Source organism: Maribacter aestuarii (assembly GCF_027474845.2).
Classification (GTDB): Bacteria; Bacteroidota; Bacteroidia; order Flavobacteriales; family Flavobacteriaceae; genus Maribacter; species Maribacter aestuarii.
The window spans coordinates 3,230,343-3,288,013 of sequence record NZ_CP107031.2 but is presented as its reverse complement, the minus strand read 5'-3'; the positions used below and the strand labels follow the sequence as shown (position 1 = coordinate 3,288,013).

The 57,671-nt window shown below is 38.7% G+C and carries 36 protein-coding genes and 1 pseudogene (2 of these 37 cut by a window edge); 17 read left to right on the top strand and 20 right to left on the bottom strand.

From position 1 onward, the window contains the following. The 4 genes from N8A89_RS14990 to N8A89_RS14975 form a co-directional block, all read left to right on the top strand. Positions 1-761 carry the 3' portion of a GNAT family N-acetyltransferase gene (locus N8A89_RS14990; protein ID WP_281542962.1) on the top strand. The gene continues 313 nt to the left of window position 1, outside the view, so 761 of the gene's 1,074 nt are visible here — the last part of the coding sequence; the start codon falls outside the window, past its left edge; the stop codon is at positions 759-761. A gap of 315 nt (positions 762-1,076) precedes the next feature. Continuing rightward, positions 1,077-1,700 carry a sugar transferase gene (locus N8A89_RS14985; protein ID WP_281542961.1) on the top strand — a complete coding sequence of 208 codons (624 nt, stop codon included), beginning with the start codon at positions 1,077-1,079 and terminating at the stop codon, positions 1,698-1,700. 163 nt (positions 1,701-1,863) lie between these two features. Beyond that, a complete protein-coding gene (locus N8A89_RS14980; protein ID WP_281542960.1) occupies positions 1,864-2,871 on the top strand; it encodes an ATP-grasp domain-containing protein in 1,008 nt (335 codons plus the stop codon). Between the two features lie 94 nt (positions 2,872-2,965). Further along, positions 2,966-4,036: an acyltransferase family protein gene (locus tag N8A89_RS14975; protein ID WP_289644543.1), complete on the top strand. Its 1,071-nt coding sequence runs from the start codon at positions 2,966-2,968 to the stop codon at positions 4,034-4,036. A 27-nt stretch (positions 4,037-4,063) separates the two neighbouring features. Here the strand turns inward: N8A89_RS14975 and N8A89_RS14970 are convergent, their stop codons facing one another. Then, on the bottom strand, positions 4,064-4,579 hold the full coding sequence (locus N8A89_RS14970; RefSeq protein WP_281542958.1) for a formyltransferase family protein: 516 nt from the start codon (positions 4,577-4,579) through the stop codon (positions 4,064-4,066). A gap of 273 nt (positions 4,580-4,852) precedes the next feature. Here N8A89_RS14970 and N8A89_RS14965 point away from each other — a divergent pair, with 273 nt between their 5' ends. After that, complete coding sequence (locus N8A89_RS14965; protein WP_289644542.1) at positions 4,853-5,896, top strand: sugar-transfer associated ATP-grasp domain-containing protein; 1,044 nt, start codon at positions 4,853-4,855, stop codon at positions 5,894-5,896. A gap of 75 nt (positions 5,897-5,971) precedes the next feature. Here N8A89_RS14965 and N8A89_RS14960 read toward each other — a convergent pair whose 3' ends face one another. The 9 genes from N8A89_RS14960 to N8A89_RS14920 all read right to left on the bottom strand — a co-directional run bounded on the left by N8A89_RS14960 (position 5,972) and on the right by N8A89_RS14920 (position 16,828). After that, positions 5,972-7,156, bottom strand: coding sequence for an OmpA family protein (locus tag N8A89_RS14960; RefSeq protein WP_281542956.1), 1,185 nt, complete (start codon positions 7,154-7,156; stop codon positions 5,972-5,974). Between the two features lie 307 nt (positions 7,157-7,463). Next, positions 7,464-7,727: a hypothetical protein gene (locus tag N8A89_RS14955; protein WP_281542955.1), complete on the bottom strand. Its 264-nt coding sequence runs from the start codon at positions 7,725-7,727 to the stop codon at positions 7,464-7,466. Next, positions 7,720-8,859, bottom strand: coding sequence for an N-acetyl-alpha-D-glucosaminyl L-malate synthase BshA (bshA, locus tag N8A89_RS14950; RefSeq protein WP_289644541.1), 1,140 nt, complete (start codon positions 8,857-8,859; stop codon positions 7,720-7,722). Before bshA ends, N8A89_RS14955 begins: the two co-directional genes overlap by 8 nt. A gap of 17 nt (positions 8,860-8,876) precedes the next feature. Beyond that, complete coding sequence (locus N8A89_RS14945) at positions 8,877-11,786, bottom strand: serine hydrolase domain-containing protein (RefSeq protein ID WP_281542954.1); 2,910 nt, start codon at positions 11,784-11,786, stop codon at positions 8,877-8,879. A 93-nt stretch (positions 11,787-11,879) separates the two neighbouring features. Then, entirely contained in the window at positions 11,880-12,362 is a 483-nt protein-coding gene (locus tag N8A89_RS14940; protein ID WP_281542953.1) for an ABC transporter ATPase, read from the bottom strand. 15 nt (positions 12,363-12,377) lie between these two features. Beyond that, positions 12,378-13,169, bottom strand: a complete 792-nt coding sequence (locus N8A89_RS14935; protein ID WP_281542952.1) for a (Fe-S)-binding protein — start codon at positions 13,167-13,169, stop codon at positions 12,378-12,380. Positions 13,170-13,177: 8 nt separating this feature from the next. Next, positions 13,178-14,515: a 4Fe-4S dicluster domain-containing protein gene (locus N8A89_RS14930; protein ID WP_281542951.1), complete on the bottom strand. Its 1,338-nt coding sequence runs from the start codon at positions 14,513-14,515 to the stop codon at positions 13,178-13,180. Between the two features lie 3 nt (positions 14,516-14,518). Continuing rightward, complete coding sequence (locus N8A89_RS14925) at positions 14,519-15,484, bottom strand: MlaD family protein (protein ID WP_281542950.1); 966 nt, start codon at positions 15,482-15,484, stop codon at positions 14,519-14,521. Between the two features lie 66 nt (positions 15,485-15,550). Beyond that, entirely contained in the window at positions 15,551-16,828 is a 1,278-nt protein-coding gene (locus N8A89_RS14920; protein WP_289644540.1) for an N-acetylmuramoyl-L-alanine amidase family protein, read from the bottom strand. Positions 16,829-16,973: 145 nt separating this feature from the next. On the opposite strand from N8A89_RS14920, the gene N8A89_RS14915 reads away from it, so the two are divergent. Together N8A89_RS14915 and N8A89_RS14910 are read left to right on the top strand one after the other, a co-directional pair. Next, the gene (locus N8A89_RS14915) at positions 16,974-19,706 is read left to right on the top strand and encodes a putative LPS assembly protein LptD (RefSeq protein WP_289644539.1); all 2,733 of its coding nucleotides are present in this window, start codon (positions 16,974-16,976) and stop codon (positions 19,704-19,706) included. A gap of 13 nt (positions 19,707-19,719) precedes the next feature. Next, positions 19,720-20,100 (top strand): RidA family protein, encoded by a 381-nt coding sequence (locus N8A89_RS14910; RefSeq protein ID WP_281542949.1) that lies wholly within the window; start codon positions 19,720-19,722, stop codon positions 20,098-20,100. A 3-nt stretch (positions 20,101-20,103) separates the two neighbouring features. On the opposite strand, the gene N8A89_RS14905 is transcribed toward N8A89_RS14910, so the two are convergent. From N8A89_RS14905 to N8A89_RS14890, 4 genes are all read right to left on the bottom strand, one after another. Then, on the bottom strand, positions 20,104-20,955 hold the full coding sequence (locus N8A89_RS14905) for an N-acetylglucosamine kinase (protein WP_281542948.1): 852 nt from the start codon (positions 20,953-20,955) through the stop codon (positions 20,104-20,106). Positions 20,956-21,039: 84 nt separating this feature from the next. Continuing rightward, on the bottom strand, positions 21,040-22,041 hold the full coding sequence (gene gap / locus N8A89_RS14900; RefSeq protein WP_281542947.1) for a type I glyceraldehyde-3-phosphate dehydrogenase: 1,002 nt from the start codon (positions 22,039-22,041) through the stop codon (positions 21,040-21,042). Between the two features lie 23 nt (positions 22,042-22,064). Beyond that, on the bottom strand, positions 22,065-23,051 hold the full coding sequence (gene pfkA, locus N8A89_RS14895; RefSeq protein WP_281542946.1) for a 6-phosphofructokinase: 987 nt from the start codon (positions 23,049-23,051) through the stop codon (positions 22,065-22,067). 153 nt (positions 23,052-23,204) lie between these two features. Next, positions 23,205-27,617, bottom strand: coding sequence for a translocation/assembly module TamB domain-containing protein (locus N8A89_RS14890; protein ID WP_289644537.1), 4,413 nt, complete (start codon positions 27,615-27,617; stop codon positions 23,205-23,207). 68 nt (positions 27,618-27,685) lie between these two features. Here N8A89_RS14890 and tsaD point away from each other — a divergent pair, with 68 nt between their 5' ends. Continuing rightward, the gene (gene tsaD, locus N8A89_RS14885) at positions 27,686-28,747 is read left to right on the top strand and encodes a tRNA (adenosine(37)-N6)-threonylcarbamoyltransferase complex transferase subunit TsaD (RefSeq protein ID WP_430682020.1); all 1,062 of its coding nucleotides are present in this window, start codon (positions 27,686-27,688) and stop codon (positions 28,745-28,747) included. A 4-nt stretch (positions 28,748-28,751) separates the two neighbouring features. Beyond that, positions 28,752-29,458, top strand: a pseudogene (locus tag N8A89_RS14880) (16S rRNA (uracil(1498)-N(3))-methyltransferase). On the opposite strand, the gene N8A89_RS14875 reads toward N8A89_RS14880, so the two are convergent. Beyond that, positions 29,455-30,177, bottom strand: a complete 723-nt coding sequence (locus N8A89_RS14875) for a DUF1223 domain-containing protein (RefSeq protein WP_289644536.1) — start codon at positions 30,175-30,177, stop codon at positions 29,455-29,457. The pseudogene N8A89_RS14880 and the gene N8A89_RS14875 overlap by 4 nt on opposite strands. A gap of 90 nt (positions 30,178-30,267) precedes the next feature. Here N8A89_RS14875 and N8A89_RS14870 point away from each other — a divergent pair, with 90 nt between their 5' ends. From N8A89_RS14870 to N8A89_RS14845, 7 genes are all read left to right on the top strand, one after another. Further along, positions 30,268-30,918 (top strand): DUF4159 domain-containing protein, encoded by a 651-nt coding sequence (locus N8A89_RS14870; RefSeq protein WP_281542944.1) that lies wholly within the window; start codon positions 30,268-30,270, stop codon positions 30,916-30,918. 2 nt (positions 30,919-30,920) lie between these two features. After that, positions 30,921-32,021, top strand: a complete 1,101-nt coding sequence (locus tag N8A89_RS14865) for an AI-2E family transporter (protein WP_289644535.1) — start codon at positions 30,921-30,923, stop codon at positions 32,019-32,021. 7 nt (positions 32,022-32,028) lie between these two features. Continuing rightward, positions 32,029-32,235: a hypothetical protein gene (locus N8A89_RS17735; RefSeq protein ID WP_347343933.1), complete on the top strand. Its 207-nt coding sequence runs from the start codon at positions 32,029-32,031 to the stop codon at positions 32,233-32,235. A gap of 74 nt (positions 32,236-32,309) precedes the next feature. Beyond that, complete coding sequence (locus N8A89_RS14860) at positions 32,310-33,206, top strand: class I SAM-dependent methyltransferase (protein ID WP_347343932.1); 897 nt, start codon at positions 32,310-32,312, stop codon at positions 33,204-33,206. A gap of 439 nt (positions 33,207-33,645) precedes the next feature. Beyond that, a complete protein-coding gene (locus N8A89_RS14855) occupies positions 33,646-36,954 on the top strand; it encodes a SusC/RagA family TonB-linked outer membrane protein (RefSeq protein ID WP_281542943.1) in 3,309 nt (1,102 codons plus the stop codon). 64 nt (positions 36,955-37,018) lie between these two features. Continuing rightward, positions 37,019-38,770 carry a RagB/SusD family nutrient uptake outer membrane protein gene (locus tag N8A89_RS14850; RefSeq protein ID WP_289644533.1) on the top strand — a complete coding sequence of 584 codons (1,752 nt, stop codon included), beginning with the start codon at positions 37,019-37,021 and terminating at the stop codon, positions 38,768-38,770. A gap of 55 nt (positions 38,771-38,825) precedes the next feature. Continuing rightward, a complete protein-coding gene (locus tag N8A89_RS14845; protein ID WP_289644531.1) occupies positions 38,826-42,440 on the top strand; it encodes a VCBS repeat-containing protein in 3,615 nt (1,204 codons plus the stop codon). Between the two features lie 3 nt (positions 42,441-42,443). Here the strand turns inward: N8A89_RS14845 and N8A89_RS14840 are convergent, their stop codons facing one another. The 5 genes from N8A89_RS14840 to N8A89_RS14820 form a co-directional block, all read right to left on the bottom strand. Next, positions 42,444-43,166: a carboxylesterase family protein gene (locus N8A89_RS14840; RefSeq protein ID WP_281542937.1), complete on the bottom strand. Its 723-nt coding sequence runs from the start codon at positions 43,164-43,166 to the stop codon at positions 42,444-42,446. A gap of 5 nt (positions 43,167-43,171) precedes the next feature. Next, positions 43,172-44,416: an FG-GAP repeat domain-containing protein gene (locus tag N8A89_RS14835; RefSeq protein ID WP_281542936.1), complete on the bottom strand. Its 1,245-nt coding sequence runs from the start codon at positions 44,414-44,416 to the stop codon at positions 43,172-43,174. 8 nt (positions 44,417-44,424) lie between these two features. Then, positions 44,425-47,637, bottom strand: coding sequence for an FG-GAP repeat domain-containing protein (locus N8A89_RS14830; protein ID WP_289644528.1), 3,213 nt, complete (start codon positions 47,635-47,637; stop codon positions 44,425-44,427). Beyond that, positions 47,634-48,308, bottom strand: a complete 675-nt coding sequence (locus N8A89_RS14825) for an SGNH/GDSL hydrolase family protein (RefSeq protein WP_281542933.1) — start codon at positions 48,306-48,308, stop codon at positions 47,634-47,636. Before N8A89_RS14825 ends, N8A89_RS14830 begins: the two co-directional genes overlap by 4 nt. 133 nt (positions 48,309-48,441) lie before the next feature. Continuing rightward, a complete protein-coding gene (locus N8A89_RS14820) occupies positions 48,442-57,060 on the bottom strand; it encodes a T9SS type B sorting domain-containing protein (RefSeq protein ID WP_281542932.1) in 8,619 nt (2,872 codons plus the stop codon). 138 nt (positions 57,061-57,198) lie between these two features. Between N8A89_RS14820 and N8A89_RS14815 the strand changes: the two genes are divergently transcribed. Continuing rightward, a protein-coding gene (locus N8A89_RS14815) for a PQQ-dependent sugar dehydrogenase (protein ID WP_281542931.1) crosses the window boundary here: on the top strand, positions 57,199-57,671 show its 5' portion. 646 nt of this gene lie beyond the right edge of the window; only the first 473 of its 1,119 coding nucleotides appear in the window; the start codon lies at positions 57,199-57,201; the stop codon falls past the right edge of the window.

Below are 57,671 nucleotides of genomic sequence, written 5' to 3'. Positions count from 1 at the left end.
AATTTTGGAAGGCAGTGGATTTGTGGTATAAAGAGAATAATGTAGTTTCAGAATTTATAAGGTTCAGTCTTAATAACAATCATATGCATTATAGTGGTCTTGTTGTACAAACATTGAAAAACGTGAAGGGACAAATAGTACATTATGAAACTCAATGGAGTAATTTCAGTAAAAAAGTTCGTAATAACATAAGAAAAGCTTTAAAATATGAATTGGAATTTGATATTCTTCAATCCGAAATCGATTTGGATTCTATCAAAGTATTTTATAAGATATATCTTGACACAATGATTAGAAATAATGCTGAAAAAAGATATCATTTTTCACTTGATTATTTTATCAAATTTCTAAAAAATAATGGGGACTGTTCAGCATTGGCCTTGGTAAAAAAGAATAATTTGGTAATTTCTGTAGAATTACTTTTAATGGATGATAAGCATGTTTATTCTTTCCTCGGGGGCACTGATGCTACGTATTTCAAATTCAGACCAAATGATTTCCTCAAATTTAATGTAATTAATTGGGCAAGAGATAATGAATACAAATATTATGTATTAGGAGGAGGACAAATTGATAATGATTCCTTGTATAAATACAAAAAAACATTCTTCCCTTTAGATGAAAATGTATTTTTCCATACAGGAAGAAAAATTATTAATATAGAAAAATATAAAAGTTTAGTGATGAACCTAAATGTTGAGGTTCCTGTATCACAGATTTTTGACATCTCTAAAGGATTTTTTCCGCGATATCGAGAGTAAATTGAATTTAACCTATTATATGTAAAAAAAAACTGTAGCCCGAGAAAGATTGTACGTTAGATGCTTTTGGCGAAACTCTCACATTGGCAATTTACCTTTAAAAAACCTGAGTTTAATAATTGTCAATATCAGTAAATTATCGGCTTAAAAAGCAAGTTACCTATTAAATAGAATCTTGAAGAATACAATTAATATATTTACAAAGTAAAAACTTAATACGCTCCTAGAATTTTTAATGGTAGATTATTATATCTAACTTAGTGAAGACTAGGATAAAGATTTTTAATCTCCTTTAGTTTCTGATTGAACAAAAAAATGTACAGCATATTTTTCAAACCAGTGATTGATGTAATTGTGTCTGTGATTGGATTTATTACTCTTCTTCCAATTTTTCTAATTGTTTATGTTGTTTTGACTCTAATCAATAAGGGAAGACCTATATTCTTTCAGTCTAGACCAGGAAAAAATGAAAAAGAATTTGTTATTATGAAGTTTAAGACAATGAATGACAAAAAGGACGTAAATGGTAAATTACTTCCTGATAATGAAAGGATGACTAAATTTGGCTCCTTTCTTAGAAAATCTTCCTTAGATGAAATTCCTCAATTACTAAATGTAATTAAAGGTGACATGAGCTTAGTTGGTCCAAGACCTCTTAGAATGCGTTACTTACCTTTTTACACCAATAGGGAAAAAATAAGGCACAGTGTTAAACCAGGAATAACAGGTTTGGCTCAAGTTTCAGGTAGAAATAGTTTGAACTGGGATCAAAAATTAGAGCTTGATGTAATATATGTTAAAAACCTTTCGTTTTATAATGATTTTAAAATACTACTTAAAACTTTAAAAAAAATCATGAACGCCTCTGACATAGACTTAAATGAAGAAATGCATTCTTTTGATGAGTATAGAGCAAGAACCATAAAACCATTTGAATGAAATATTAAGATTGATTTTAAAAATCAATCTTCCATAAAAGGATTTATAGAGAACTGGTTAGTTCTATGAGGTAATTATCAATTTAATAGTTATCAAAATAGACAGGATTAAAAAATGGGAATCAAAATTTTGAAAATTAATTGAAGTTAAAAAAATTAAATAGATGAACATATTATTCACCTGTGCTGGAAGGCGAAACTATTTGATAAATTATTTTAAAGAAGCCCTTAATGGAAAAGGTAATATAATCGCTGCTGATAAACAACTAACCGCACCTGCCCTAGTGGATGCAGACATCGCAAGAAAAGTACCATCAATTAATAGTCCAGATTACATTGATGCTCTTAGAAAAATTATTCTTGAAGAAAAAGTTAATGCTATTATATCCTTAAACGATTTGGAATTACCCGTTTTGTCAAAAAACAAGGAAAAGCTTGAGCTATCTGGAGCTAAACTTATAATTTCAAATGAAAGAATTATAGATATTGCTTTTGACAAATGGAAGACATATAATTTTTTTAAGCTGCATAAGATTGCAACTCCTAAGACCTATAAAAGTCTTGATGAAGCCTTAGTAGGCTTGAATAACTCTGAAATAAATTTTCCTTTAATTGTAAAACCAAGGTGGGGAAGCGCATCTATAGGTATAGATTCAGTTGACAGCAAAGAAGAGTTAATACTCTCCTACAATTTAAATATAGAAAAACTAAAAAAAGGAGGACCAGAAAAGGGAAATTTTAATAGACCATACGAGAGTATTTTAGTTCAAGAGAAAATTATAGGGGAGGAATATGGTATAGATATTTTGAACGACTTTGATGGTAATTATTATGATTCCTTCGTTAGACAAAAATTAGTAATGCGTTCTGGCGAGACTGACAAAGCAGTTTCTGTCATTGATGAAAAATTTTCAAGAATAGCTAAAAAGGTAAGTCTACATTCAGGTCATATCGGAAATATGGATTGTGATTTTTTTGTTAAAGATGAAAAAGTTTATTTTCTTGAAATGAATCCTAGATTTGGTGGTGGCTATCCTTTTTCTCACCAAGCAGGGATTAATACCCCGGGTATTTATATTGATTGGTTGAATGGGGTTAAAGACGTTAAGAGACATAATAATTATTTACCCAATCTCTCCTTTGCGAAATGCGACAGATTAATTAAAATTTAGGTTTTGTAATTAAATTTTCATTGAAACAAATTTCTTTCAAATAATCCAGAACTGAGACTTCTTTCAGGACATCCTTTCTAATCAAAAAAACTTTATGAAAGAACTACCTAATCTTTATGCTCTAAGATTTATATTGTCAATTTTCGTTGTAATTACACATATACCATTGGTCTCTAAAACACTAAATATTGCATCATTCAATGACCATCCTATATTTCACAAAGGAACTTTAAGTGTTTTCTACTTTTTTACTCTTTCCGGTTTTCTAATTATACGTTTATTATGGCTTGAGTTAAGAAAAAATAATACCATAAACCTAAAACGATTTTATGCAAGACGAATTTCTAGATTATATCCTGTGTACTATCTAGTTTTGTTCGTTGGGCTGTTTATTTATCATTTTATGTTGCCTCTGTTTAATATTGATTTCGAAATTAATTACTCCTTAGACAAATTATTATTATATTTCATTTTCTTTATGCCGAATGTTTTCACCTCTTTTTATAGTGTAGGAGGGATTTTAGAAGTATTATGGAGTATAGGTGTAGAAGAACAGTTTTATCTTTTCATACCATTACTTATTTTAACTTTCAAGGGAAAAACTATTAAACTACTATCTGTTGTTTTAATAATTTGTCTAATCTTATTCGCTTTTACCAATGCATTTGTACACTATAATTTTTATTTCTATTTCCTCTTTGGCGGACTTTTGGCAATTATTTTTGAGCAAATGAAAACAAGTATTTTTAATAACAAAATTGTTCACCTAATTGTGTATGCAGTTTTTATTTTAAGTTTTGTTACCAATATATTTGATTTCGAAAATAGATTCCTTTTTCACTTTTTTAATATGATTGTAAGCGGTCTCTTGATAAGTCTAATTTCATACTATCCAGTTTTTAATATAGAAAGTAAAATTATAAATCACTTGGGTAAAGTGTCTTACGGTATTTATATGTATCATATGATAGTTCTTACAGGTATTCTTTTTTTAGTGACGAAATTTAGTTTAGAATCGTATTTTATTTCTGAAATATTATTTATTTGCTCCTTGAACATTGCCGTAATATTCACCACAATAGCAGTTGCCAGCGTTTCTTTCAAATATTTTGAATCAATTTTTTATAAATCTAAATTAGTATCTAAATCAAAAAAAAATAACTAAAATTGAAATCATTTTATATTTCATAACTTACTTACCGCTTTCAATCCTATTCATTGTTTTTAATATGATTGAAATACCAATTTGGGAAAATTTAGGATATAAACTTTCAAATGTATCGCCTTCCTTTACTCTAATAGGTTCTTGATATAGAATTATCCCCTTATCATATTCATTGTCTATAATATGTGTTGTAATTCCGGTAATCTTAACGCCGTAGTTCAAAGCATCTTGTATAGCGGTCTTTGTGGCCAAAAAACTAGGGAATAGTGAAGGGTGAACATTCATTATCTTATTAGGATAAGCATCTAAAATTTCTTTAAGAATTAAATATTGGAATCCAAGTAAGAAAATATGGGAGATATTGTTCCTTTTTAAACTTTTAAGTATTTCATTTTGATATTCTATTTGGGTAAGATATTCGCTAGGTTTAATTAATACAACAGGAATACCATTCTTTTTTGCAACATGAACGGCACCACAGTTTTCCGCTTCATATATAAGTAGACCGATTTTATTAATTTCTTTTTTTGGAATAATGTTCAATCACATCCACTGCATTTTTACCCCAAAAACTAGTTAACAAAGCCCATTTAATCATATTTGCTTAAATCTTTTAAAAACTAAGGATAAAACTTTTACTGTATATAACTTATCAAAAGGTAATTAATATTAATACCTTGCTTGAATTAAAAATGAAGATAAATCTTTCAACTGTTCTATTAAAATCATTCGAAGAAATATCATTTTTTTATTTGTTAATGTGTTCAAATTTTTCTAGTAATTTTTAAAGTAAAATAGTAATTTTATTTGCGAGTTATGAATAGAACGGCTTTTAAAAGATTTAAAATTTTTCTAAAGGACAAGAATAAAAAAAACTTGTCTCAAATTTTAAAGGAGTTTATCTCTCTTTGGTATATTAAAAAGGAGATGCCACTATATTATTTTAAGCATTTGTATAAGAAGGATGAAACAAATATATATGATTACTTGGGGACAAAGGAAGGAGATCTTATACATAAGAGTAAAGAACTTCATAAAATACAAAATACTTCTATCATCAATAATAAACTAACATTTGCGCTTTTTTCGAAAAAATATTCTCTTAAGACCCCAATACTTCTTGGATATCATTTATCAAATCAATATTTCTATCAAGACAAAATCAGAAATATTAAAGCTAAAGACGAATTACTAGATTTTTTCTTTAATCTTTTCGAAAATTGGAGCGTGGAAAAAATCTTTGTAAAACCACTTGATCTTTATGGGGGAAAAGGTTGCTTCATTTTAAATAAAGATGAATTACCTAGTCAGCTTACTGCCTATCAAAATGTTTTATTAGAAGGAAGCCATATTTTTTCTGAAGTAGTTGAACAACACCCCAAGGTCAACGAAATTCACAAAAAATCACTAAATACTTTAAGAATTGTTACCTATATTACAGATTTAGGTAAAAAAGAAATTGTTTCCACTTTTATGAGATTTGGAATTGGCGACAGTGTAGTAGATAATGGATCTGCTGGAGGTCTTTACATAGGTATAAACGAAAAAAATGGAACGCTAAAAAGTTATGGTTATCGTACAATGGAGCATGGAGGAGAAAAACTGACATCTCATCCAAATTCCAATTATCAATTTAAAAACTTTATAATTCCTTACTATAAGGAAGCTTGTGAACTTGCTTTAAATACTCTTGACTACATCCCAGACCGATGGATTGGATGGGATGTTGCAATTACGCCAAATGGCCCAATAATTATAGAAGCAAATGATACTCCAGATCTTCATATGTCTGATGTTGCCCATGGAGGCTTGCTAAGAAATAATCATATTAAAAATTTAGTTGAGAAACTAAAAAATTGACCAAATAATCTACAATGTTTTATTAAATTAAATGATTATTTCAAATGCAATGTAATTATTTAGAAAAATAATTGTTTATTTCATTTTCAATATAACAAACTCCGATCTCCTATTCACCTTATGTTTTTCTTCGGAACAGAAAGTGTTATCATCACATTCGTTGAGCAACATTCGCTCTCCAAAAGCCTCAGTAGTCAATTGTGATGAAACAATCCCCTTCTTCAGCAAGTAGTCTTTCGTTCTTTCAACCCTTCTTTGGGACAACCAATCGTTATAATTCGATGATCCACGAGAATCTGTATGCGAAGTGATTTTCAAAATCAAACCTGGATTATCATTGATAATTATGGCCAATGAGTCTAGTATTTGTTGAGATTTTCTATTTAAAACAGAAGAGTTCAAATCAAAATAAACAAAACCGAGGGCGTCTATTTTATCTTTAATGATACTCTTTCTTTTATTTTGCGCATCTAACTTGGCTCTCTCAGCAGCAGCCATCTCAGCTTTTTCCTTTTCTTCTTTAAGCCGTTCTGCAAGTAAAGCTTCCTCCTTTAATCTATTGACCTCTGCTACGGAATCCATTTGTCGTTGTCTTTCTCTCTCTAAAGCCGTCAACATCGCTAACTTCTCTTCTCCCCTTTTTGACAGCCCTTTTTCTATTCCAAATTGATAAACTATACTTGCCGCATGTTGAATGTGGTTCGTAGCTCCGTTCGACTGGCTCATAGCCCACTTTCCCGAAGAGTTAAAATCCAGACCCCATTTGTCAGAAAACCACGTTCTGAAACCTATAACGGCATTATAGGTACCTCTTCCTACATTATTAGCATCCGAGTAGCCGGCACCTATTCCTATGTAAGGGTCAAACCATGCAGTATGACCAATAATCTTATTTAAATCGTAGGAAACTCTCGTATCAAAACCGTAATAATTTATATCTGTAGCATTTTCTACCCCATCTATAATATTCCCTTCTTTATATTTGTTGTAAGTACCAATAGCCTCAATACCCAATCCGTTCTTAAAGTATTTTCCAATACTCAATCTGGAGGGATAGGGCAAGATATTCCACTCCTCCCCAACGTTAAATAACCCATCAAAAACGTTTCCTGAATCGTCGATAGCATTATAGCCTAAACCTAAAATCCAGGATTTTTGTACGATACTATCTTTGGAGGTAAGCTGAAGTTCTTCTTGTCCGATTGCCGTATTGTGGATAGCAAATACTAAGAGACAACATAAAAGCAATGAGGTTTTCATAGGTTAAGATTTGGGTTTGAAACGTAAAATTACGCCTACCCAAATGACCCAACAAAAAAGTACCATGTAAGGTGATTATTTTCGACGGATAGATGAACTATCCATTCCTACCGATTATCTGCTTTATTAAAAACTATCTTTTTTGAATTGTTCGGTAGTTTGTAAATTCGAAATGGACTTGTTACTGATTTAGTTTCAGTTTTGCTGGTTTTCAGCTCTTTCGAAAGAATATAAGCATCCTTTGTTTCCTTAGTTAAGTGCAATTCTGGCATCTCGGAAACCTCGGCTCCGGCACACCAAACAAAGATCATTTCTTTATCAAAGTCGACCTCTGGAATCGGTAGACCAGGTTTTCGAGTTCTATTAATTTTTCCAAAAAAGCCGTTAAAGATTTTTGATCTTTAATAATCAGGGTTTCTTCTACTTCTGAACCGCTGTAATTCTCTTCCATTATTAATTCCATATCAGGAAAATTCTTAACATCCTCGGAAGCTGCGTTCTTTTGTCCTTTGCAAGAGAAAAGAACAAGCATCGCATTTAATAAAAAAAGTGAAAACGATTTTTTAAGCATTCTTCAACCTGCTTTTGTATGCCCTTTGATATACCTCTTCGTACAGGGGTAGCACTTTGGTAATATCAAACTTTTGCGCCTCTCGTACAGCATTTGTCTTAAACTGCTCTAGCGTAGTATCATCTTTCAGAATACTTATTGCATTTTCTACCATGTCATCTATGTCGCCTATTTCGCTCAGAAAACCGGTAACACCATCCATATTTACTTCGGGTATACCACCAGCATTACTGGAAATGACAGGAACCTTATTAATCATGGCCTCTAATGCCGCCAGTCCAAAACTTTCGGACTCAGAGGGCAACAAAAACAAATCGGAAAAACAGAGAATCTTATCTATTTCATTACTATTACCTAAGAAAATTACTTGGTTGGAAATTCCCAACTTTTCGCAAAGTCTTTCAGCCCCCTCTTTTTCTGGACCCTCACCTACCATGATGAGCTTTGCTGGTAGCTGTTGTTGTATTTTATGAAAAACATGAATTACATCGGGTATACGTTTAACCTTTCTAAAATTACTTATGTGTGTAATGATACGTTCATTTTCATCCGCCATATTAGTACGTTGGCAGTCTGTGAAAGATGTATTATATTTTCTAGAATCGATAAAATTTGGGATTACTTCTATTTCCTTATGAATGTCGAAAATTTCTAGTGTTCCTTGTTTCAAACTATCCGATACGGACGTAACTACGTCTGACTGATTAATACTAAACGTTACTGCAGGTTTATAAAATGGATGTTTGCCAACCAAAGTAATATCGGTTCCGTGCAGGGTTGTTATCATTGGAACGTAAATACCTTCCTCCTCCAACATTTTTTTTGCCATATAGCCAGCGTAGGCGTGCGGTATGGCGTAGTGTACATGGAGTAAATCAATTTCATGCAGCTTTATAGTGTCTACTAATTTACTTGATAGAGCTAGTTCATAGGGCTGATAATGAAAAAGGGGATACTCCGGAACATGTACTTCATGGAAAAAGATATTATGACTTAAAAGCTCTAAACGAACTGGTTGCCTGTAAGTAACAAAGTGAACCTGATGACCCCTATTGGCCAGTGCTATTCCCAATTCCGTGGCTACCACCCCACTACCCCCAAAAGTAGGGTAACATACAATTGCTATTTTCATCTTTACAAAACTACCTTTTAATTTAAAATGGCGTCGTAAATAGCTTGTTGAATTCTGGTTCTTAACGCAGATTTAACTAATAAAGTGTTCGATGCACTGGGATAGGTACGATTGGAAAGAAAGACATAAACAATTTCCTCATCTGGGTCCGCCCAGGTATATGTGCCTGTAAAGCCGCTATGTCCAAAACTCTTTCTTGAAACACAACCACAAGTAGGACCACTATTTTCTAATTGAGGTTTATCGAATCCTACTCCCCTTCTGACTTTTTTATCACAGAAATAACATTTGTTAAACTTTTGCACCGTACGTGAATCAAAAAATTGGACACCCCCGTAATAACCTTCCTGCAAATACATTTGCATAATCTTAGCCACATCGTTAGCATTACTGAACAATCCTGCATGCCCTCCTACTCCACCTTGCATGGCCGCACCCATGTCATGCACATAACCGTGAACGGTTTGGTAACGGTAGTACTTATCCTCTTCAGAAGGAATAATCTTGTTTTTTGGAAATTTATCTAATGGGTTATAGGTCGTAAAATTGGCCCCGAGTCTATTATATAAAAAATCTTGTGTAAGTTTATCCAGGGGTTCACCGTACGTATCCTCAATATATTTTTTCATAACATAGTAGGGAACATCGCTATATCTATACCTATTGGATTTTAAGTCTTGCCTTCCAATCCGGTCATAAATAGAATCTTTATAGGCATCGGCCAAAAATAAATTTTCGGCAACCTTTGTCGAAAAGCCAGGTAGTGCAGTGCTTCGGTAAAATTCTTTGGAAGGCTTTCGGTCCTTATCCAAAGTGCTAACATAAAAAGCGATCCAAGCTGGCAACCTACCATAGTGGGACAAGGCCTTTAAAACGGTCACATTCTTTATTTCCGTATTAGAATAACCGGGCACCAATTCTTCAAAGGTGTCGTTCAAAGCTATTTTCCCCTCTTCCTCCATCTTCATAAGCATAGGTAACGTGGCCAGGATTTTGGTAAGTGATGCCAAATCATATAAATCGTCTCCCCGTACATCCGAATCCGAGGAATAGATAGGTTTTCCAAAGCTCTTTTCATAGACCACCTTTCCTTTTCGAGCAACCAGGACCTGAGCACCAGGAAACATTAAGCTGTCCAGTCCATTCTGCATCAATCTGTCAATATCGTTCAATTTTTGAGTACTTAGCCCAACCCGCTCAGGCTTGCTATATCCTAATCGCTGAAGTGATGACAATTCTATACCGGTTCCCACAGGAAATTCAGAATGAGCTGTGACCGGAAGTTTACCTAAAGCCGGAATAGCTCCAAATAGTAATTCAGCCGTTTTGCGCTGCGCTAAATCACTATTCTGATAAGACATCACAACGGCATCAATACTCTTAAAGGTTTGAATATTGGACAAGGTATAAGGTTTGGTAAAAACGCAAAGGATGAGATTGGATGTCCTAAGATTCGCTATCTCTTGCAACCAAGAAAGTTCGGTTTTAGAAAACTCGTAGGCTTTCCATGGGCTATCATTGCTTTTGTGATGCCCTATAATTATCAAATTATATTCGTATAATTTACTCTTTAAATTAGCGATATCACTTCCATTCACCTGTGTTACCGCTGCATATTTGTTCAATTCTTCTATAAAGGCATCACTTGGTGCATCTCCAAATTTGACATAGGCAATTTTCTTGTTCTGTAGATTTTTGATGCCTAAGAGATCAAAATTATTTTTAACAACCGTAATAGCACTTTCAATAGCTTCCTCGTATATCAAATCATCTTCTAACGAATTCAAATCTTTATAGAGATTTTCCTTATCTATCGGTTCGTACTTATGTAATCCTACCTTATACTTGGCCATAAGGATTTTCTTCACGGATAAGGCCAAACGACCTTCACTTATTTTTCCACGATTGTAAGCCTTTAGAAGTTTCTCCTTAGCATCCACTACATTTTTAGGCATTAACAACATATCGTTTCCTGCAATAAAAGCGGCTAGCTCTACTTCTCCCTTATCTCCGTATTTAGACGCCCCCTGCATGTTTAAAGCGTCCGTAAAGACCAGGCCTTCAAACCCCATTTCTTCTTTTAATATTCCAGAAATAATCTGCTCGGATAAGGATGATGGCAAGCCCTCCTTTAATTCCATTGCCGGAACTTCCAAGTGTGCCACCATAACACTACTTAACCCTTCCTTAATCAGCCTTTTAAAGGGATACAGTTCCAAGCTGTCCAGTCTTTCCCTCGAAAATGGGATTATCGGAAGGTCATGATGGGAATCCACAGCGGTATCCCCATGTCCTGGAAAATGTTTTCCGCTTGATAATACTCCGGCACTTTCCATACCTTTCATAAAGGCAATCCCCTTTTCAGCTACTACTTCCCTGTTCTCACCAAAGGAACGATTTCCAATTATGGGATTCAAAGGATTTGTATTGATGTCGATATCCGGAGCAAAATTGATGTGTACCCCCAAACGTTTAGCGTGCTCTCCTATACGATATCCTACCTTTTCTACAATTTCATTATTCTGAATGGCCCCTAAGGTCATATTCCATGGAAATGCATAGGTGGAGTCCAATCGCATAGCCAGACCCCATTCTGCATCCATACCTATAAGGAGCGGAATTTTTGATATGGACTGAAATTCATTACAAAGCTCTGCTTGTCTCAAAGGGCCTCCTTTAGAAAATATTAAGCCCCCAATTTCTTGCTCTTTAATAAGTTTCTTAATAGTATCTATCGCCTTGGAAGATTGATCGGAAGCGACATTGACCATGAACAATTGGCCAATTTTCTGCTCCAAAGTCATTTGCTCGTACTGACTATCTACCCATGCGACTTGCGAAAGACTATCAGAAGCGACTAATGGATTCTGTCCAAAAAGACCTAGAAAACCAAGTAAACAAAGTGAGGTTAATAAAAAAGGGCGCATAGATTTCACTGTATGGAGATAACTTTAAAGCAAGAAAATTATTGCATTTCATCGATAAAACCTAATGAAAAGGGTATTTGGCAAACGAGACTTTTAGACAAAACGTGCATGCCAGCTTTCCGAAGCAGGCACCTCCCAGTGCTCTCTGTATTCTCCTTTCGTGGCCACAAGGTTATTAAAAACGATGGTGTTTTTGGAAATCGCCCTTTGTTTGGCCATGGTTTTAAATTCCAATAAAGTTTTGTAGGCCACATATTCACCTTGTTTGTAGGAAACGTTCATTTTGTCCAGCAATTCAACTCCGTATTTCTTTTCTAAATTTTGAATAAAATGAACAGAAGCGTCTATGGAGCAACCGGTGGCGGGTTGGCTACTTTGGTCCAGTGCAATAATCAAGAAGCGTTTATACCGAACTTCGTAACCGGCTTTTAAACCTTGGCCATGAGCGGTCCACTGTGACAGAAATTTATCCAATTCGCTAGAAATCTCTTGTAATTCGGTATCCGTAAAAGATCTATTGGCTTGATAAATCCATACTCTAGAGGTGTCCGGTAATGTATTAAAATCTACTAACATAATTTTTTATTAGCACTATAAATCTTCTGCGGTCGCTATGACCTCTGCTATGTCCATAACTGCTATGGAATCCTCTTTTTCTTTATTTTTGACACCGTCCGTCATCATGGTGTTACAAAATGGGCATCCAGCAGCAATTATTTCCGGTTTTGTTTCCAAGGCCTGTTCCGTGCGTTCAATATTCACATCCTTATCCCCTTTCTCCGGTTCCTTGAACATTTGGGCTCCACCTGCACCACAACATAAGCCTTTCTGCTTACAATTCTTCATTTCTACTAACTCCGCATCCAATTTTCTGATGAGTTCTCTAGGGGCTTCATATACGCCATTGGCCCTGCCCAAATAACACGGATCGTGAAAAGTTATACGTTTACCTTTGAAAGCGCCACCTTCCATAGTGATTCGTTTTTCTTCCAATAATTGTTTCAAGAACTGAGTATGATGAACAACTTCATAAGTGCCTCCTAGTCCAGGATACTCGTTTTTTAAGGTGTTAAAGCAATGTGGACATGCCGTAACTACTTTTTTGACCCCGTAGGCATTCATTACTTCAATATTGGTTACCGCTTGCATTTGGAAAAGAAACTCATTCCCCGCCCTTTTTGCAGGATCCCCAGTACAGCTTTCTTCGGTTCCTAAGACAGCAAAAGATACTTGGGCCTTATTTAAGATTTTAACGAAAGCCTTGGTTATTTTCTTTGCCCTATCATCAAAACTACCTGCACATCCCACCCAGAACAAAACCTCGGGGGTAGTGCCAGCGGCAAAGAGCTCTGCCATGGTGGGTACTTTTAGTTCACTTGCCATAATATACTTTAAGATTCGTTACTCCAATTTAAACGGTCCATCTGATTAAATGGCCAAGGTGCCCCATTATTTTCGATATTCCCCATCATATTGTTCAAATCAGTGGGTGCTGCAGAATTCTCCATTACTAGGTACTGTCGCATATCCATGATGATGGACAATGGATCTATGCTTACTGGACAAGCCTCTACACAGGCATTACATGTGGTGCAGGCCCATAATTCTTCACGAGTTATATAATCGTCCAATAACTGTTTGCCATCTTCTTTGAATTCCCCATCATTCTTATCCATTATCTTACCTACTTCCTCTAAACGGTCACGGGTATCCATCATAATTTTCCTAGGTGATAATTTTTTACCGGTCTGATTAGCTGGACATTCGCTCGTACAGCGCCCACATTCTGTACAGGTATAGGCGTTTAACAGTTGAATCCTACTCAAGTCCATTACGTCGGATGCGCCAAATTTGTCAGGTACAGGCGCATCTTCAGGAGGAGCTGCAAATGGGTCTGCAGATGGGTCCATCATCAATTTAACCTCATTGGTTACTGCCTCTAAATTTTCAAATTGTCCCTTTGGTACTAACCTACCATAGTAGGTGTTGGGAAAGGCTAACAGAATATGTAAATGTTTTGAATAGTAAAGATAATTGAGGAAAAACAATATTCCAGCAATATGTAACCACCACGCAGTACGCTCTATAAGTATCAAAGTTTGGTTGGACGTGTTTTCAAAAATTGGCAATAAATATTGACTTACCGGAAAAGAGCCCATGATACCAGATTGACTGGCATAATGATTCGCTCCGTTCAATTGTAACTGAAAATCAGTAGCATTCATCGTCAAAAACAGGGCCATTAGCACTAGTTCTATGTACAGGATGAGATTTCCATCTTTTTTAGGCCACCCCTCCATTTCTGGCTTCATGAATCGTTTTAATCGAATCACATTTCTCCTCGCCCAGAAGATTACTACCGCTACTATGACTAATAAAGCTAATATTTCAAACGAAGCGATGAGTATATCATAGATTATTCCAAGTCCAGAAAAGATACGATGTGTACCCAACAAACCATCCAAGATAATTTCTAAAACTTCAATATTGATAATAACAAAACCAACATAAACTATGATGTGTAAAATACCAGCTATAGGCCTAACAACCATTTTTGTTTGTCCAAGTGCAATCTTGGCCATGTTCTTCCAACGCTGGCCCTTATTATCGGAGGCATCCGTCGATTTACCTAAATTGATATTGCGTCTGAGACGTGCTATATTCTTTGCAAAAAAACCAATCCCGGCGATTAAAAGAATGGCAAAGAGAATATTGGATAAGTACTGCATAAATTATTCTTCGATTTTTTCTGCTGGATCTTCTTCAGGCACCATATAGTCCTTTTGCTTTTTACCGAAAACAGATACATTGACGTAGCGCTTAGGATTCAGCCTAAAATCCTGAAGCAACAAATCCAATTCCCTAGAGGCGCTGTTCAAATTTGTATACAACTCCTTGTCGTTCATGAGCTTACCTAAAGTTCCGTCTCCCTTTTCTATCTTGGCCATTATCATATCTAAATTCGCAACGGTAGATTCCAAACTGGATAGTGTCCTACCCAACCCGGCATTATTCAAAGAGTCCGAAAGTTTGGCGAAATTATAGGTCAATGTCTCAAAATTGGTTAGAGAACTGTCTAGCTTGCCTTGATTGTTGTTTAAAATATTGTTCAGCACTTTGGCACTACCGTTGAGACTGGTCATAAGCTCACTTAGTCCATTAATGGCTGTCTGCAAGTCCTTCTTTGTTTTAGAGTCCAGTACATCATTAACGTTTATGAGGACAGAATCGGCATCCGAAACGGCGGATTCAAACTTTCTAAACAATGGAGTCAGTTTTTGCTGTGCTAGTTCCGTAAGACCAGGTCTTGTATCTGTTAAAAGTGTATCACCGGATTGCGCCTCAGGGGCACCATCGAATACCGGAATTATCTGAAGTCCCTTACCGCCAATGATACCAGTATCATAGAGCTCTACCCTACTATTCTTTGAAAATTTAAAATCACTGCTAACACTAAAGGTAACAATCAAATTCCCTTGGGTATCCTTGAACTTAATATCATTTACCTTACCTACCCCATAACCGTTTATGGAAACCACGGTACCTGCTTGCAAGCCTCCTACATTAGGATAAATTGCGTACAAGGTTTTACTGTTATCGAATAATGGTGTGGATTTTAAATAACTGAATCCCATTACAAACAATAGGATTCCACCGATTACTATAATTCCCGTTTTAAGTTCCCTCGATAGTTTCAATAAATGTATTTTATAGTTAAAACAAAATTAGAAATAATTACAACTTAAAAGTTCTAATTGAAAAACTTATTCCAAGTCCTTAGGTACAGGTACGCGTACCCCATCTTTATAAGCGACAATGTAAGCCGATTTATAACCTTTTAAAACGGCACTGGACTGAATTTTTTTCGCAGCGCTATAAGAATTGGTCTCGCCGTACATATATCTGTAAAGATTATTAAAAGGCTCTTTGGAAAGCATTCCTAATCCATTAAAATTGTCCCTGGTTAGGGCAAGGTCCTTTCCGCTTGCCATTATCTGCACTTTGTAAATAATATCATTAGCTACAGCGGTAGGCTTTGACGCTTCATTGTTCACGACCTCCTTTACTACGTTGTTTTCCACGTCGTTATTATCTACTTGGACATCATCAATTTTATCTACAGGTTCTTTCTTGACTATTGGGAGAGCTTCTTCAGTCTCATTTTCAACGGCAACAAGAGGTTTTTCTTGACGTTCCTCCGTTGGAAGAGGTTCCTCAGCCTTTGGCGGTATAGGTTCAGCACTAGCAATAGAAGGGCTTGAGACGCTAACACCTTTCTTATATTCTACAATAGCATTGGCTATAGCCGTGGCCATTTCTAATTGTCCTTTCTTGGAATCTAAATAGGCCCCTTCATCTTTGTTGGTCAAAAAACCCGTTTCTACCAGCACACTGGGCATAAAGGTTTGATGCAAAACTATAAAGCCCGCCTGTTTGACTTTTCTATTGTTCCGCTTCAACTTGTCGGAAAAATTGTCTTGAATCATTTTGGCCAGAGCTATGCTTTGATCTAAAAATTCTTCTTGCATAATAGTTAGGCCTATAACCGATTCAGGCGAATTGATGTCATAATCCGCATACCTCGTCTCGTAGTTATCCTCTAAATAGATAACCGAGTTTTCCTTTTTTGCAATCTCAAAATTCTGTTTATTAGCGTGTAATCCCAGAACAAACGTTCCGGCACCGTTTGCGTCGGATGAATGTGAATCACAATGTACCGAGACAAAAAGGTCTGCATTTGCCTTGTTAGCGACTTCTCCTCTAACATATAAATCAATAAACGTGTCGTCCTTGCGTGTATAAATGACCTTTATATCCTTGTTGCTGGATAAGATTTCACCAACTTTTAGCACAATGTTCAGCGCTATTTGCTTTTCTAAGTAACCGTTTCCAAGGTTACCAGGGTCATGTCCACCATGACCGGCATCCAAGACAACTACAAAGGGTTCGTTGGCTACAGTTTTAGATTCTGATGCGGTGTAGGAAAATAATGCAAGACATAATACCGAAAATGGTACAACTAAAAGTCGTTTAATTCTCATATTCATATGGGTTTTCAAAGCCCTTGTCATGGTTAAAATTATGGTAATACCCTAACAGGGGATTAAAAAATATATGTAAGTTTGACATCAGAAACTTGTGGCTCTATTCAACCGCCAAACCTTTACAAAAATAGGATATATAGCCTTGCAATCAAATAAACAGTACGTACTTTTCCTTTTCATTCTTTTTGTTGGTGCGTTTTTGATGCAAGCACAGGAGGACAGGATAGTGCCCCTTCCCATTAAGGTTGCAAAAGATACCATAATTGCTCCACTTTTTCCAGAACCTGTAGCTAACGATTCCGTGGTCGCCGATTCCTTAACAGCTGATTCCTTGAACCAAAAACCAGCCTTATTGTTGGATAAAATTACCTATAAGGCAAAGGATTATGTAAAACTAAGCCAAAAAGAAAATAAAATATACCTCTACAACGAGGCAGAAATCTATTACCAGGATACGGAACTAAAGGCGGGCATCATTATCATGGATTACATTAAAAACGAAGTTTCTGCAGGCCGTATAAAGGATTCTTTGGGAAACTATACGCAGTTACCCTACTTTAAACAAGGGTCGAATATTGTAATTCCGGATTCTATTCGCTTCAATTTTGATACCCAAAAAGCCTTGATATGGAATTCCCGAACGGAACAACAGGCCGCTGCCGGTGCTTTAGGAAGCGATGCCATGAAAGTCTATGCGGAAATTACTAAAAAAGAGAACGATTCCGTTTATTTTTTAAGTGAAGGAAAGTTGACCACTTCCAAGGATACAATTAATCCCGATTATTATATTAGGGTTAGAAAGGCCAAGTTTGTACCTAAAAAGAAGGTTATCGCCGGATTTAGCAATCTTTATATAGCCGATGTTCCAACCCCCATTGCAATGCCATTTGCTTATTTCCCCCTTTCGGTGGGACGAGCGGCTGGGGTTTTAATGCCCACTTTTGGAAACGACCCCGATAGAGGTTATTTTCTTCAAGATATGGGATATTATATTCCCATTGGGGATTATGCCGATTTAACCCTAACGGGAGACTTTTATACTAATGGAAGTTGGGGTTTTAGGTCGACCTCTATTTATACCAAACGATATAGATACCGTGGTAATTTTAATTTCAGGTATGAGAACCAAGTTAACAGCCAAAGAGGCTTTAGCGATTATAGCTTAACCAGAAATTACAACATACAACTGTCTCACTCCCAAGATCCCAAAGCAAGTCCCAATTCCCGATTTTCCGCTTCGGTCAACTTAGGAAGTAGTGAATATTATCGGAATTCGTTGCAGCAACGAAATTTGCCCAATACGCAAAACAATACCTTATCCTCGTCCATTTCGTATTCCAGAACGTTTCCAGCGTATCCATCAGTAAATATGAGTGTAACGGCTACGCATTCCCAATTGACCTCGCCTACAGCAACCGACTCAGATGTTGATAATATTCGAATGACATTACCGACGCTTCAGGCAAGTATGGAGCGTATTTTTCCTTTCGCCAGAAGAGATGGTATTAAGAAAGGGGCGATTCAAAATATCAATTTTCAATATGATTTTAACGCACAGAACAGTCTCACAACTAACGATGAGGATTTTCTAACCGGCAGAATGTTCGATAACGCCAAGGTCGGTGCAAGAAATCGGATTCCAATTAGCACCAACTTTAAAATAGCTAAATTTTTTAGTGTGAGTATGGGCGGAACCTACGAGGACGTTTGGGCCTTGGAGACTTTTGAGCAACGTTTTGATACAGAAACCGAAACCGTGGTCAGAGACACTATAAGTGGTTTTGACCGGTATAATCAATATAACCTAAGTGCGAGTATCGGAACTACACTTTACGGAACATTTAATTTTGGTGAGGATAAAAAAATACAGGCCATTAGGCATGTGATGCGACCCCAGTTGAGTTATGGTTATGCACCATCTTTTGACCAGTTTTACGATGAATATATAATTGATACTGAGACAGGTGAGTCAGTACAGTACAGTCGTTTTGAAGGAACGCTTAACGGTGCACCTAGGTTAGGAAGGTCCAACAGTCTTAGCTTCTCTCTTGCCAATACACTGGAAGCAAAAGTGAGGGATAAGGATTCCACCAAACTAGAACCCAAGAAGATTCCTCTTCTTAGTAACTTTAATATATCCACGGGGTATAATTTGGAATCAGACTCCTTGCGCTTAAGTCCTTTGAGCCTTAATGGAGGCACCAACATTTTGAACAATAAAATGGCTATAAACTTTGCAGCCGGTCTGGATCCCTACGCAATAGACAATAATGGTCGCAGGATTAATACGTTCAATATTGATAACGGAGGTAGCCTTTTGCGGCTTACCCGTGCCAATGTAAATGTTAGTTATTCCATCAATAACGAAACTTTTGGTAAAAAAAGGGGCGATAAAGAGGAAGAAGAAATTGATGAGTTTGATTACGTAGCCCAGAGTGGTGGACGAACCGATGATCTCTTTGGTCGCGCAGATAATTTTGCGGATAACCCTATTCGTGAAAGGAACGATGAGGATGAAGATGTGGAAAATCCCTTATATGGTACTACAATACCTTGGGATTTTAGACTGGCATATTCTGCTAGTTATACAAATGCAGCACGGCAAAATGAGTTTAGCAGTCACTCCCTGATGTTTTCAGGAGATATCACGCTATCCCCGCGTTGGAAAGTTGGAGGTTCTTCCGGATATGATTTCAAGAACAAGGGATTTACACTTACCCAGCTAAGATTTGAGCGTGATCTTAAAAGTTTCGTAATGCGCTTTAATTGGACCCCTTTCGGGCAATATAAACGCTGGTATTTCTTTATTGGAATTAAATCATCGATTTTAAAAGATTTAAAGTGGGAAAATCGAAGTCAGCCTGTACGTAATTAATAATAAAAATATCATGAAGAAAATCATAAATACTACAAATGCACCTGCTCCAATTGGCCCTTATAATCAAGCCGTACTAGCCAGAGATACATTATATATTTCCGGTCAAATACCTTTAAATCCTCAAACTAATAAATTGATAACAGGGGATATAAAAAAAGAGACCGAACAATCGATGGAAAACTTAAAAGCGATACTTATTGAAGCTGGGATGACTTTTGAAAATGTGGTTAAGTCCACTATTTTCCTTAGCGATATGAACCAATTTGCAAACGTAAATGAAGTTTACGGTTCTTACTTTGATGCCGATACCGCACCCGCAAGGGAAACGGTAGAAGTTGCCAACCTTCCCAAGTTCGTGAACGTGGAGATATCCATGATAGCGGTTAAATAAAAACTACATATTCTCCCGGTGAAATTCGACCAACCCTTCTATGGGTCTTTGCCGAATAACACCAACGATTAAATCATTCCTTTCCAAAACCGCAGTAAGTTCATCACGCAAATAATGGGCAATACTACCTACGAAGTTAATAGGTACTTTAGTCGCCAGCTCAAACTGCATCACATAGTTATTAATAAATTGCTGAAAACCTTTATCTATAACTCCTTTTGAATAGGGGTGGTCTTTATTCTCGATCAGAAATCTAGCAAAAGTGGCCAAGTAGGTATTCGGGTTGGGCTGTTTATATAGATTTTCCTTGATGACATCCGCATCGAGGTTATACTTCTTGGCAAATTGGATACCTAAATCCTGAGGCATTTTATGAAAATAATAATCCCTTATTAATTTACGACCGAAGAAATTTCCACTGCCATCGTCCATGGGAATATAGCCCAAGGACGTTACCTTTTGAAATAGTTGATGACCATCGTAATAACTACAGTTAGACCCCGTTCCCAAAATGCAAACAATTCCTTGATGACCGATTTTTGTAGTAGCGAAGATTGCCGCGTACGTATCTTCTTTAACCTCTGCCTTTGCATTTGGAAAGAAATCCGTAAATATATCCTTTAGGAATTTTTTCATTCTATCCGTACCGCAACCTGCACCATAAAAATAAAGCCTAGAGACCTTTTCCCTGTTTTTGGAAAGTTCAAAGTTATTGGCCAAACGATCTTCAATAACATCCTTTGTCAATACCTCTGGACTTAATCCCAAGGTCTGTGTCAAAAAAAGCTGATTACCTTTTTCATCCAATGCAATCCAATCAGACTTTGTTGCACCACTATCAACTATTAGAATCATATCCTATCCATTTAAAAAAAGAATCCTGAAAATAGGTAAAAAATACCTTATTTTCAGGAAATTCCTTGCAAAACTTATATGTGATTAAAGCGTGTTAACGTGTTGTATCAATTCAACCATTTTATTTGAAAAACCGGCTTCGTTGTCATACCAGCAAATCAACTTGAAAAATTTAGAGTTCAACTCTATTCCGGCACCTGCATCAAAAACACTTGTGTGAGATTCGCCGATGAAGTCCTGAGAAACCACGGCTTCCTCCGTGTAACCTAGTACTCCTTTTAATTCTCCTTCAGACGCACTCTTAAAAACCTTTTTGATTTCTTCGTAAGAAGTTTCCTTTTCCAACCTTACCGTTAAATCCACAACGGATACATCTGCCGTTGGAACCCTAAATGCCATCCCGGTAAGTTTTCCTTTTAGAGCAGGAATTACCTTGGTTACGGCTACAGCCGCTCCGGTAGAAGCTGGAATGATGTTCAACATAGCACTTCTTCCACCTCTCCAATCCTTCTTAGAAGGGCCATCCACAGTCATCTGTGTTGCCGTAGTCGCATGCACCGTTGTCATTAAAGCCTCTTCAATACCAAAGGCATCGTTCAGTACCTTGGCCATTGGAGCCAAACAGTTCGTTGTACAAGAGGCATTGGATACAATTTTATCAGATGCTTTGACCTCTTTATGGTTAACGCCCATTACAAACATAGGAGCATCCTTGGAAGGTGCTGAAATGACTACTTTCTTAGCGCCACCATCAATATGGTATTGTGCCGTTTCCAATGTTGTAAAAATACCGGTACATTCCGCAACCGTGTCGGCACCAACAGCGTCCCATTTAATATTCTTTGGATCTCTTTCTGCAGTAATCCTTACCGTTTTTCCGTTAACGACCAAATGACCGTCCTTAACCTCAACAGTTCCGTCAAAAGCGCCATGAACCGAATCATATTTTAACAAATACGCCAGATGTTCTACATCCAACAAATCGTTTATGGCAACTACGTCCACATCCCCACGTTTGACCGTTGTTCTGAAAACTAATCTACCTATTCTACCGAATCCGTTAATCCCTATTTTTAAATTTGACATTGTTCTCTTTTTATATATTAAAATTATGTTGTCATTATTTCAGAAACCCTAATGAGTTCCTTATCTATTTTTGTATGACCCTTTATAGCTTTATTTATGGGGGTTAGAATAAGTTTATTATCCTGAACTCCTACCATCAAACTGGTCTTGCCTTCCAGTAGCGCTTCTACGGCCTTCACTCCCATCCTACTCGCCAACACTCGGTCATAACAGGACGGAGGACCTCCGCGCTGCATGTGGCCCAAGACCGAAACACGTACGTCATATATGGGCAAATGCTCTTCTACGTATTCTTTTAGCTCAAAAACATTCTTACCGGACTTATCACCTTCAGCTACGATTACAATACTAGACGATTTACCAGATTGCTTACTTCTTTTTAGGGATTCCAGTAAACGGTCTAAACCTAGGTTTTCCTCGGGAATCAAAATTTCCTCCGCACCTGCCCCTACGCCTGTATTTAAAGCGATATGGCCCACATCGCGCCCCATGACTTCGACAAAGAAAAGTCGATTATGAGAACTGGCGGTATCCCTAATTTTATCTATGGCGTCCACAACGGTGTTACAGGCGGTATCGAAGCCTAACGTAAAGGTGGTCCCAAAAATATCGTTATCAATCGTTCCTGGAATGCCGATTACAGGAAAACCATATTCTTTATTAAAAATCATTGCCCCCGTAAAACTACCGTCACCTCCAATAACCACAAAAGCATCAATGCCCTCTTCAACTAATTTTTCGTAAGCTAATTTTCTACCTTCTGGAGTTCTAAAATCCTCGCATCTAGCTGATTTAAGTATGGTGCCTCCTTTGTTAATGATATTATTTACACTACGGGCATCCATAGGCTTAAAATCGCCTTCGATCATGCCTTGATATCCCCTGTAAATGGCTATACAGTCAACCTTCATATAGGCACAGGTCCTAACAACGGAACGTATGGCGGCATTCATGCCGGGAGAATCGCCCCCAGAGGTTAGCACCGCTATTTTTTTGATTTTTGTTGACATGAAAAAATTTAAGCCAACGAAAATACTAAAAGTTCTATCAATAAAGAAATGGAAGGTCGTTGTAAATCGCACTAAAACCTTCTAAATCGTTTGCGCTGTTACAAATTAGCACAACGTCGACATTAAAATATGAATTGGTAATTAAAGATAGGCCTACCTATATAGTTTTTGAATGGGTTTAGGTTTGGAATAAAATTGCAATAGACTATCTTTTCCCATTACAGAAGGTCGCTCCTGTTCTACCGGTACCAACGGCGTGTCCGGTTTATCCTTATTAAAGATTTTTTTGAATAGCTCTTTAAAACTGTTGAAGTCTACTTGGTAAGAAAGTCCAGCGCCTTGCGTAGAGCCTTGTTGATCGGGCAGAAATGCCTGTATTTCGCTTTGTCTACTAAAAAATTTGGCGCTTAACGTACCTTCCTCGTTCAAAATTACCTGTATCTCAAAATCACCGGCGACCAAAGTTTCGCTTGCACCGCCTACAGGAACCCCGACTTTACCATTGAAAAGGACCCGGTCACTGATTTGCGTAGAGACGGTAACCCCTATACGGTCATCGGTTTCAATATCAGTATTGAGCGCTCCTTGTTCATAGGAAAGACCAAAATTCAACTTATCATTACCTCCGCTGAGAATGGAATTCAAGATTCCAGAGGCGCTCTGAACTAAATTACCGGTAATGGCCTGTTGGTTGATGCCATTCTGATCATTCACGAAAGTTCCCTGGGCCAAGAGAAAAATAGCGTTTTTCTCCTCAACAGTTGGGTCTTGAAGTTTATACTCCAGCTCCGATTGAACAATAGAATTTGTGCCTGGAAATTCAATACCGAACTCAATATTCGGGCTTTGCAGCTCATCTGTTAGTTTAATAACTACGTTGGTCGGTATTCTTCTGGTAAAACCCTGATCATCTAGCAGTGGAGCAGGATTAGCATTTAAAGAATAAATGGCTTCCATATTCAAATCCGCTTCCAAAGGCTTCTGGTCCCAATTTATGGTACCCCCAGGTTTCACCGTGAATTTTTTATCAATAAAACCCCCGAATTTATAGTTAAATTCTCCGGTCACCACAACAAAATCACCGTACATTTCGAACTTACCGTTGGTATTTATCTGTATCAATAAAATACCTTCGCCAGTGCCTTTTAGGGAACTTCCAGTTCTGGTGTCGGTGACAATTTCAACTTCGGCATCAGGAGTTACATCTAAGTTAAATTCCAGCTCAAGGCCTTGATAATCTTTTAATTGCCTTTGCTCCTCTATGGTTTTAAGATTATTCTTCTCGACAAAATTTATGAACGAGTAATCCCCTACACTGGCAACATCACTCAAAGGAATTTTCAATGAAGTGCCTCGTGCCGTACTACCGTCTACCGTAATATTTAATGCCGTGGTAGGCCCATAAATACGTCCGGTTCCATTCAAAAAACCAGTGCCGTAATACAGATCACCTTCTTTAAATTCAGTGTTCAAAATTAAAAAGCGATTGTTATTGGTATTTACATTCAGATTGAGCACCCAATCCTTAAAATAACGGTGCGAAATGGTTCCATCTATATTGGCCTTGGTATTCTTGTCTACATCTGTCAGGGCTATATTCTCAAAATCAAAAGTCTGATTGGTTAACCTTACCCGCGACCGCGGAGCAAAACCATAATCTACATTTAAATACGGTATGGCAATTCCTGCATTGTCCAGCGTTAGGAGACCGTCAAAATTAGGGTTGTCCACTGGCCCTGTTATATTCACACTCCCGTCTATATCACCTCGAATATGGTCTATGACCCCTTCTCCCAGCGGACTGAACGGTTCTAAATTAAAATTATTGAAATTTGCCAGAAGGTTTGCCGTGGGCATATCTCCCCTATTTTCTATATTCCCAGCTACCCCAAACTTTTCGATTCCGTTATCCGTTAATTGGGAGTTTACCTGAAATTCTGTTAAGTCCCTATTTCCTGCGATACTTATGGCTAAATCTCCAAGACCAATATCATTAATACCAAAATCAGAAATGTTTAGATTTGAGGAAGGAAGATAAATACCGTCTTTTTGCAATACATTCAGGGTACCGTTAACTTCTCCCTGTAGTTTAAGACTGTCAATCACAGGGGTAATCTTATTCAAGGAAACAATCTTAAACTGTAACTCCAAGTCTTTGTAGGTAGAATCCGCTAACTGTCCCCTAAGACGAATTTGCTCTTTTTCATCGTTATTCATCACAATTTCCTGAATGGAAATACTGTCTAAAGATCTATTGATGATGACTTTGTTTTGGGTATCACCTTCTTTGTTTAATATCCACTTATTCCCTTTAAAAGTGACGTCCGAGGTTTTAAGGCCAATTACCGACTTATTTTCTTTATTAAAAGTGTGATAAAAGTTGAGATTATAGCTATCATTGAATTCGCTGCCTCCCTTAAATTCCGATCTAAAAAACAAGGTGTCTTTAAGCGTTGTGTTTATTAAGCTGAAATCTTTAAGATTATAATACGGAGTATTCAAATCTCCCACTGAAACATACGTATTGAACAGCGGGTTCTTATTATCAATTTTTACTTCAATGTTATCCGCGGCGTTCCCAAAAGCCTCTATACTCGGTGATTCAAAATTTAATTTGAAATCACCCTCGTCCGCCACAATATTTCCTTTAATGAATGTATTGGGGTCAAACCTTACATCAGGAAAAAAGACATCCACTATCTTGTTATATATCTTGAAGTTAAAAGCAAGGTTTTGACCACTGGAAATTTCGAACGGCCTATAATTCGTGTAAATACTACCAAGTGAATTTTGAACCAGTTTTCCCAGTTCTTTTACCCTGAAGTTGCCTTTCATGTAACCTGTAATAATATCCGGTGAGTTAATTCGTATGGTCCTTACAGAATCATTTTCAAAAGAAGAGGTTACCTCAAAATCATCAAAATAATAGGTGTCATTTACATTTTGATAATTAGTCTGCTCAAACTTTATATCACCCACAATATTATCCAATGTGGTCCCATTGATATCCATGCTCACGTTGCCTTTGAAAATGGAAACGCTGTCGTTTATGAAATTCAATTTCTTAAAATCTGCATAGTCAACCGAAGCTTTAAAATTGAAGTTATTACGTGATTCACCAAAATCTGCCAATCCCTTAAAATCGAACTTAATGTTCTCATCATTACTTTGTAAGGACCCATCAAACAATTGTTCCTTCAAAATACCGGAAACCTTTAAATCCCTGTAGTTGTATCGATTGAACTCAATAGTATATACCTGTCCAATGACCTCCGTATTCAACTTTTCCTTTACAAACCCTTGTCCCTCCACATTAAAATCCAAGGTAGTTTTTCCAAGGCTTTTGCTTTCAACGAAATCACCTAAATCAAAATCTATCAATGAAATGAAGCCTTTATAGGTAGCATTGTCGATATTATTAATATTACTGAGAACAATGTCCGAATAACTACTTCCTATGGCCGTGTTCAGGTTTACTTTTGCCTCAACAGAAGATTGAGTTATCAAGGCATTTCCCCGGATGGTGAATTGACCCAATTTACTAAAGGCGGAAGGCAGAGAATTTCCTATTAAGTTAGGCAGCAAAGCATTTAATTGGTAGTAACTACTGGTCACATTTTTCATTTGGGCGTCCAAAATGAAAGGCCTTTGTTTGTTGAAGAGATTTTTAAAATTGAAATCCCCCCTAATCCCAGTATTGTCTGAAAAAAGGAATAATTCATTAACATTTAAATCGTTCAAAACCCCGTTTATACTGGAAGAAAAAGTGGCTAATTTTCCCTTACCGAATTCGTTATAGACTAGGTTAATTTCGTCAAAGGAAACGGTTGATTCCTGAAAGTCAGCCACGACGTTGACCTTGTTCAAGAAGTCCTTGAAATCCTCCCTGTTATAATTAAACACGAGGTTACCGTCCAAATTGGAAAGGGGCGTTTTAATTTTGAGAGAATCGAAACGCATTTGTTGCTTCGTGTACTTAAAATTAGTGGCTAAATTTTCTACCCGAATTCCTCTTTGACTTACGAAGGACATATTACCGATATCCGCGGAAACTTCGGGTCCCAAGATTTGAAAATTATCCGCCTGAATATTTAAATCGGTAAAACTGAGTATTTCCGGGTTTTCAAGATTAGCATCAATATATTGGAATCTACTATTTTGTATATCAACAAAAGAAGAAGAAAAGAAAAATGGGGGCGTACCGGGTGCCCTGGGCTTACCATCATCCAATTTATCAATGAACACTTCCAGATTGGTGGTTCTTTCGCCGTAATAAATCTTTAGTTTAAAATCTAGCTGCTCAATCTCTATATCACCGAATTCAAGCTTCCCGTTTATTAAGTTCTTTACGCTTAGGATGGATGTATTGAGTTCATTAACATGGAAGAGTGTGTCCTTTTGATAATCTATTATATGAATACCTTTTAAAGCGGTGTCCCATGAGATTAATGACACCCTTAACTTTTCTATATTGATGTTGGTACCAAACTCCTTGTTGATGGTTTTGGTCGCATATGTAGCCAAAAGCGTTTGTACAACCGGTAACGAAAGTATTATAGTGCCCAAAATACATGTCAACAGAAGGACCAAGATGGTCCGAATCAGTATTTTTCTTAATTTTTTGATAGGGCTTTATGTTTTACCTTTGTATTCCAATTTTTATTCCAAACCTGTTGGACAACGAAACTATTTTTATCCTTGCTATTGAATCTTCTTGCGACGACACCTCTGCGGCCGTTTTACGTAATGATACTGTGCTAAGTAATGTGGTGGCCAATCAAAAAATCCACGAGGAATATGGCGGCGTTGTTCCTGAGTTGGCATCCCGCGCACATCAACAAAACATAGTTCCTGTAGTTAGTCAAGCATTGGCTAAAGCAAATATCGATAAAAAACAGTTATCCGCCATAGCATTTACCCGTGGACCTGGACTTATGGGCTCCCTGCTCGTGGGCACCTCTTTTGCCAAGTCTTTAGCATTAGGCCTAAGTATTCCTCTAATAGAAGTGAACCATATGCAAGCGCATATTCTAGCCCATTTTATAAAGGATGAAAGCATGACCACTCCTAACTTTCCTTTTTTAGCATTGACCATAAGCGGAGGGCATACGCAAATCGTAAGAGTGAATGATTTTTTTGACATGCAAATCCTTGGTCAGACCTTGGATGATGCAGTAGGCGAAGCTTTTGACAAAAGCGCCAAATTATTGGGATTACCTTATCCGGGAGGTCCTTTAGTGGACAAACATGCCTCCAATGGAGACCCCTTACGCTTCCCATTTCCAATACCAAAAGTAAAAGGGCTAAATTTCAGTTTTAGCGGCCTTAAAACCAGTATTCTCTACTTTATACAGAAAAACATGTCGGAAAAGCCTAACTTTATTGAAGAGAATATGGAGGACATCTGTGCTTCTATACAGTACACCATTGTGACCATTCTAATGGAAAAGCTTAAAAAAGCGGTTAAAGAAACTGGAATTAAAAGAATTGCCATAGGTGGTGGTGTATCCGCTAATTCAGGAATTCGAAAAGCGATTAAAGATTCCGAGCAGAAATTGGGATGGACCACACATATTCCAAAATTTGAATATTGTACCGATAATGCCGCCATGATTGGTATCGTTGGATTTTATAAATTTAAAAACAAAGATTTTTCCGAGCAGACCATCACCGCCCAAGCTAGGTACGTCATCTAATTTTATGCAACTATTTTTTAACGAGGAACTGGACAAAGACTCTAAAAACTTCACCTTTGATAGTGGTGAAAGCAAGCACATTGTAAAGGTATTGCGGGGAAAGGTCAATGACCAATTACGGATTACCAACGGCAAGGGACTTTTTTTACCGCCAGGATTACAGTATCCGACCCCAAAAGTTGTACGGTCGAAATTGTAAAAGTTAAAAGGGATTACCCGAAAAAACATTGGTTGCACATGGCCGTTGCGCCTACTAAAATGAATGATCGCTACGAATGGTTTCTAGAAAAAGCCACAGAAATTGGAGTCCACGAGATAACACCTATAATATGTAAACGCTCCGAAAGAAAAGTCGTTAAGCTGGAACGTTATAAAAAAGTAGTCCAAGCTGCCATGAAGCAGTCATTTCAATCCTATCTACCTAAAATAAACGAACCTGTTTCTTTGAACGATTTTTTGGAGGAACCGAGAAAAGGGCTCCTCTTTATGGCCCATTGTGAGAATTCCGAACGTTTTGAATTAAAAAGAACCGTTGCGCCAGACAACCCTATCACCATCTTAATTGGGCCAGAAGGGGATTTTACCCCATCGGAGATTAAAAATGCAACCAAGCACGGTTATACGTCCGTATCCATGGGCGACAATAGATTACGTACGGAAACAGCTGCAATTGTGGCCTGTACCACGGTAGCCCTTATAAATGGTCGTTAAATTTCAACTTTTTCCGCTCCAGTAATTTCCAAGTTGTTTTTTTCAATGAGCAGTATGAACGAAATCTTCTCATTTTCCTTGGCAATTTTTGGTATTTCAATAAAGCCGGAACCCTTACCCGATAAAATTTCTTGATATTTTTCCGCGATTACTATATTGGCGTTTTTCAACGTTCTATTCTTATTCTCACCCCTTTTCACCTGTGTAGTCCGCTCATCAAGGACCAATACGGCACGGAGCTTTTTATTTTTCAAAATCCCGCCAATATCATATTTGAACGTAATCCTATCTTCCCCTCTAGTCCCAACTGCTTTGATCGTGTTTTCCGGTATTTTATTTCGGTACTGATGAATCTTGGAAGTTAACTTAGCTCCATTAGACCCTACAAAGTGTTCTACACCGTTAATCACTAACTGAGGTGTATAATTACTTTGACTTTCGAATTTCCTGTTATAAGCTTGCTGTTTTATGGTAAATGCCCTGCTGCTAAAAGGATCTTTCCAACCGATATAGTTCCAGTAATCTACGTGATAGGAGAGCGCAAAAACATTTTCCGGATACTCATTCTTTGCCCTTTCCAATTGAATATCAGCCGGGGGGCAACTGGAACATCCTTGCGAAGTAAACAATTCCAATACAACGATACCATTTTCTAAAATTACAGATGATTCTCCAATGGTATCGGAGGATTTGGATTCGTTAAATTCCTTGAATGCCATAAAAGTTAGTATTATGGCAAACAACGAAGGTATAATAAGACGTTTCATTTTGATATTATGTAAATTTGATACTACTTTATTCGGATCTTTATGAAACAACTTACGCTGGTTTTGCTTTTTTGGGTCTATTTTATGATTTCTTCCCTTAGTGCTCAAGAAATAGCTATTTTAAAATATCAAGGAGGAGGTGATTGGTATGCTAATCCTACTGCTTTACCAAACCTTATCAATTTTTGTAATTCGAAGATCGGAACACGATTAAAGAATAAGCCAGAAGCTGTAGAGGCGGGTAGCATTTCCATTTTTCAATATCCTTTTCTACATATGACCGGGCATGGCAACGTTGTTTTTTCCGAAGAGGAACTGGAGAATCTACGAAATTACCTGATCGGAGGTGGGTTCTTGCATATTGATGATAATTACGGGATGAAACCTTATATCACACGGGAGTTGGAGCGGTTGTTTCCAGACAACGACTTAGTGGAAATTGGAGCGGACCACCCAATTTTTAATCAGGAATACAACTTTCCCATGGGGCTGCCCAAAGTTCACGAACATGATGGCAAAAGGCCACAAGCCATGGGAATTTTTATTGATAATAGGTTAGTATTATTACTTACCTTGGAATCCGATCTCGGTGATGGATGGGAAGACCCCGAAGTACACAATGACCCTCAGGAAATAAGGGAAAAAGCCCTACAAATGGGTGCCAATATAATTGCATACGCATTTAAAACCTAACCATGTCCGCTAAAACACTTGCCAACGGAATTTTGAGAGCAATTGCAATCATTGTAAGTATCCTATTGGTACTATATTTCTTGTACACCATAAGGTCAGTACTCGCATATTTGGCCATTGCTGCAGTAATTGCATTGATTGGAAGGCCATTGGTCCTGTTTTTTAGAAGAAGACTAAAATTCCCGAATATCTTGGCCGTAATAGCTACCATGATATTAATGGTTGGTGTGCTAGCAGGAATATTAGCGCTCTTTGTCCCCTTATTGTCGGAGCAAAGTAAAAATCTTTCGCTTTTAAATATCGATGAGCTTCAAGGCAGTATAGACACCCTATACATTCAAATTACAGATTATTTGGGTATCTCCTCGAACGTGGTGGAGGAGGTTATTGAAGAGGCCGAAATTGAGAAGAATATAATAGAAGGATTGGATATCGGGTTCATTCCAAATCTTTTGAATTCTTTTTTAGATGTACTTAGCACCTTCAGCATCGGTCTATTCTCAATCCTTTTCATCGCCTTCTTTTTTCTAAAGGATAGCAAACTTTTCCAAAAAGGTTTACTCACCTTCATACCTAAAACCAAAGAGCAAGGAACTATCAATTCCATAGAGAAAATTAACGGACTGCTTTCCAGATATTTTGTTGGACTACTGCTGCAAATTTTCATTCTGTTTGTTATTTACACCATTGTACTCTTAATCGTTGGTATTGAAAATGCCATCGTGATCGCCTTTCTCTGTGCACTCTTTAATATTATCCCCTATATAGGTCCTATTATTGGGGGTGTTCTTATGCTGACACTAACAATGACCAGCAATTTGGGCTCGGACTTTAGTGAAGTAATTTTACCAAAAGCAGGTTATGTTGCTATAGGTCTTCTCATCGGACAATTGGTGGACAACTTTTTTTCGCAACCTTTTATTTTTTCCAACAGCGTAAAATCTCATCCCTTAGAAATATTTCTAATCATCATCATTGCCGGGCTTCTTTTTGGAGTTGTTGGAATGATTGTAGCCGTACCGGGATATACGGCTATTAAGGTAATTCTTAAAGAATTTTTAAACGATAACAAAATAGTAAAATCTTTGACCCAAAATTTATAGTACAAAGGTGAACGAGGATTTGCTAAATCAGGAAGTGCAGCGTTATATTTTGGACCACCTTAATACAGATGTACTTAGTTTGTTATTTAAGGAAAGTCCCTTTCCCAATATCTCCACAAAAGAACTGGCCGAGCAAATTGAAGCAAAGGCTAAAAGCAAAAAAAACTCCCGACCTGGTTCGCTACTACTCATATCTACTACGCCAACAAATTAAATATTTCCCAGACTTCCTCTGAAGTTACGGCCAATTATAAGGCAGGACTCGTAGAAGGGAAAACCCTTTTGGACATGACGGGTGGCTTTGGTGTGGATAGCTATGCGTTCAGCAAAAAAATAACCGAGGTGTACCATTTGGAAGAAAACATAATCCTGTCCAAAATTGCTTCACATAATTTTAAGCAACTTAATGCGAATAATATTAAGGTGGTGCACGGAGATGGTCTCCAATATTTGGCCGATAGTGCTATCTCATATGATTGGATATATATAGATCCATCACGCCGAGATGAAAAAAATAAAAGGGTTTATTTTTTATCACAATGTAAACCTGACGTAACTCAAAGTCTCGACTTTCTTTTTTCCAAGTCCCACAATATTCTTATTAAGACTGGGCCTCTATTAGATATCGATGCAGGTTTGGAAGAACTGAAGCATGTTTCTGAAATACACATAATAGGTGTGGATAACGAGGTAAAAGAATTACTTTGGATATTAAAAAAAGGGTTCACCGGCCCCATAAAAGTCAAAACCATTGATCATGGAAAGAACGGGAATCAGATATTCACATTTCTACTTCAAGAGGAAAAAGACGCCATTTCAAAATTTTCCCTTCCTCAGGAATATTTGTATGAACCTAACGCCACCATTTTAAAATCAGGTGCCTATCGCCTACTTGGAAAGGAATTTGGTCTTACTAAACTTCACCAACATTCACATATGTATACGTCCAACGAGTTAAAAGAGTTTCCTGGCCGTGTCTTCAAAATTAAAGATGTATTGCCTTTCAATAAAAAAAGCATAAAATCACTAGGGTATGAGAAAGCAAACATATCCACCAGAAACTTCCCGATATCCGTATCCGAAATCAGAAAAAAGACCAAATGGAAAGAAGGAGGAGAAAAGTATCTTTTTTTTACGAAAAACGAATTACAAAAACTGATAATCATTAGCTGTAAAAAAGTTTAGGAATATCTATATTTTAATTACAAAATAGCCCACTACAAACTAAACTTTTCATTAACATAATTCTTTCTTAATTTTTTTACCTATAACGTTTTAGCCATCATAGCTATAACGTTATAGAATGCAGTAAAAAACCTACTTTTTAACAACAATTATGAATTAAATTGTTAAAATCCTTCATTGCGAAATCCTACAATATATGCTTACTTAATCTATTGATAACCAAATAAAAAGGGGCTTAAACCGAGATATTGCCAATAATTTAAGAATATTTTTGACTCTTGATACGGCAAATTATCGACAGCTCACGATAGATTTTTCACATAATTTTGTTATCATTATGCTAAATTTGGTTTTTTTTTAACATTTGCATTACTCATGTAAACTTAAAAAAAGAAAGAAATTGAATAATTAATTTAAACTAACAAACAACTTAAGGATTATGAATCAAAAACATGATTACAATTCGGTAAAGGCCAAAAAGAAGAGGAATTTCCTCAAAATGGGACTTTTATCGGCATTCATTTGTCTTGGGGTCCAGATGGCTTTGGCAAATGCAAAAACAAACGTACCCAATGTAGTGGTCGGTATCTCGATACAGAATACAGTAACAGGTACGGTCATAGACAGTGAAGGTGTGCCCTTACCTGGAGCCAACGTTGTCGAAAAGGGAACTACTAACGGAACTCAAACCGACTTTGATGGTAACTATACCTTAAACGTTGAACCAGGTGCTGTGTTGGTTTTTAGCTATTTAGGTTTTGTAAGGCAAGAAGTTGCAGTGGGTGGTCAATCAACCGTAAATGTTACCTTAGCTGAAGATTCAGCCCAACTAGATGAGGTAATCGTTACGGGTTATGCTACGGAGACCAAAAGAGAAACCACTGCGGCGGTATCCATTGTAAAAGCAGAAGAGTTGGCAGCAATTCCTTCTGGTAACGTTGAACAACAACTACAAGGTAGGGTTGCCGGTGTTACTGTTTTAACCAACGGACAGCCCGGTACTACAAGTCAGATTCGTATCCGTGGTTTCGGTGCCTTTGGTGGTAACGAACCTTTATATGTAGTAGATGGTGTTCCCGTAGGAAATACGGAGTTCTTAAATCCTGACGATATCGCCACTACCACCGTTCTTAAAGATGCTGCGGCAGCATCCATCTATGGTGCTAGGGCAGCCAACGGAGTGGTAGTATACACGACTAAGCCAGGCTCTAAAACGAAACGTAAAACAAGAATTACCTTAAACGTAGCTAGTGGTGTCAGTGATCCCAATGTAGCAGGAGCCCCGCAAAACCTGAATCCTCAGGAAATGGCGGAATATACCCATATAGGTTACGAAAATAATGCTGCGGCAAACGGTACTACACCAGAATACACACATCCCCAGTACGGTAGCAACCCTACACCAAGGTTCCCGGATTATTTGCATGCAGATGGTCAGAACGGTGTTTTTGAGTCTGATATAGATTTGGCTCAGATCAGGGCTAACTATGAAGCCGATCCAGAAAATGTTTTCTTAATTCGTCCAAATTTGGCAGGAACTAATTGGTATAAGGCACTTACGCGAATTGCGCCACTTAGCAGATTTACTTTAGGCTTTGATGGTGGCAATGAGAATAGTCGCTTTTATATTGGTTTATCGGCTCAAAACCAGGCCGGGGTTCTCTTAAATAATGATTTTTCCAGATATACGGCACGTTTTAACTCTGAAGTGGACGTGACACCGTGGCTGAGCATCGGCGAGAACTTTCAGGTGACTTACCGATCAGTGGTTGGTGGTTTTGGAGGTGATGGTGGTATTGGAGGTGCGGATGACGAGTCCGTGATTCTTTCAGCCTACAGAATGCCTACCATCATTCCTGTAAGGGACGAGTTCGGAAGTTTTGCAAGTACAAGAGCTTCAGGTTTTAACAATCCCAGAAACCCTGTTCGGGTACAAAGTTTGGATGCGGCGGATGACATAAACTATGCCATACAAGGCTTTGGAAATATTTACGCTGCGATTAGACCTTTTGACGGACTAACATTGAGAACAAGTCTAGGCGGGCAATATACCAACGGACATAATGTGAATTACGGATTCCGATATTTAGGGGATTCAGAGCCACAGGCCAGTAATAGTTTTTCTGAGGGAAGTTTTTATTCATATCAGTGGACTTTTACTAATACAGCTTCGTATGAAAAGCTATTTGGAAAGCATAAAATAACAGCCTTCGCAGGTTTAGAAGCCTTGAATACGGGTACAGGTAGATTTATTAATGGTAGTGGTATTAACCCATTCTCTACAGATTTGGATTTCCAGAGTTTAAGTGTGGTTCAAAGTCCGGTAGTGAATAGTGGACTTTTCAAAGGGGTAAACTTTTTCTCCACTTTTGGGAAATTGGATTATAACTTTGATGAGCGTTATTACTTGACTGGGGTTATTCGTCGTGACGGTGCCTCTCGTTTTGGAGGTAATAATCGTTATGGAACGTTCCCTGCAATTTCCGCAGCTTGGCGTGTCATTGCAGAGCCGTTTATGCAAAACCAGGATTTTATATCTGATTTAAAAGTACGTGGTGGATGGGGACAAATGGGTAACTCCAATAACGTGGATCCCAATAACCAATATTCTCTTTATGCCTCCAATAGAGGAAACACATTTTATCCTATAGCAGGTCAAAATAGTGGTGCAGATGAAGGTTTTGCACAGAGTAGGATAGGTAACCCGGATGCCAAGTGGGAAACCAGTACTTCTACCAATATCGGTTTTGATGCAGGCTTCTTTAATAATAGATTAGAGATTATTTTTGATTGGTGGAAAAAAGATACCGAAGATTTATTGTATCAATTACCATTAGCGGGTGTTACAGGAAATTTTGCTTCTGCTCCCTCGGTAAACATTGCTACAATGGCCAACTCAGGTGTTGACTTCCAGATTATCGGTCGTGGAAACTTTACCGAAGATTTATCATTCACCGTTACCTTGAACAACTCTTTCCTAAAGAATGAAATTACTGCGCTAGCTCCTGGAATCGACTTTTTTGATGGACAGGCATACAGAGGTATTCAAGCTACTAGAAACGCAATAGGACAACCGTTGTCTTCTTTCTTTGGATATGAAGTTATAGGGTACTTCAACAGTGCGGAAGAGGTTGCGAATTCTCCAGCCCAAGATGGAAAAGGTCTGGGACGTTTCAGATATGCCGACGTTAATGGTGATGGCGTAATTACTCCAGATGACCGGACATTCATTGGTAGTCCGGTTCCAGATTATACTGGTGGTGCTACTATCAACTTACGCTATAAGAACATAGAGTTCGAAACCTATTGGTTTGCTTCGGTAGGTAATGAAATCTTTAACCAATCCAAATGGTTTACAGACTTTTTTGGAACTTTTGAAGGTTCCGCTAAAGGACAAAATGCGAAACGTTCTTGGACTCCAGAATTGGGGAATAATGCCGCCGCACCAATTTGGGAAAGTGCGTCCAACTTAAGTACAAGTGGTGCAGGTAACTCTTGGTATGTTGAGGACGGTACTTATGTAAGATTACAGCGTTTGGCATTATCCTATGATTTTATAGACTTAACCGATAGATTAGGTTTAAGCAAATTTAAAATTGGACTATCCGCTAACAACATTTGGACAATTACGAACTATAGCGGTCTTGATCCAGGAATTGGTGGTGGTGCGGACACCAACTTTGGTATTGATGTGGGTAACTATCCCGTATCTCCACAGTATTTGATAACTTTGGAATTAGGAATATAAGGTAACGTGATAAAAATGTGATACTTATGTCAGGAAAAAATAATATCTTTAACAAAAATTAACTATGAAAACAATGACTAAATTTAAAAAGACAAGCGTTATCGCCATGTCACTCCTTATGTTCGGGGTCTCATGTAGCGATGAATTCTTGGAAGTTTTACCCACGGGCTCCTTAGCGGATGCTCAGGTGGGCACCAAAGATGGTATTGAAGGTTTATTAATAGGTACGTATGCCGCTCTTAACGGAGTATTCGGTAACCGTTTTGAAGGTCCTAACCACTGGGTTACTGGGTCTATCTTGGGGGGCGAAGCCAATAAAGGTACGGATGCTGGGGATTACTCTTCCATAAATCCTGTACAGCGTTATGAAACCGACCCTACACAAGGTGATTTGAACTTACTCTGGAATGGTCGTTTTGAAGGTGTTAGTAGAGCTAATACAGTTCTTAGGGCTTTGTCGAGCGCTACCGATGTTACTGCTGCAGATGCTGCAAGAATCTCTGGGGAGGCCAGAATGTTAAGAGGTCATTTCTATTTTGATCTTAAGAAGCATTTTAATCAAATTCCTGTTTTTGACGAAACAGTACTTGCAGCCGATATTCCGTTAGTTCCTAATAATGGGGATGCTTGGGCTCAAATAGAGGCGGACTTTCAGTATGCTTACGACAACCTTCCAAGCACTACAGATGCGGGTAGGGTGAATAAATGGGCAGCTGCCGCTTACATGGGTAAGGCCAAACTGTTCCAACAAAAATTTGCGGAAGCTAAAACTTGGTTCGACGATGTTATTGCAAACGGGGTTACTTCCAATGGTTTGAAGTATGCCCTATTGGATGACTATGCTCAAATATACAATGCTGAAAACGACAACCACGCCGAAGCGGTCATGGATGTAGAATCAGCTAATAACACAGGTAGCACTCAAAACGCGAACTACTATGATGATTTGAACTACCCTTACAACACAGGTCCTGATGGTCCCGGTAACTGCTGTGGATTCTTCCAACCTAGTATTGAGCTTTCCAATTCTTTTAGAACTGGAGCGGACGGACTTCCATTATTGGACGGATCCTACAACAATCCAGAAAATGAAGTAGATAACATCTATAGACATGTCTTTACTAACGGGAATGATGAAGCAACCTTTGTAGAAGATCCAGATCCATTAGATCCTAGAATAGATCACTCTATTGGTAGAAAAGGTATTCCATATTTGGATTGGATAGAGCACCCAGGTTCTGCTTGGATAAGAAGTTTCCCTTATGCCGGACCCTATTCTCCTAAGAAGTATATTTATTACAGATCTCAGGAAAATTCATTTACAGATGGTAGCTCTTGGACTAGAGGATATGCCACAATGAACTATACCATTATTCGTTATGCAGATGTTCTCTTAATGGCTGCCGAGGCAGAAATTGAGGCCGGTACATTGGACAAAGCATTGGAATATGTTAACCTAGTTCGTGCAAGAGCCGCAAACTCTGAGCACTGGGTTAAAAATGCAGATGGAACCGATGCCGCTAACTACGTAATCTCAGAGTACACTTCTTTTCCTAACAAAGATTTCGCAACTGCTGCGGTTAGGTTGGAGCGTAAATTGGAGCTTTCTGGAGAAGGACATCGTTTCTTTGATTTGGTTAGATGGGGTGTAGCTGCACAAGAACTTAACGATTATTTGGCTTACGAGTCTCAGTACTTGGTTACCAAATTTGGTGGAGCTAGCTTTACAGGTGGTAAAAATGAATTTTATCCAATTCCACAAACGCAAATAGATATTCAAGGTTCGGATGTTTTATCTCAGAATCCAGGTTACTAATTTTTAGTAATCAAATTAAATAGCTAAAAAGGCTGCCAAAATTGGCAGCCTTTTTTTGTTTCTTTTTACAGGTTCGTGCATCTTTGTAAGTAACATCTATACCTATTCCAAAATGAATAATCGGATTTTTAAATGCCTCATTTTATCCCTAGCGACCTTTATTATTGGTTGTGAGGATGAAGTTCCTAAAACGTTATTTACGATAGTACCTTCCACAGCGTCTGGATTAGATTTTAACAATAAACTTACGGAGAACGATTCCATTAATATTCTGGATAACGAATTTGTTTACAACGGAGCTGGTGTGGCTTTAGGCGATGTCAACGGTGATGGTTTGGACGATGTATTTCTCTCAGGTAATCAAGTTCAAAACAGACTTTATTTGAACAAAGGCGGGCTCCGGTTTCAGGACATCTCAAAAACAGCGAAAATACAAAAGAACGATAGCTTGCAATGGTCCTCCGGGGTAACCATAATAGATATTAATCTAGATGGAAAGCAGGACATTTATGTATGTAACACGTTTAGAAAAGATAGTACCCAAAGAAAGAACTTACTCTACATAAATGAAGGTTACGATGAGAACGGTGTCCCCAGCTTCATTGAAAAGGCAGCTACCTACGGTCTTGATGACAGCTCATATTCTTCGCATGCCCAGTTCTTCGATTATGATATGGATGGTGACCTTGATGTTTTTATAGGAGTAAACCGTATTGAGGGTATTAATCCAAATCAATTTAGTCCGCTTACCGATGATGGCACTTCATTGAGTAGAGATGTACTATATGAAAATGTATATGTGGATAGTCTGAAACAAAGAAAGTTTATTGAAGTATCTGAAAAGGCGGGAATTCGATACCATGGTTACAGTCACAGCACATTAATCTATGATTTTAACGAAGACAGTTGGCCGGACATCTACGTAGCCAATGATTTCCTGAGCAACGATTTGGTATACATCAACAATCACGACGGTACATTTACCAACAGAGCTGGTGAAATTTTCAAGCACTTTAGTCTTTCATCCATGGGTAGCGATATTACGGATGTGAACAACGATGGTAAAATGGATATTTTTACCACAGAAATGCAGCCTTATTACAACAAGAGAAAAAAACTCTTTCAAGGGCCTAGCAGCTATCAAAAAGAAATTTTTACAAGAAAATACCTATACGAATACCAGTATACACGAAATACATTACAGCAAAACCTAGGAACAAACCCAGATACCGATTTACCTATTTTTGGAGATATTGGCATGTTCTCCGGTGTGCAAGAAACCGATTGGAGCTGGGCGCCCTTATTTGCCGATTATGATAATGATGGTTGGAAAGATCTATTAATCACCAATGGCTTTCCCAAGGATGTTACGGACAGGGACTTTGGTGACTTCAGAATGACCGCGAGTAGACTCGTTAGTAAAGAGAAATTAATCTCGGCCATTCCGGAAATCAAAATCCCTAATTTCATTTTTAAAAATTTACAAGGGGAAGGTTTCAAAGATGTGACCAATGAGTGGGGGCTTAATTTCGGAACATTTTCCAATGGCGCGGCATATGGAGATTTAGATAAAGATGGAGATTTGGATTTGGTTATCAATAATATTAATGATGAAGCAACGCTTTTGGAAAACCATCTATCTTCCCGTGGCCAAAAGGATAACTATCTTAGGGTAGCACTCGTTGGTCCGGAATTAAATCCTGCAGCTATAGGCTCGGTTGTTAAAGCCTATTATGACGGCAAACAGCAAAAGCAATCCGTACTTTCTGGTAGGGGCTATTTGTCACAACCTGAAAAAACTATCCATCTAGGCCTAGGAAACACCAAGCAAGTGGACAGTCTCCTGATTGAATGGCCGGATGGGAAAATTCAGAAATTAGAAAATTTAGCCAGTAATCAACTTTTAGAGGTAAACTACCAACCGAATAGCACAAAATCAAATAGAAATACTCAAACACCATTATTTGCAGAGGCCTCTAAAAAGCATGGCCTAGATTACTTAAGCAAGGACGAAGATTTCATAGATTTTAATTTTCAACGAACCTTACCGCACAAATTTTCGCAATATGGACCAGCTATGGCTGTAGGAGATATAAACAATGACAATCTAGAAGATTTTTTTATTGCAGGAAGCAGAGGTCAAGACGAAACTTGGTTTATTCAAAAAAAAGACGGCACCTTTCAGCAAAAAAATGTTAGCTACAAAAAAGATAAACTGGAAGAGGATGCTGGAACTCTTCTTTTTGATGCGGATAATGATGGAGATTTAGATCTTTATATTGCAAGAGGTTGTGGCCAATACCCCTCTGGCAATGCCTATTACAAAGATGTTCTAATGATCAATGACGGAGAGGGTAATTTCACCGATTTCTCCAGTGCTATTCCGGATTTGATGTCCAATTCTTCTGCCGTAAAAGCAGCGGATTATGATAGGGATGGCGATTTGGACTTGTTCGTAGGTAGCAGGGTTTTGCCCTTTTCCTACCCAAAGGCAGACCGATCCTATATTTTTGAAAATCGGTCCGAAGGTAATAACATCAAGTTTGTTGATGTGACCTCCGAAGTAAATAAAGAACTCGAATTTCCGGGAATGATTAGCGATGCCTTATGGACCGATTTTAATGGAGATTTTTGGCCGGATCTTATTCTTGCAGGCGAGTGGATGCCACTGCGTTTATTTCAAAATGTAAATGGAAAGTTGGAGGAAATTACCAATACGTCCGATCTTCAAGATCAACATGGCTGGTGGAACAGCTTAGCTTCCGCCGATTTAGACAATGATGGGGATATGGACTATGTAGCAGGTAATTTTGGAAGGAACATCAATTTTCAGGGTACGGCAGATCAGCCCATAAGGCTATATGCGAAGGATTTGGACCAAAATGGTACAATTGACCCTTTAATTTCCTATTATTTAAGGGATAGTGTTGGAGTAAAGAAAGAATACTTATACCATCCCTGGCAAGATGTTACCAAACAATACGTGGGTATTCGGAAAAAATTCAATTCCTTTGGAGAATTCGGAGCCTCCACCCTTCCTGAAATGTTCTCCGATGGGCTTTTAGAGGATGCCACTGTACTGTCCTTTAACTATATGGAAACTTCGTGGGTGGAAAATCTGGGTAACGGAAAGTTTAAACTTCATGCTTTACCCATTGAGGCACAGTACGGACCAGTTTATGGGATATTACCAAAAGAATTAAATGGTGATGAGTTCATTGACTTTTTAATGGTTGGCAATGATTTTGGTATGGAAGTACAACAGGGTATGGCAGACGCACTCGTTGGACTTACCATGGTGAACGAGGGTAATGGAAAAATAAAGAACGTTCCTTTAGAAATGTCACATTTTTTTGTTCCGGGAGATGCAAAGGCAATAGTTTCTACAAGAATTTCACCAAATCAGGAACTAGTCATCGCTTCACAGAACAATGATTCTCTTAGGGTTTTCGAATATCAAAGGAAATTACCCATTAGCCATGAAGAATTCGGTTTTACGGAAGTAAAAGCTATTTTAGAACTCAAAAGTGGCTCAAAAAGACTTGTAGAGCGATATTGGGGTGATAGTTTTCAATCACAATCTGGAAGAAATATACAATTGACACCTAATATTACTAAAATTACATTTTACGATAATTTAGGTAAGGAAACAAGGCAGTTCAAGCCATGAGTTTTAATTCTTGATTAAACTTTGTTCCATGAACCAATCATAAAGTTCATCCGTTCTATAAGCTTGAATCCAGGAATTGTGGCCTACTCCAGGGTACTTGGTAAATTTTACGGGATATCCCATTTCCTTTAACTTGGCTACCATTGTTTCAGATTCTGAAATTGGAATCGATTCGTCGTCCTCACCATGAAAAACCCATATGGGCATCTTCTTATTTAGCCAAGATGCGTAAGGCACCGGGGTCATACCGCAAACAACGGCAAGAGCGGCGAACGTTTCTGGATATTGGACCGCCATCTCCCATGCCGCTCCTCCTCCCCTACTTAATCCCGTAAGGTAAATTCTATTTTTATCCACTCTATTATTGGCGACAATGGTATCCAATAATTGTTTTAGTGCTCGTGTATTCCACCACTTTTTTTGATAGGGGTTCTGAGGAGCCAAAATAAGAAAGGGAAATTTCTTTCCATCCACAATCAGTTTGGGCGGACCATTTCGTTTTATTGCGACCAAACTGTCCCCAGCTTCCCCTCCCCCATGTAAGAAAAGAAGAATAGGAAAATTCTTTTCCGGTTCTTCTTCATAATCTTCGGGATAATAGAGGTAATAATTTAGTTTTTCCTTGACAGTAGTTTCCAAAGCTGCATCTACCAAAGCCGGCTTTGATTGGGATGCACAACTCTGACAAATACACAATACAAACAAGTAATAAATATATACTCTCAATAATCCTAATTTAGTTTATTCTCCAAAATATAGAAATCTTTAGACTCGTGATTTGGATATCTGAAAATATCAATATCCCCGTCATTGTCATAGTCCAAAGCCTGTCCATTATAAATTCCGTCCTTTTCAATGACCATCTCTTCATAATTCATATAATCGCCTTGGTTCAAAAATATCGAAACGTCAAAATTGGTTTTATCCAAGTTAACCGCCCTTCCATAGTTGATACCTGCCAAAACGTCAAAGTCGCCATCCAAATCGAAATCATAGACCTGCAACGTGTGACATGCTGGAATACTATCTTTAATGACTCTACTTTCCCATTTAGAACCTACTTTTTTATAGGCAATAAGAGGATATCCCGCACGCTCAGAGTGTGCCATATAAATTTCTGTCTTACCATCGCCATCAACATCTCGCATAAAGGTTTTAGTTCCATTTCTGGACCAATCTCCTTCTTGATTGTTCCACATCTCGTCTAGATTTTCTGTTGGCCAATCGTTAGTAAGTGTAGCCCCAGGATTATAGTAAACCATTCCTGTCGCCACAATATCCGGATACCCATCATTGTTAATATCACCTACGTCCATTCCTTCATGCAAAAAATCGTTCTGAATAAACTGCACGCGTTCCCAATTATCTGCAGCATTTTGTTTAAAAATACTTAAGGTATGTTCATCAAATGTTAGAATTGACAAATCCATCTTACCATCATTATCAAAATCCGCAAAACTCACATCTTTAACGGCGTCAGGAACAACTCCTATGGAATGCGAAATCCATTCCCCGGTATTATTTTCATACCAAAATAGTTCTGCACTGGCACCCGCATCTGTCCATTCCCCAGGGTGCCGTACGGCAATTACGTCAATGTCGCCATCAGAATCTATATCTTTTGCCTCTAAGTCTCCGGATGCAAAAAGTCCGCCGGTGGTGGGTGTTTCCGAAATTATATTTAGCTCCCATAATCCGTCTTCCTTTTGCCCCTTGTAGAAGCCCAAATAGCCCCCTGAGGCGTTATTATTAATGAATAGGACATCTGCGATGCCATCACCTGTTACATCTTTTGGGGTATGTGCCCACCAAAATTTTGCGCTATCCACAATCTTACGCTGGGCAAAAGCTAATTCTTTACTTATCGTCTCGTCGCTTTCATTTAATACTTTCTTTTTATCCTCTTTGCAAGAATAAATAAACCCACCGAGTATACATATTGCGAGAATTATCGGTTGTTTTTGTTTTATTGTCATAATCATAATTATTTGCTAGCTATTAGTTCTTGAATGTGTCTGGACAATTCTGTGTGTTTATCTTGTTCGTTTACATTGTAATCGACCATTCCAATTAAAAAAGTGTTGTTCCCCATGAGCAAGGGCTCTGTCTTTTCATTGCGACCAAAACCAAAGACTGTCATTCCATCCCCACTTAGGGCACCGTCTTCAGAGTTTCCAAGATAAGACATCAAATCCAAATGGTCATCTTTATCAACATGAGCGACAAAAAAGGTAGTTTTAACATTCTCCTTACCAAAATATGCCCATTCAAGCTCATCCCAATCAATCGTACCTTTATAAAAATCAGGAATCTCGGTTGATGGTTTTGTTTTATTTGTGCCGAAGTACGTTCTTGCGGGGTCATAGCTACCGCCAGGAGTTCCTTCATAAAGAAACCAATAAGGAGTTCCTTTTTCGCTTTTTAAAACATCCAATTGGACATAATCATTAAAAAAAGTCCATTCCCATTCCCATGACCCACTCAGTGATGTTGTTCTTATTTTATTCTCATCGACTATTTTAGAGGTGCACCTGTCATGACCGGGATGTCCGGCACCGCCGTCAGTATCGGATTTGAATACCAAATTTGGTAGACCCCTGTAAGCAGATGCAGCCGAAGCCGGATATTGGTCCCAAGGCTCCGACTTATAACTCACCCAATCATTACCAAATCTGTCAATTATTCTGGAAAAACCCCCACCTGCCTTATCATAATAATATGTAATTTTTCCTTGTCTAATTATAAAATGAGATCTGTTTTCATAACTCCCTTCTGTGATTAAGATTGCCTTTTCAGGTTTACTGTCGCTCTTTATTTTAAGCATAATACCCGGCCATTGCACATCCATACCGTGTACCATCTGACCATCATGTAATGGGGTTTTCAATGTTGTCAACTTCACTTTACCCGTATTTAAAGAGGAAAAATCTTCTAATCTCTCATCGTGCCAATGGGAGTCGTAACAAGGTGTACCCGAGACAGGCTCATATTTTATGTTATTGATTCTAAAGCCCTCTGAATAACAGGGACTCCAACTGTTCCAATACGCCCTCGCCTCTTGAATGTTGTTTATCTCGTCCTCAATGACCCAATATTGATTATGTTCTCCGTTACGAGTTGTCCAAAAAGGTTCGGTACCAAAAGGTTTGGCCAAACTAATTTTAAAATCCCTATCAAGTGATAAATTATCGACTTTGGAAAGTACATGCTTAAAACCTCGATTATCTGTTACGACCGCTGCTAGTCTTATTGGATTTGACTGGTCGGGAATGCAACTCGTATCCCAGGTAACCATAAAAGGCGCTGTAGTGGAAGTACCAATGTGATTTGTAATTTCTCCACGATGGTAACGAAACTGCCACTGAAGGTATTTACCGTCCCCTTGGGTATTTACATCCTCATATAAACCGATATAATCCACCTGTGCTACATTACCTTGGTCTGCACCACTAAGCGATAATTGTACTTCATTTCCTAGTTTACCTTCTGGACTTACCCCGTTTAGTGTTAATTCTGGAACGACCATATCTTTGTAATAAACTCGTAGGACAATACCATATATAAGGTTTTGAGGCCAATCCCATGACTGTTCTTTATCTACGGTGAGCTTGAAAGCATTGTACCCGTTTATCAAATCTTTCAGAGGAACTGGTACTTTAATGGTGCTATGAAACATGTAATCCGTAGCAGATGGGGTAATTAAAGAAGGTTCCGGTACATAAATGGGCTTGCCTTTGTTGAATTGAATTTTTAAATTTTTTGTGTCCTCATGGGATTGAACCCTTTCCACCAATACTTCAGCTGATACGGCGTTGGACAAGTCAATTTTTTGATCAAATGATATAAAACCTTGGTCATGCCCACTTTTGGGAAAATGGTCTTCATTTATTTTGTAATCCAGTTTACCTCCTACCCTCAAGAATTTGCCACTATCGCTCACTGTATCCGGAGTCCACGGATGTTCTTTAAATATCATTCCAGACTTTAGCGATATTACAGCATCATTGCGCCACACATGCATGTATTTATGCTGGTCCCAGCCTGCCCCTATTATGTCCAAATCACCATCCGCATCCAAATCGACCCACTGTGTACCCAAATGATTTTCCTTTCCCGTGTCTAAAATATTTTTGGAAAAATTCCCTTTTCCATCATTTTTCCAAAGCTGGAGTTCTAGCGCCTTTCCCTTGTGTTCGGCTGTTAATAAATCAATGTCGCCATCATTATCAATATCCGTTATGTCCAAATTATTGATGGAATATTGCGTTACAATTTTATTTCTTTCCCATGAATTCAAATCATTTTGGGAGAACCACCAAAAATTAGCGTCGGGTTCCAAACCTGGATACCGCTCCTCAGTAACCACTATATCCGTTTTACCATCATTATTCAAATCCAATACCTCAACTCGATCTATGGGATGAATACTTTCACCAACCACGTTAGGATTCCACAGTGTATTTATATGCCCTGGATTTTCGTACCAAACTAAAATTTTAGGTTCCTCCGCTCCTTCAGGTCTTCTACCAGCTGCTATATCCAAATCCCCATCTCCATCTATGTCACCCACACCAATACCTTCGTCCGAGGTATTCTGACAGATCATCTTTATTTTCCAGTCAGTTTCTACAGGATTTTCCACTGGAATTTCTACCGCATAGATATCCCCATTTCCAGCAATAACGAATTCTGATAGGCCGCCGGCAATAATTTGGGCTTTTTCAAACCCTTGACTATTAACATGGGACGTAGCAGGAACTTCCCCTATTTTCTTACGCTGATAAATGGTCCCTTCTAAGTTAGTAGCCTCATACCAGTATAAATTTGGCAAAGCCATTGCGATAATATCCGCGTAGGGGTCCTTGTCCACGTCCATATAGAGAATTCCGTCTACATTATCATCTAGAACGGTACGTTTCCAAACTCCCTCCATGGTTCCGCCCGGATTATGATAGATATAGCGCCCTGATATTATATCCATATTACCATCATTATTTACATCGCCAGAATCCAAGCCAAAATAACGAAGCCAGTCCGGTTGATCCCAATCACCCCACATCTGTTTGGTACTATCAATTTCTATGTACTTCCAAGTTCCAAAAGTATCATCCTGAGCATATGCGTTTAAACTTAACATAAGAACTGCGAAGAGAATCTTTTTCAAAATGACTTTACCATTGTAAATCAGGTTTTTCATAATCCATATTTTTTAAGGATAGGCTTCATGGCTTCCGCCCATCTCGGGTATGCTTCTGGTTTTAAGTGGGTATTATCATCTTGCACATAGGCATCTAAGATATCGCCTTCTTTACAGAGGAAAGGTCTTAAATCCATAAAATCATATCCACGTTCCGAACAAAACTTTTGCATTCTTGCATTGAGTAAGTCAATTTCTCTATTTCTTTCCTCGACCCCACGCTGATATAGGGTTGTTGTATATACCGGTTTAGTTCCTACGACATTAATGGAATCCATAATCACAGTCATATTTTCATAAATACGATCAGTACCAATCCCCAGCGAATAGTCGTTTATGCCACCTTTGAAGAAACAAACGCGTGGTTTGTAGGGAACGATAAAATTCTTAATGACCCATGATAACTGTTGTGTAGTCCAGCCGGGCTTTCCACCATTAAAAACATCCTTTCTCTTTAATTCGTCCTGCCAATCTCCTGCGAATGTTATAGAATTGCCCAACATTACGATATTTACTGGTTCTACGACCAATCCCTTTTCATCATATATCACTTCTCCATTAACTTCCTTAATCTCTGTTATAGTCTTCTTTTCACTATTAGAATTAAAAAAGATATAGCCGATTAAAAATAAATTAAGGAAAATGGAAAGAAACAAGCCTATTTTTTTCATGCTACTCCTTTTTAAGGCGAGTTGAAAATACTAAAATTTCGCTGTAAATGTAATAATGATTCTAGCCAAATTGAATGCAAAAAAAGGGAGACTCTTTCAAGTCTCCCTTTTAATAAAATATCTGTTGTAAAACCTATCTGTACAAGGTGAAGTGACCTACATAACGCTGTTTACTCTTGTCATTAGCATTTACTACATACCAATAATCACCCGTAGGAACTTCATTACCCTCGTATTTACCGTCCCAGCCAGATACTTCATCGAGTATGGCTACGACCCTTCCGTAACGATCGTAAATCTTAACTTCTATATCCGGAAAGAATTCCCTATTTCTTGGTGCCCAGAAGTCGTTTTGGTTATCCCCGTCCGGAGTAAAGAAATTTGGAATCTCCAGCATTCCCGTAAACTCAAAGGGAATAGCAACCTCAGCCACACAACCATTAGCATCGACCACTCGGATGTTGACCATTCCACTTTCATTGGTAGTATAGGTAGTCTCCTCCCCATAGGACTCACCGTTGAAGAAATATTCATATCCTCCATAACCACCTTCTGCGGAAGCCACTAGCTCGTTTGGACCAGTTTTCATGGCGTTCAGTGTTAAAGGATCATAACTGTCTACCGAAAATTCAACAAAATTACTACATCCATTTTCATGGTAGATGTAAACGATATGGTCGCCTGCGGGCAAATCACCCCAGACATTTTCTACTCCTGCCATGGCTGTAATAGCATCCGTAGGGTCAACCGGATCTAAAGCGAACATTAAATCTGACATTAGGGATGCATCCTGCATTTGAACCGTTGTGGTACTATTGGGGAATATACCTTCACAACCATATTGCACTATGGGCTCAGCCGTTAAATCTACACCGATGTCCACTGTGAAAAGTTGGGTGGCAGGACATAAATTTGCATCTTGGATGTATAAGGCATAAGAGGCCCCTCCTTGCAAGTTCTGGATAATCTGACCATCATAAGGTGCAAAAACTGCAGTTCCTGTCTCATCAATTGGGTCAATCATTTCTAGCTTGTACTCAAAATATGGAGACGGACTAATTAGCGGGTCATTGAACGGCGTTCCGCCGATAATATCAAAGACAACGGTACCATCATTAGCGCCAATACATAACTCTGGTGTGGTTTGAATGTTAATTACCTCAACAATTTCCGGTTCATCCACAGTAATAAAATCCTTCTCAAAACATCCGTTTTCGTCTTGGATAAGTATTTCGTAAGTACCGGTAGCCAATTCATCAAAAGTATAGGTGCCAGGTGTAGCCGGATCGCTAAAGAATTCGTTGAAATTAGGAGCAATAGCAAATTGAATCAGTCCTACTCCACCAGAAATTACTTCAACAGTTATGCTTCCATCTTCTTCCCCGTTACAAGTTACAGGGGTAGGAGTTGCATCGAAAACGATTGGAGCAGGTCTAATAATTTCAAATGGTCCGGCAATATCCATACAGGTCGCACCACTGGTTACTGCAATGTAATAATTGTTGCCTTCTGGTAAACCTTCAAAAGTACCATCTGGTTGTGGACCTCTAAACAATGTTGCGCTAGCAGCAGGTGTAAAAGCATCTAATGGATCGCCTACGTATAAATAGAATAAATCATCACCTACACCACCGTTTACAAATGATTCTATTCGACCATCCAACTCCGAAGCACAAGAAATATCATCAGGAAGATTTGGTAAAATCGTAATTCCCGTTGCATTGGTCATGGTAATACCATTGGAACGTACCGGCAAGCAAATACTTAAGGCGCTGGTCTTTCTAACATCAAACTGATAGGTTATCCCTTGTACACCTGGAATTAATACCGAAGTACCGACCATTGGTAGATACGGCCCAACGATTACCCCGTTTTCAACCGGAGCATATTCGTAAGTGAATAATGGGTCGGGGTTTTCTATCGTCAATCTCATTTCGCCGTCGCCACCACAGCCAGGTACTCTTGTCTGCACCAATAAAGGTACTACAGGCGGAGGTGGGTCAACAAAGTATGGTTCCGTAATATGAATACAGTCAAAGCTAGAAGAAACCTCAATGGCATACCAACCTGCACTGATAAATCCTCCACTAGAACCGATAAAAGTTGGTGAATTTTGAAGACCACTGGCAGATACTATATCCGTATTATCATTGCTGTTTAAATATAATAGCCTATAGTTATATCCCGCTCCAGCAAACCCTCCCGTTGCACCCGGGGTAGCAGTGATTGCATCTCCAGTGCTTGGGTCATAAGCTTCGAGCACCGCATTGTTTCCGTTAGGACAATCCAGGCCTTGAGGCTCACGGATACCTGCATCTATCTGAGGAACTTCTTCCAATTCAATATCAAAAGTATTTATACAGACTTCAATATCTTGAATTTCAACTCGATAGAATCCAAACTGAAGACCGGTAAATTCGTTATTAGGAGAAAAAGGTGCTACTTCCGTGGTATAGGTAACGCCTCCATCAGTACTGAACAGTAATCGATATTCATAAGGGAAAGAATCCCAACCACCTTGTCCGGTAGCTTCAATTTCACCCAAATCGTTATTACAACCCACATTACCAACAGGTACGGCATTAACGGTCAACGGCCCATTGGGTGTCCGTATATTGGCTACATTACTGATCGCAGGACATTGGGGGTCATCTAATGAAACAATATCCACAACATAGTTTCCCCCAGGGAGACCTAAAATAGTTTCAGGGTTTGCCACGGAAGTATCAAAATTTCCAGAAGCTTCAGCAGGCAGTATCCTATTCCCACCCACATCCAATAAGAATGCCTGGTAGCTATAACGTGTACCCACATAATTTGAAACCTCAATGTTCAATGCCCCATCGGAGGCACCAAAACAACGTACAGGATTCGCCTCGGAAATTACCACTGTCGGCTCGGTTGGAGGATTCACGGTATATACAGGAAGTGGATAGCTACATCCACCTGCAGAATTATCTTGTACCTCAATCAAATAATCACCTACACTTGGTAAGTCTACAAAAATGGAGTTTCCACTGGGTTGGTTTACATTAGGTACTGTAGTTCCAGAAGGTCCCGAAGTGATTACCGTAAAATTCGTAGTACCTGTTACCGTAATCTCAACACGCTCAGGATCTGCACAGGTCAATGCCCTGTCTTGTGAAATGCTCGAAACAACGTCAGTAGGAGCAAAAACGGTAATTGTAACATCATCTTCGCAACCGTTGGCGTCAATAGCATAAATTGTGATGGTTTGATCAGTACCGTTGTCTACAATATCAAAATCTGGACTACTTTGATAACTATCACCGGGATCAAGGCGGTACCCGTAAGGTCCTCCATTTCCTATACTTACCAAGGTAGCAGATATAGTAGCGGTACTAAAACGATTGGCTCCATTTTCGCAAACCAATGTTGCATCGGTCGCGCTTATTTCAAATGTTGGAGGCTCAGAAATGGCAATGGTTTCGTCATCGATACACCCTCTATCAGTTTCAACTTCTACACGATACGTATCAGGTGTTAAACCCGTAAAAGAACCTGAAATATTGCTATTAATCTCCGTATTGCTGGAATCGAATAAACGGTACTCCAAAATTCCATCAACGTCCGATCCGGGATTCAATATTACGCTTATGCTTCCATCATTGGCACCGTTACAGCTTATATTGCTCTCGCCCATATCAATAATTACAGGAGGTATTGCGGCATCCAACGTAATACCATCTACCGTGAAGTCGCAAAAAACACTACCATCATTGGCAATATCATCTCTAATGAACACCTCATAATCCCCGGGACCCACACCGGTAAAAATACCATTAGTGGCACCTGTAGAATTACCAGTTGATGTACCCGCACCATCACGTAACTCAAACGTAAAGTTTCCGCTACCACCGTTGGGAGTAACCGTAATTATGCCATCGTTATTGTTACAACTAGGCTCTGTAGAAAAATCTGCCGATGCAGAAAGAATCTGAAATACTTCTGCAGTAGTGGATACATCACAGCCATTGGAATCGACCACATATACATCATAAACGCCAATACTTGGAACGCTGAATGTAGCCGTTGTGGGGTTGATACCATCATAAGCTGGAACCAAGGTCTGACCGCCCAAGGTAAACGTAGGATTATCAATATTGGCAGGCATGGTCACATCAATTTGAAAACTTGCCGGTGGTGCTCCTGTTATACACTGGTTGTTTACCGAAATAGACGGTAATGGTAAATCAGGGTCCAACTGTACAATAGTGGCCGAAGTCATAAACTCACAACCCCTGGAATCACGGACAAAAATGTCATAAGCTGTACCAGGTGCCAATGAACCAGGTAAGGCTACAGTTGTAACCGTACTGTAATCTCCGGCGCCAGGAGTGCTTCCCGCTACTACAACGGCATACTCATAAGGCGAGCCATCGGGCAACGATCCAGCACCTGAAGGTGGATATGGATTACCCCCACTACCTCTAAAAGTCAGTTGTCCATCTTCATTGCAATTCGCATTTTCATTGTTAATGACATCTACCCTAGGCATGTTCAATGTGGCCTCTATAGTATCACCTCCTGTACAATCAGTAGCATTATCAATCACTGAAATGGCATAAGGACCCTGTGGTACCAATATAGTATTATCCGCAACTGTGCTAGCTGTAACATTGGTAACAATGGCACCTGTATCTAGATTCCGAATCACAATATCAAAAGGACCTGCAGCACCAGAAATAATGTAGCGCAGTTCCACATCCTCTCCATTACAGTTACCATTATCGATGGACAAAGAAACATCCAACGGATTGGGCCCATCGGGCACTGTAACTTCTTCAATATATTCACAGCCAGTGCCCTGATCTAACACCTGCACAGTGTAAGAAGCACCAGGTACGAGGTCAGGGAAACAATAGCGTGTGGCGGTGGGACCTAAATCTATGTACGGCGATACAGGATCCGTAACCAAGCGTATATCAAAAGGACCAACCCCGTTTACAATATCAACACATTGGGGTAAATTTCCTCTATCACATACTATTGGGACTGTAAAATCTGGGACTATTTGCAAATCAATTGAATTAATACTAATAGCGTCCAAATCTAAACACCCACGGGAATCCAGTGTAATAACGGTATAGTTGCCTTCCACTAGGAGAGGGTCTTCAATATCCAAAGGCAAATCGCCTAGGCCCACATTTTCCCTTCTAATAATTTCGTTCCCAAAATTATCCTCTATGATAATTATAAAACTGGCAACTCCGTCTGCAATTGAATCAACTCGGACTCCACCGGAAACTCCTGTTACATCACAATCAGCATCAATTGAAGATACGGTTGCATCCGGAGGATTTGTTGAATCAGGTACTACTGTTATAGTTTGAACACCAGTAGTACAATTTCTCGCATCTTTAACGATATATTCATACGTTCCGGCAGAAAGCCCGGAATAAATGGTCTGTGAACTATAGGTAAATCCAGCAGGTTGCGATGCATTGAACGGACTATCGACCAAGCCTGTTCCTTGAGGTGCAAAAACGATCTCAAATGCAGGAGTACCTGTAGATACATCGGGGATAATTTCTACATATCCACTGGAACTATCCCCACAACTCGAGCCTACAGGTACCGCTGTAGCGGTAATGGATGCCGGGGGAGTAAAGGTCAGTGGCGGCGATGTATTTGTACAACCATTATTATCTGTAACCTCAACGGTGTAAGTACCTTCAGAACCAAATGGAACAGTATAATTAAAAGTGCTTGATGGCAAGTTGTTTCCAGTGTGTCCCGCTACCGGGGTACCATCAAGAAAAATGGTGTACGATGTACTTGCAAGTGTTGAGATATCACCACCATTGACGGTAATTCCCATCTCACCATCGCCACCACATGGAATCTCTGTAACCAAATCTAGGGTAATCTGTATTTGGGGTGGAATGGTCACCGTCAAATCATCGGTACAATTGTTACCATCGACCACTTCAATGGTGTAAGTACCTGGTACAAGCCCATTAAAGTTGGGGCTAGCTTGAAGCGATCCTCCATTTATACGATATTGATGCGTACTAATTGCTGCCGAACCAGCTGTAGAACTGACTTGAATTGATGCATCATCACCAGGGCCATAACAGTAATCCACAGTACCTAGAGCGATACTTGGCGGATCTACCTGATTTAGCACAAACGTTGTGCTTGTCGTACATCCTTCTACATCTGTAACAGTTAAAGTATAAGTACCCTCAGCAGTGAGATTTCCAAAGTTTCTACCACTTTTGGGGCCTTGTGTGATTCCCGGAGGTGTTGGCCACTCCAATTCATATCTGTAACTACCATAACCACCAGAGGCATTGGCGCGAACTAGCCCAATATTGTTGTTGGCACAGCTCATAGCGGTAACGGTAGCAGTTAAACTTAATGCCGCTGAAGGTTCTACTACCGTGACACTTGCCGTGTCGGTACAACCCGTATCGTCATCAGTTACTGTAATCGTGTAAGTATTGGCCCCCAAACCAGAAATTGGCACCTGAAGATTTGTTTCTCCAGTACCGCTAAAACCACCTGGACTTACTGAGTAGGAATACGAATTTGCGAAACCATCCACCAAGAATGTGGCATCCCCATCAGTAGCGCCCGTACACACCCTTAAATCACCACCTGATCCTAGCCGTGCCCGAATAGAACTAATTACCGCAGGTGTAAAACTTTCCTCATAAGTACAACCATTAACATCAGTAATCCTGAAAACATGGTTGACATTGTTGGTGAGCCCCGTAAATGTATCATTTGTCCCATTGTTAATGGCTAAAGGACTTATTACCTCATATGTTGCAATGGCAAAGTTTGCCGTAGCCGTTAATTGTACGTCAGAAGTATTTGCAGCACAATTGGTATTGCTCTGTGCAAAGTCGATGTTAGTCGGAGGGTCAACGTCTAATATTTCTATTGGAGTTAACTCCAAACGGCAACCACCACTATCCCTAATTATAGGTGTGTAAATTCCGGCAGCCAAACCAGCGTAGGAAGTTGTCCCTGTAAAGTTTACGCCATCAATACTAAATACATACCCACTTCCTGATCCTCCTGAAAAAGGACCTACGAAATCTATTTGACCACTGTTCGTACCTCCTGTGCCATTACAAGTAACATCTGCAATTTTATTGGCAGAACCAGAAATTACACCAACATTGGTCACAGTGACTGGTGGCAAAGAAATGGTACACTCAAATCCCCCTTGTTGATACCTAACCTCAATATCATTGTAAGTTCCTGCGGGAACCGATATCTGTGGTGTTGTTACCCATGGGTCTCCTGTATTTACCCGATACGATAGATTATATCCTCTTGCATCATTTACCGTAAATTCAATCTGTGCTCCACCATTACTACATGTTCCATCGATTCCTGCAACAGTAACATCCGGTGGTAAAAGCTCCTCTACATTTGAAGATGCGGTTATATCACAACCATTGCTGTCCGTAATCACAAAATCATAAGTACCCGCTGTGGTAACAGCGTAAGTGGTAGTTCCCGTATTTGTGGCCGAACTACCAAAAGAAGGCTGAACTGGCCCACCGTTGACCGTATAGGTGTAGGGTCCTGAACCACCGTCCACATTTAAGGTAATATCTACACTAGAAATGGTAGAACATCCAAAACTGCTATTTACCTCAGTAGATGCATCCAAGGCACTTAATCCAGCTCCAATGGTAATAGGATTTCCGGAAGTATCTACGTTTTGTCTTGGCGGGTCAATACCGTTTAAAGGATCCCCTTGGCATTGTTGTGTTTCAACTTGTACGATATACGTTCCGAAACCTACGGCTGAAAAAGTATAGGGATTATCTGATATAAAGGCCGTGAATTCCTGTGCGACCCCGCTAGAATTTAATAAAGTATACTTGAAAGGTCCAGGAACATTATTGGCAGTTACGGTGATACTACCTGTATCCCCACTACACTGCGCATCCACAAAAGTGGCTTCAATTTCTATATCCTGTTGATCAATAGTAATAGGAGGATAAGGGTATTCACAAGTATTCGGTGTATTTCTTAAACGAGCCAAAATATTATACGTTCCGGGATCAAGGTTTGGGAAAATTGCCGTTTGCCAAGTTATTCCACCATTAATACTGAACTCGTAAGCACTGGATAAATTTGTGATCTGAATTCTTCCAGGGACACCACAAATAAAATCCTGCTTTACAAAAGTTTGAGTAATCGTACTCTTTTTTACCTTGAAGTAAAAAATTTGTCCATCCGCTACAACGCGATATTCTGCTCCTACGGTAGATGGTACAGAAGCAGCGTTGATATTGAAGGTCTGACCTGTAGCTACTTGAGAGTAGCAGGAACCTGTATTAGGACAATCTTCATTAATATCCGGGGAACAAGAACCCCCTAGAATTTGCCATGACACGGAACCATAAGGCCCTCCTGATAAACTGACCGTTCTATTATCGGAGTCACCACAAAGATTAAATCGGGCAACGGTAAAACCATTATCGCTACATCCGACCTCTTCATCGGCACCTTGGATAATGGTCATGAACATAGGTGCCGAAAATTTAGCACTATCCGAACTGACCGTTTCTTCTATTTTACTTAGCTGAGAAGTATTACCACTGTCCTCGGAAAACGAAGTCGTAACTACTTTTTCCACGGCCAGTACTACCTCATCGAAAAGAATCTTGACGTTGGAGTTTGCGACTGCTGTTGAACCGACTACCGATAAAGCTATCAGTATGAGCGTATACAGCGTATACCGCGGTTTTTTTGGGAGCATAGGTTAAGTCGAGTTTTGGCAAGAAAAACAATGATATTGGGGAATCGTTGCTATTCTTTAGTGTAATTGTTTATACTTATATTTTCTGTTTATCTTTAAAAAATCATTTACCATATAACATATTTCTAACGTTTGATTATGAAAAAAAGTGCATTTTGCTTTTATTTATTCGTTGTAATGCTTAATTTTTCTTGTGGTCAAGAGGCTGAAAACAAAGTCACTACCCCTGAAAATATTCCCTTCAACGCCGAGCTGTTCGTCGATAACCTACAGATACCGTGGGGTTTTGTTTTCCTTCCGGATGGAGCTATGCTCATAACTGAAAAATCCGGTGAAATAATCCATTTTAAAGACAATAATAAGACCAAAATTTCGAATGTTCCTGAAGTTTATAACAGAGGCCAAGGAGGGCTGTTAGATATTGAACTGCACCCAGATTATGAAAAGAACGGATGGATTTATATTTCTTATGCCTCGGAAGAAGGTGAAGGCAAAGGTGGACACACGGCAGTTATGCGTGCCAAACTTGATGGTAACGCGTTGATAAATAACGAACTACTCTATAAAGCAACACCCAATACCACCAAAGGACAGCACTTTGGATCTAGAAT

Coding starts and splice junctions, on each gene's coding strand:
- N8A89_RS14985 (WP_281542961.1), top strand. CDS start 1,077: ATGTACAGCATATTTTTCAAACCAGTGATTGATGTAATTGTGTCTGTG.
- N8A89_RS14980 (WP_281542960.1), top strand. CDS start 1,864: ATGAACATATTATTCACCTGTGCTGGAAGGCGAAACTATTTGATAAAT.
- N8A89_RS14975 (WP_289644543.1), top strand. CDS start 2,966: ATGAAAGAACTACCTAATCTTTATGCTCTAAGATTTATATTGTCAATT.
- N8A89_RS14965 (WP_289644542.1), top strand. CDS start 4,853: ATGAATAGAACGGCTTTTAAAAGATTTAAAATTTTTCTAAAGGACAAG.
- N8A89_RS14960 (WP_281542956.1), bottom strand. CDS start 7,156: ATGAAAACCTCATTGCTTTTATGTTGTCTCTTAGTATTTGCTATCCAC.
- N8A89_RS14955 (WP_281542955.1), bottom strand. CDS start 7,727: ATGCTTAAAAAATCGTTTTCACTTTTTTTATTAAATGCGATGCTTGTT.
- bshA (WP_289644541.1), bottom strand. CDS start 8,859: ATGAAAATAGCAATTGTATGTTACCCTACTTTTGGGGGTAGTGGGGTG.
- N8A89_RS14945 (WP_281542954.1), bottom strand. CDS start 11,786: ATGCGCCCTTTTTTATTAACCTCACTTTGTTTACTTGGTTTTCTAGGT.
- N8A89_RS14940 (WP_281542953.1), bottom strand. CDS start 12,362: ATGTTAGTAGATTTTAATACATTACCGGACACCTCTAGAGTATGGATT.
- N8A89_RS14935 (WP_281542952.1), bottom strand. CDS start 13,169: ATGGCAAGTGAACTAAAAGTACCCACCATGGCAGAGCTCTTTGCCGCT.
- N8A89_RS14930 (WP_281542951.1), bottom strand. CDS start 14,515: ATGCAGTACTTATCCAATATTCTCTTTGCCATTCTTTTAATCGCCGGG.
- N8A89_RS14920 (WP_289644540.1), bottom strand. CDS start 16,828: ATGAGAATTAAACGACTTTTAGTTGTACCATTTTCGGTATTATGTCTT.
- N8A89_RS14910 (WP_281542949.1), top strand. CDS start 19,720: ATGAAGAAAATCATAAATACTACAAATGCACCTGCTCCAATTGGCCCT.
- N8A89_RS14905 (WP_281542948.1), bottom strand. CDS start 20,955: ATGATTCTAATAGTTGATAGTGGTGCAACAAAGTCTGATTGGATTGCA.
- gap (WP_281542947.1), bottom strand. CDS start 22,041: ATGTCAAATTTAAAAATAGGGATTAACGGATTCGGTAGAATAGGTAGA.
- pfkA (WP_281542946.1), bottom strand. CDS start 23,051: ATGTCAACAAAAATCAAAAAAATAGCGGTGCTAACCTCTGGGGGCGAT.
- tsaD (WP_430682020.1), top strand. CDS start 27,686: ATGTTTTACCTTTGTATTCCAATTTTTATTCCAAACCTGTTGGACAAC.
- N8A89_RS14875 (WP_289644536.1), bottom strand. CDS start 30,177: ATGGCATTCAAGGAATTTAACGAATCCAAATCCTCCGATACCATTGGA.
- N8A89_RS14870 (WP_281542944.1), top strand. CDS start 30,268: ATGAAACAACTTACGCTGGTTTTGCTTTTTTGGGTCTATTTTATGATT.
- N8A89_RS14865 (WP_289644535.1), top strand. CDS start 30,921: ATGTCCGCTAAAACACTTGCCAACGGAATTTTGAGAGCAATTGCAATC.
- N8A89_RS14860 (WP_347343932.1), top strand. CDS start 32,310: ATGACGGGTGGCTTTGGTGTGGATAGCTATGCGTTCAGCAAAAAAATA.
- N8A89_RS14855 (WP_281542943.1), top strand. CDS start 33,646: ATGAATCAAAAACATGATTACAATTCGGTAAAGGCCAAAAAGAAGAGG.
- N8A89_RS14850 (WP_289644533.1), top strand. CDS start 37,019: ATGAAAACAATGACTAAATTTAAAAAGACAAGCGTTATCGCCATGTCA.
- N8A89_RS14835 (WP_281542936.1), bottom strand. CDS start 44,416: ATGACAATAAAACAAAAACAACCGATAATTCTCGCAATATGTATACTC.
- N8A89_RS14830 (WP_289644528.1), bottom strand. CDS start 47,637: ATGAAAAACCTGATTTACAATGGTAAAGTCATTTTGAAAAAGATTCTC.
- N8A89_RS14825 (WP_281542933.1), bottom strand. CDS start 48,308: ATGAAAAAAATAGGCTTGTTTCTTTCCATTTTCCTTAATTTATTTTTA.
- N8A89_RS14820 (WP_281542932.1), bottom strand. CDS start 57,060: ATGCTCCCAAAAAAACCGCGGTATACGCTGTATACGCTCATACTGATA.